We start from the raw sequence: 54,682 nt of genomic DNA, 5'->3' as shown, positions 1-54,682 counted from the left end.
ATGGGGTTTCTCGCCAAGCGTTCAGGGCGTACAGCCGCTGCTCGGTTTCGCCGGCCTTGCGCGCATCCTTGGTGTGCATGTCGATGCAGTAGGCGCAGCCGTTGATCTGCGAGACGCGGGTATACACCAGCCCCAGCAGGCCTTCGCCCAGTTCGCCCTCTTCCCCGGTGCGCGAGACGTGGCGCTGGAGTTCGAGCATGGCCTCGATACCGGCGGGACTGGCGGAGAAGTAGTTCATGCGCATGGGAGGATCTCCTGACGGTGAATGACGGATCCCAATCTAGCCTGGGCCCGGGGCGCGGCATTGTAGATTTTCGACCGGCGACCGTGATCGCCCCGCCGACCGGCCTGCGCCTGCTGCAGTTCGCTCCCGATCCTGCGCTGCGTGCCCATGTGCAGTGCCTCTGGTATGCCCAGGGTTGCGATGCATCGGGAGCGGACACGCAGGAACTGTTGCACCCCGATGGCGGTATGGGGCTACTGTTCAACTTCGGCGGACCCGTGAGTCGAGACGATGGCGTCGCATCGTGGGCCGCCTGGATCGATGGCCCCAAGCTACGCACGGCTCGGCTACGGGCGGGTTGGGACCTCGATCTGCTCGGCGTGCGCTTTCGGCCGGGGAGCGGAGCGCTGATCGTCGGTGAGCCGCTGAGCGAGCTGGCCGGAGTCGAGCCGATACCCGGCGATGCGTTGGGCCACCTTGCGTTGGAGGCATTGCACGAAAGGCTGTGGCAAGCGCCCGACCTGGCCAGCCGCATCGCGATGCTGGAGCGTTTCCTGCTGCAGCGGTTGCGTCATGCCGAGGCGTTGCCGGCGGTGTTGCCGGCTTCGCTGGAGTGGTTGCGTCAACGTTCCCTCGAGGGCGAGGGCCCGGCCAGCATTGCGATGCTGGCCAAGGAGTTACCGATCGGCCAGCGTCGATTGGAGCGCCTGTTCCGCCACTACGTGGGGTTATCGCCCAAACGCTACGCCCGCCTGATGCGCATCGCTCGCAGCCGTGAACTGATCAAGCGGGGCGGGATGGACGTGTCCTTGACCGACACCGCTCATGCCGCCGGCTACTACGACCAGGCCCATTTCATCCACGATTTCAAGACCGTGACCGGCCTGACGCCGGGGGGATACCGGGAACACGCGAAACGGCGGTACGGTCACGGAGCCTAGCTAGGAGCGCCGTCGCAGGATCACGGTGGCGATCATGTGGGTGAGGCCGCCGACGAAGCAGATCAACGTGAAGGCGCCCGGGGCGCCACGAGCGATCTCCCAGAAGAAGCCGATCAGGGCGACGCCCAGTACCGCGAAGTAGGCGGCGGCAAGGGCGCGTTGCTGGATCAGCGCATGGCGTTCATCCAGCGGAGGATCGTGGCTGAGCAACTGGACCGACTCGAAGCGCTGGCCGTAGCGCATCACCGCCGCATAGGACAGCATGATGGCGAGCATGGCCAGGCCGATGCCCGGAGCGTCCGCCGCCAGCCAGGAGACCAGGAGCATCGCCACCCCCAGGGCCACGCCAACCAGCGGCACGATCGTCGGCCGTTGCCTGCCTGGGGCAGGATGGGAGCGTTCAGGCGTCGGAGCGGTCATCGAATACCTCCTCGACGGGCTTGCCGAAGAATCGGGCCAGCTTCAGCGCCAGGGGTAACGAAGGCACATAGCGGCCGACTTCGATGGAGTTGATGGTGTTGCGTGAGACGCCTTGGACCTCGGCCAGGTCGGCCTGGGTCAGGCCTCGCGCCTTGCGCAGCTCACGGATCCGATTGTGCATGAGACAAGCCTGCTTGGCATTTCGAGCTGTGTCAAGCAGGCTTGTCATTGCGGCGATGCGCGATCACCGCCGTTCAGCCGGGGTGGGTTGGCATTTCCCGGGACTGGGACTGCCGTTCCGCCAAGGCATGCAGGGCATCCACCTTGAGCGGCAGGCGCGAGGCCCACAGAATGTCGTCGCGGCAGTGGCCCATGTCCTCGAGGATGTGGTCGTCATGGGCGAGCAGCGGCAGGAAGCGCTGCCGAAACTGACGCCTGCGGCGGTAGGCCCACCACCAGCGATCGATGGCATGGATCAGCCCCAGCGGCGGCATGGCCGGCAAGTAGAGATCCAGGTTGGGTGGCTTGGGCGGCGGCACGTCGTTGTCGTCGACGCGGCGGCGAAGCGGTTCGTACTGGCTCATCTCACACCTCCCTTCGGGCGGCCGCCGGGCGGACGGCTGCCGGAGTCTGCTGATTCTTGGGTGGAGGGTCGCGACCTCTGAGAGAGAGCATGGCGCGCGCTTTTTGATCAATCCAACGAAAAGATCTACATTCACTCTTAAGATTTATTGAAAGGGCGTGGTCATGACCGAAATGCCATCCAGCGGACGAGCGCCGCTGCCGCTGCTTGATACCGACGTGTTGCGCACGTTCGTCGCCATCGCCGAAAGCGGCAGCTTCACGCGTGCCGCCCGGCAGGTGTTCCGCACCCCCTCGGCCTTGAGCATGCAGATCAAGCGCCTGGAAGAGACCCTGGGGCAGACGTTGTTCGTGCGCGAGGCGCGCCAGGTGCGTCTCACCCCGGAGGGAGAGCTGCTGCTGGGCTACGGGCGGCGGTTGTTGCGGCTCAACGAAGAGGCGGTGACCCAGTTCCTGGCCCCTTCGCTGGAGGGGCGGGTCAGTCTCGGTACCACCGATGACGTGGGTTCGCGGATACTGCCCGGCGTGTTGGCACAATTCGCCCGCTCGCATCCGGCCGTGCAGGTCGATGTGGTCGTGGGCGGCAGCCGCGACATGCTGGTTCGCCTCGAGGCAGGCGAGCTCGACCTGGTGCTATCCACCGGCGGCATGCACGACCCATCGGCCCACGTCGAAACGGTGCACAGCGAACCGCTGGTATGGGCCGGTCGCGAGGGAGGAGTGGCTGCCCAGCGCTCGCCATTGCCGGTGGCGCTGGCCAACCATGGCTGTCCGTGGCGGAAGTTGGCTCTGGATGCCCTGGACCGCGCCGGCCTGAGCTACCGAATCGCCTACACGTGCGAGCACTGTGCGGGTCAGCAGGCCGCCATGCTCGCCGACCTGGCCGTGGCGCCTTTCCCACTGGCGCTGATCCGCCAGCCGCTGCGCCGGCTCGACGGCGACATCCTGCCGGCGCTGGGCGACTACCAGGTCGCCCTGGTGCGCCGAGATGGGCTGGGTGGCGCCGGCGAGGCCCTGGCCGAGCGGGTAGTCGAGGCCTTCCGCGACCTGCGCGGCTAGCGCGGCGTGGCAAAACCGGTGATGCCTTCGATCTCGTCCGTTGTCGAGGCGTACGCTGCGGCATACGGATTCAGTGGCTCACTCGATTTCGCCTGGCTTTCCAGCAAGCGAAAGCCATTTTTCGCAATCGCATCGAGGGCCTGCCGTCGATGGCCGCAAGCCCTATTCCGATCAGTCCCATTCCGGTCAGATGACGCCACTCCAGCCGCTCTCCCAGCACGAACGTCCCCAGCAGAATGGCACTGGCTGGAATCAGGAAAGTGACCAGCAGCAGGTTGGTCGCACCTGCGGTTGCCAGCAGGCGGAAGTAGAGAAGGTAAGCCAGTGCGGTAGAGAACAGCGCCAGGCCGAACACCGCCGACCAGGTTTCCAGCCCCGGCCAAGGCTGCTGCCAGAAGCGCTCCACCGCCAAGGCCAAAGGCATCAGCACCAGCGCCGATGCCGTTACTTGCCCGCAGGCGGCGATCAGAGGCGAGCAACCCAGCGCGCGGAAGCGGCGTCCGAACACCCCGGCAAAGGCATAGGAGAGGGCGCCGGCCAGCACCGCTAGCTGTGCCCATGAATGGCTGGGGGCGCCCTCGTGAACCTCGGTGCCCAGCATGTACGCCACACCGATGAAGCCGATTGCCACGCCCGCAAGTCGCCCCGGGGTGAAAGGCTCGTCACGCGTCAGGAAGTGCGCCACCACGATGGTGAAAAAGGGAGTGGTGGCGTTGAGAATCGACGCCAGGCCACTGGCGATATGCCCCTGGCCCCAGGCAATCAGGCTGAAGGGAATCATGTTGTTGAGCAGGCCCATGCCGAAGAAGGCTGCCCAAAGCCCCCGGTCGCGTGGCATGCGCTGGCCGAGCAGGAGAATCAGGGCGTTCAGCGCCAGTGCCGCCAGTCCCACGCGCAGGGCTACGATGGTGAGCGGCCCCAGCTCCTCGACCGCCACTCCCACGAAGAAAAATGAACCGCCCCACAGCATCGACAGGGTCAGCAACAACGCCCACTCCATGGGGCCCATGGTTCGATCGATCGTTTTCATCGCTGCCACTCCGGTTGGGAAACGATGCCAACCTAGGGCAGTGGGGCGGCGAGGGAACTCCGCTTCTTGCGCTGAAAGTCGAGCGAAAGTGCGCGCGGCTCAGCGCCTTGCCTCGAACGTGATCTCTCGACAGCTACGTTGCGGCGGCTCGTCGATGCGCGCCCCGCGCGACTAGCTCACCGGTCTTCTCGGCTTGCAGCGCCGAGTAAGAACGCCAGTTCAGGCGGCTGGATGCCCAGCCTACCTTGCCGAATCGTACTCGTCGTGGCGTTTCACCCAGTCCATCAGGTTGTGATGGGGGCCCGTTTCGTTGCGGCCACGGGGCGTCATGTCGAGCAGCATGTAGGTGCTGTCGACGAGTTCGTCACCGCGGCCATAGGTCGAGTAGGTGTGGAACACATCGCCGTTGGCGTCCCGATAGAACACGCTGAGGCTGGACAGGTCCTCGGTCGAGACGTTGGCTGTAGCGTAGTTGTAGTTGACCGCGCCTCGGGCGATCGCCTCGGGTCGGAACGAGACGTGGTAGTCGTAGTTGAAGTCGCTGTCGTGCGATGACACCCACTTCACGTACCAGCCCATGCGCTTACGGTAGGCATCGATCTCGGCGAGCAGTGCCCGTGAGACGCGTACCAAGCTCACGTCGTGGTGCGCGAGATGCACCCGAGTGCCTTCGATGTGATCGGCGGTGAAGGAGCAGCCGACACAGCCAGCTTCCCAGCCGGGGCCGAACATGAAGTGGTGGACGATCAACTGACTGCGCCCGTCGAACAGCTCAGCGAGGGTCCTGCGGCCTTCGTGCGTAGCGAAGACATACTCCTTTTCGACCTTTGTCCACGGTAAGGCACGGCGCTTGGCGTTCAGGTCATCGCGGAGGCGGGTGAGCTCCTTCTCCCTGATCAGTAGCTCTTTTCGGGCGGTGAGCCATTCATTGCGAGAAACGACGGGTTGGGGTACTTCATCGTGCGCTGACATGAGGGCTTCTCTCGTTGCTGTCGTTGCACGAGATAGTCGTCCTGGTGGGGCCGGATTCGACAGTGGAGCAAGTACTACGTATGGTGCTGTTGATTTAATTGCTTTAAGCAACTAAATATGTGCCTTAGGCAACCATAAAAAGGCTCCCGCATGAGTGCAGTATGCCACCTCGAAGAGCGCGCCGGGATCGTGCGACGCTTCAACCGCTTCTACACGCGTCAGATCGGCGTGCTCCATGAGCACCTCCTGGATAGCCGGTTCTCGCTGACGGAGGTCCGCATCCTGTATGAATTGGCGCATAGACCGATGTTGACCAGTTCGGACATCTGTCGGGAACTGGGCCTCAATGCGGGTTACGTGAGCCGCGTGCTCAAAGGTTTCGAGAGGAAAGGGCTCATCATCAGGACTCCCTCGCCCTCCGACCGGCGGGCTTCGCAACTGCAATTGACCGATCATGGTCGGGCGACTTACGGGCCGCTGAATGAGGCGTCGCAGCGTGAAGTCGTAGCCATGCTGGAAGACTTCTCGGAACTTGAGCAGCAGCGGCTGATCGAGGCGATGGGCCAGATCGAAAGCCTGCTCGGCGAGGCGGATTCGAGCTATCTGCTGCGTGACCCACGGCCGGGCGACATGGGGTGGATCGTCCATCGGCAGGCCGTGCTCTATGCCCAAGAGTATGGTTGGAACACGGAGTATGAGGCGCTGATCGCCGAGATCGTCGCCAAGTACCTGCGCGATTTCGACCCGCGTTGGGAGCGGTGCTGGATCGCCGAAAAGCAGGGAAATGTCGTTGGGTCGGTGTTCGTCGTCCGCGAAGACGAAGCGACCGCAAAGCTGCGGCTGCTCTACGTCGACCCGTGTGCTCGTGGCCTTGGAATAGGGCGTCGCCTGGTGGATGAATGCCTGAGATTCGCTCGCCATGCCGGTTATCGGCAAATGGTTCTGTGGACCAACAGCGTGCTCACCGATGCACGCAGAATCTATGAACGAGCGGGTTTCGAGTTGGTGGAGGAAACGCCGCATCACAGCTTTGGGAAAGATCTTGTCGGTCAGGTTTGGAGCCGTGAACTGTAGCGCTTACAGGCTATGCAGGACGGGCCGACAGAACGGCTTGATCGATACCGGGTAAGGCTTTGCACGAAAACTGCCTGCGTTAGGTCATGTAGCGTCAAGAATCGCCTCGTACGCGAGTCCGATCGAAGTATTCATTCACACGCCGTTATCGCCGATCGTGCACAGAGAGCCCAGTCTTGACGCCTCGACCATCGAGGTATAGCGTTCGAACCATGACCAGCACGAAAACCGGCACGGCCTCCGGCCGCAAGATCCCCGACTACAGCGACGCTTCCTACTGGCGCGGCACCATCAAGATGTCGCTGTCGAAGTTCTTCGTACTCAGCGTTCTGCACCGCAAGCCGATGCACGGCTACGAGGTGGTGCAGGCGGTGGAGAAGAGCACCAAGGGCTGCTGCAGTCCGTCGGAGGGGACTGTCTACCCCATGCTCAACGAGTTCGAGGCGGGGGGCTACCTGAGCTCGACGGCAGAGGTGGTGCAGGGGCGCTCGCGCAAGATCTACGCGCTGACCGACAAGGGGCGGGATGCCTTCCGTGTGGCGGTGGACGCCTGGTTGGAAGCCACGGACTGCATCCTCGAGGGGCAGCGCCTGGCGGGCAGTGCGAATGCCGACCGGGAGGAGCGCGAGACGTGATGGCCGGGGTTTTTTCAGAGCTATATACCTCGATGATCGAGGTAATGGCTTCATGAACCGCACTCGGGTAGTTGTCGCCCTGGGCGTTTCCCAGACCCTGGCTTGGGGGTCGACCTACTACCTGCCGGCCATCCTGGCGGTACCCATGGCAATGGAACTCGGCCTTTCTACCGGCAAGGTATTCGCGGCTTTCTCCTCGGCGCTGGTGGTCTCGGCGTTGCTGGGGCCGGCAGTGGGGCGGCGCATCGACCGCTTTGGCGGACGCGACGTGCTGGCGGCCTCGAGTCTGGTGTTCGCCCTGGGGCTAGTACTGCTGGGGCTGGCTGATGGGCTCATGATGTTGTGGGCAGGCTGGCTGGTGATCGGCGTCGGAATGGGCATGGGGCTTTACGAAGCGGCCTTCTCGACCCTGGCGGGGCTCTACGGCCGTGAGGCGCGCGGACCGATTACCGGCATCACGCTGCTGGCGGGCTTCGCCAGCAGCGTGTGCTGGCCGATCACCGGTTGGCTCGACGCCGAGTTCGGCTGGCAGAACGCCTGCTTCACCTGGGCAGCGATGCACCTGCTGCTGGGATTGCCACTCAACCGCCTGCTGATTCCCTTCGGCATCCAGCCGCCCCAACCTCACTCCGATGCAGCAGCGACCGAAGCGGAGTCGACCTGGCTGCCCATGGCACTGCTGACCTTCGTCTTCGCTGTGACCTGGATTATCAGCACCGCCATGGCGGCTCACTTGCCATGGCTGTTGCAGATCGCCGGCCTGTCGCCTGCCGCCGCCATCGCCGCTGCTGCGCTGGTTGGGCCGGCCCAGGTGGCGGCGCGCCTGCTCGAGTTTTCGTTGTTGCGGCGTTTCCATCCACTACTCTCGGCCAAGCTGGCAGCGGTTGCCCATCCGCTCGGTGCGCTCGGCGTGATGACGCTGGGGGCACCGCTGGCCACGCTGTTCGTGCTGCTGCACGGCGCCGGCAACGGCATTCTCACCATCGCCAAGGGCACGCTGCCGCTGGCGATCTTCGGTCCCCACGGCTATGGCCTGCGCCAGGGCGTGCTGATGGTGCCGGCACGCTTCGGCCAGGCACTGGCACCGCTGGCCTTCGCTCTGCTGATCGAGCGTTTTGGCACCCAGGCACTGCTGTTTTCCTCTGCCCTGGGGCTCTTGGCCGTGGTGGCGCTGCTCGTTCTGCAAACCCACGCCCTGAAGGAGGCGACATGAGGCTTCGCACGCTGTACGACCCCGACCATCTGCCGGCCCTCGACGAGCGCTTCGCTCTCCGGCAGCCCGGCCAGGGCTTGCCCGATCCGCTGGGCCATCCGCCACGCATCCTGCTGCTCTACGGTTCGCTGCGCGAGCGATCCTATTCGCGTCTGGCGATAGAGGAAGCGGCGCGGCTGCTGCGCCATTTCGGCGCCGAGACGCGGATCTTCGACCCTTCCGACCTGCCGCTGCCGGACCAGGTGCCGGGCGACGATCACCCGGCGGTAAGGGAGCTGCGCGAGCTGGCCATCTGGTCCGAAGGTCAGGTGTGGTGCAGCCCCGAACGTCATGGTCAGATCACCGGCGTGATGAAAACCCAGATCGATCATCTGCCGCTGAGCCTGGGCGCGGTGCGGCCCACCCAAGGACGAACGCTGGCGGTAATGCAGGTAAGCGGGGGCTCGCAATCGTTCAATGCGGTGAATACTCTGCGTCTGCTGGGACGCTGGATGCGTATGTTCACCATCCCCAACCAGTCCAGCGTGCCCAAGGCATATCAGGAGTTCGACGAAGCCGGGCGCATGCGTCCCTCGCCGCTCTACGACCGTATCGTCGACGTGATGGAGGAGCTGGTTCGCTTCACCCTGCTGCTGCGTCCCCACGCCGATACGCTGGTCGACCGCTACTCGGAGCGCCGCGAGACGGCTGGCGCCAAGGCCGACCCGGTGACGGACAAGGCGGCAGTGGGCCAAACGGCTTGACGGTGGGATGAGGCCGCTCGCAATCGGCCAACAACCCACTCTTCCTCGTCGTGGCCGACCGTCCAGGCGGCGACTCGAATCGAAGGAGAACTGACATGTACCTATCGGCGCAGGATATCGAAGCCCTGGAGGGCGTGAGAAAGTCGCACTTCCTCAACGCCCAGGCCGTGCGCATCAACAAATCCCTGGGGGATGCCGTCGGCATGACTCAGCTCGGGGTTCATCATATCAGCGTGCCACCCGGCCATTTCTCGACCGAGTACCACTGCCACCGTTACGAGGAGGAGGCCATCTACGTGCTTTCGGGAACCGGCGTAGCGACGCTGGGCGAGTGCAAACAGCCGATAGGTCCCGGCGACTTCATCGGCTGCCCTACCAATGGCGTGGCCCATGAAATGTACAACGATGGCGATGAGCCGCTGGTATGCCTGGTGGTGGGGCAGCGGTTGGCTCAGGACGTGTCGGATTATCCGCGTCAGGGCAAGCGGCTCTATCGTAACAGCGGCGAATGGAGTCTAGTCGATCACGATGCCATCGAGTACGTGAAGCGTTAGCTTTCCGGTAAGTAAGTACTTACCGGGGCGCCAGCAGTATCTCGCTGAATGGAATCCGCATCGTCACGAGGGCCTGCCGGACCGCAACCGGCAGGCCCTAGCGGAGTGTACGGCCCCTTCAGGCCGTGGTGACGGGCAACTGGGCCTTCTCCCACTCCTCCTTGCCGCCCTGGTAAACGGTGACGTCGGTGTAGCCCATGGCCTCGAGCTGGTTGGCCGCCATGTGTGAGTTCTGGCAGGTGGCGCTGGCACAGTACACCACTATCGCGGCCTGCTTGTTCGGTAGCAGCTCGGGCGCCCGTTGCCTGACCTGGTCATGGTTGATGTTGACGGCATTCGGCAGGTGCCACTGCTGGAAATACTTCTCCGGCAGTGCTTCTACAAGGGTCGGGCGCTCTCGGCCTTCGAGGCGGGCGGCCAGGTCTTCACGGTTGATGGTTTTCATGTTGGTGCTCCAAGTGTCGGCGATGTGAATCCGTTGCCTCGGCAACGTGCTAACAGCGTAGGGTTTGCGAATCAGCAATGAAATCGACGAAAATTGCACAGAGACATTGCAGAGGTGCAAGGCGTGAACTTCGATTGGGACAATCTTCGCCTTTTCCTGGCGATTGCACGCGCCGGCACCCTGGCGGGGGCGGCGAGAGCGCTTGGCGTTAACCACTCGACGATATTCCGGCGGCTCAAGGCGTTGGAGGCAGGCCTGGAGGTGCGCTTGTTCGACCGCTTGGCGCAGGGCTATGTGCCAACGGCGGCGGGCGAGATGCTGCTCAAGCACGCGGAGCGAGTGGAGGAGGAGGCGCAGGCCATCGAGCGCGAACTCGGGGGGCAAGACGTGAGGCTGTCGGGGCGGGTCGTCGTCACCACTACCGATACCCTGGCCAATGCCTTTCTCGCGCCCGTATTTCAGGGCTTCATCGAACGCTACCCGGGCATCGAGCTGGAACTATTGAGCGTCAGTGCCTTCCTCGAACTGGCCCGGCGTGAGGCGGATATCGCCATTCGTCCGACGCAGGCGCCGCCGGAGAACCTGATCGGCCGTCGGGTGGGCACCATTCGTTGGGGAGTGTACGGCGCGCGCGAGTACTTACAGGATCGTCCAGCGCTCGAGGATCCGGCACGTCCGGAGGGACACCGCTTCGTTGGCGGCAACGAGATGATCCGCCATCTCGCCAGCAGCCGATGGCTGGATGAGCGGGTGCCGCCGGAAGCTTTCGCGCTACGCACGAACAGCGTCGTCGCGGCGTTGGGGGCAGCACGGGCCGGTGTAGGGCTCGCCGTGGTGCCGCATTACATGGCTCGCCAGGAGAACGAGCTGGAGTGCGTGCTGGCGATCGGGCCGGAGGTAGCGACTGACCTGTGGCTACTGGTCCATCCGGACCTGCGCCACAGCGCTCGTATCCGTGCATTCATGTCCTTCGCGGCTGAGGAGGTCAGACAGCGACAGGCCGAACTAGAAGGCCGCTAGCGCCAGGCTCGAGGCGGCATTCATGTTGGGCAAGCTGCCTGTTGGATGTGAGCGTTCACGCGGTGTCATGCCGCTCTCGGCTGTCGGCAGGTGCCTGTTCGCGTTCGTGCATGCCGTAGTCGCGCATTACCGCCGCCACGCGCAGCCGGTAATCGTCGAAGACCACGTTGCGGCCCTGAGCCTGGGCGGTACGGTGGCGTTCTAGCTGGCGCCACTGGGCGATGGCCTGCTCGTCGCGCCAGAAGGAGAGCGAGAGGATCTTGCCCGGCTGGGTAAGGCTCTCGAAGCGTTCGATGGAGATGAAGCCATCGATCTCATCGAGCAGCGGGCGCAGGCTGGCGGCGATGTCGAGGTATTGCTCGCGGCGGCCGGACTGGGGAATGACTTCGAAGATAACGGCGATCATGGGAGTCCCGTGTTGTCGTTGTGCGTTTCAGGTCACGCTCTCATCGTAACCTCGATTCAGAAACGGCACGAAGCACAAGCCGTAGCCGAAGGGTCGGGACAGTGGCGAAGCGTTACCCCAGTAAGTAAGTGCTTACCGGGGCGCCGGTCGCTGTCTGCAAGGTAGCAGGGGCTCGGACAGTCGCTGCCCATGAAGCGGTGCTCGCGGGAGCGGCACCGCTTCATCTCAGTCAGGTGCGATTGATGGAGACGCCACCATCGACCAGCATCGCCGTGCCGGTGACGAAGCTGGCGTCGTCGGAAGCCAAGTAGAGCGCCGCTCGGGCGATCTCCTCCGGCGTAGCCATGCGCTTGAGCGCGTGAATGCTCTCAACGAATGCCTGAACTTCCGGTCCGGCGTCGGGGGCGTTGGTGATGCTTGCGGGCGTATCGGTGCCTCCCGGCAGCAGCGCGTTGACGCGGATGCCTTCGGGTCCCAGCTCCGCGGCGAGGCACTTCACCAGGCCCAGAATGCCGGCCTTGCTTGCGGCGTAGGCCGCCATGCCGGGCATGCCGGCGGTATGGCCGACGAAACTCGAGGTGAATAGCAGGCTGCCGCCACCTCGCTGTAGCAGCGCCGGAATCTGATATTTGGCGCCCAGGAAGGCGCCGGTTAGGTTGGTTTCCATGACGTTGTGCCAGTCATTCGGCGCCATGTCCTGCAAGGGCGCCATTGGCCCGACGATGCCGGCATTGTTGAAGGCAATATCGAGCCCTCCGAAGCGCTCGAGCGCGGTGGCGACCAAGCGCTGGGTCAAGTGCTCGTCGCATACGTCCCCGGCGACGGAAACGGCAGTGCCGCCGTCGCGCGCGATCGCTTCGACCAGAGCATCGAGTTCGTTCTGTCGGCGAGCGCTCACTATGACGTTGGCGCCTGAGCTGGCGAATAGTCGAGCGGCGGCATGACCGATTCCTGAGCTGGCACCAGTGACGATGGCGACTTTATCGATGAGTTGTTTCATAGCGGTATTCTCCAGGGTAGGTGCAGGATCGTTTGTGATCCCTTGCCGACTCTGACGGCGCTCGGGTAGGCGCTCACTCCGCTTCTTGCCGTCAAAAAACCGGTCGCTCGATGGTGCTATGCTGCGAATGCTGCGAGGAGGCGGGCTCGTTTCGAAAGCAAGTAACGGAGTGTGCCAGGCGGGTCCAGGGCTCATCCTGAACTCCTGAAGAACGTCGAAGCCACAGCAGGGGTTCCGCCATGAACGAGACATTCACCGACTCACACGTCACCTTCGATTCCGATGAGGCGAAATGGGCAGCGGTGCTGGCCCGCGACGCCGCGGCGGACGACGCTTTCGTCTATGCAGTGCGTACCACCGGAATCTATTGTCGCCCCACCTGCGCATCGCGCCGGCCGCGCCGCGAGAATGCCGAGTTTCACGCCGATGCGGCCACCGCCGAGCGTGCCGGTTATCGCCCCTGCCAGCGTTGCCGGCCTCAGGATATCTCGCTGGCTCAGCGCCATGCCGCGAGCGTTGCCCGCGCATGCCGGCTCATCGAAACGTCCGACGAACTTCCCTCGCTCGACGAACTGGCACGAGCCGCCGGCCTGAGTCGTTTCCACTTTCATCGTGTGTTCAAGTCGGCAACCGGTTTGACGCCCAAGGCGTATGCCGCGGCGCGGCGTGCCGAGCGAGTGCGGGACGAACTGCTGAACCGCGACACGGTGACCGAAGCGATCTACGAGGCGGGGTACCAATCCAGCGGACGCTTCTACGCCGCTTCGACGCATATGCTCGGCATGACGCCGCAGAGCTACCGTTCGCAAGGAGAGGGCATGGAGATTCGTTTTGCCCTGGGAGAGTGTTCGCTCGGTACCATTCTGGTGGCGGCGAGTGAAAAGGGCATTTGTGCCATTTCCCTGGGGGACGATCCGGAACGATTGCTGCAGGCGTTCCAGGACCGCTTCGCCAACGCCACCCTGGTTCCAGGAGGTAAAGACTTCGATGCCTGGGTGGCCCAGGTGGTGGGCTTCGTCGAGGCGCCCGACGTCGGGCTGTCGCTGCCGCTGGACATACGCGGTACCGCCTTTCAGCAGCGGGTATGGCAGGCGCTGACCGAGATTCCCGTGGGCGCCACGATCAGCTATGCGGAATTGGCGGAGCGAATCGGATCTCCCAAGGCGGTGCGCGCCGTGGCCAGTGCCTGCGCCTCCAATCCCATTGCGCTGGCCATTCCCTGCCACCGGGTGGTGCGCAGCGATGGCGCGCTCTCGGGGTATCGCTGGGGCGTGGATAAAAAACGCGCCCTGCTCGAGCGTGAAAGTCGTCAGGCATCGGATTCGAAAAATGCCCCGGTTCGAGAGAGCAGGTGATCTTGATGAATGACAATGCTTCTGAGGATGAGCCTTATACTCGCGTATCGGATAGACTCACATGCAACGGATTGGCGCGAGTAAGGCGATTTGATGAGGGAGCTTTCAGCGGTGGCGCCGGCACCGATAGCCAACGGCAGGCGGCGTACTTACCGGCGACGGGCCATCGCCCTTTACCTGGTGGCGGTGTGCGTGATGGTCTCCACCCTGGCGTGGGTGCTGATCGACCAGTATCGGCGTGACCTCGAAGACGGCAAGGCGGATCTGCAGGCGCGGGCGGACCTGGTCGCCGAGTGGGTGGCGGGCTACTTCGCGCTGAGCGAACATTCTCTGAACGGCATGGTGCAATGGCTGCAAGTGTCGTCTTCGGAAGGGGGTGACGAGGCCTCCTTCTCGCCACGGCAGCTGGCTGCGTATCTGGCCGGACGCCGAGACAGCATCGACTTCGTCAATGAACTGAGCCACGTCGACTCTCAGGGTCGCGTGGTGGCTTCCTCCAACAGCGTGCTGCCATCGGGATTCGACGTCAGCGAGTTGCCTTTCTTTCGTCCTTTCCAGCAAGATTCCGACCGCCAGGAAACGGTAACGCCACTTTACTGGTCATCGCTTTCGCAGGCTTTCCGGGTGGTGCATGCCCGCCGTCTGGAAGGCAGCGATGGTACCTTTCAGGGGGTCGTTCTGAGTCAGCTCGACCCGTCGATATTCAGCGAGGCGTTGGATCGGCTGAGCATGACCGCCGGAGAAAGCCTCGCCATTCTCGACAGCGAAATGCAGCTGGTGGCTCGCCGGCCGGCGTTCGATACCGATGCCACAGACGGCGTGCTGGGAATGCAGGTCGAGGAACCGCTGACTCATGCCTTCATCGAAAGCGGTGAAATGAGCACCAGCGTGCGCGTGCCATCGCCGCTGGATGGCGTCGAGCGGCTTTACTGGATGCAACGCGTCGCGGAATTGCCCTATGCGGTCGTGGTGGGCGCCGAAACGGAAGTGCTGCTGTCCGGCTGGCATGAGCGTGCCCGGGGGCTCAGTGGCCTGGCCCTGCTGGTGGCGCTGCTGGGCGGCGTGGCGGTGCGCCACTATTTCAGCCGACTGGACATGGAGTCGGCGTTGCATCAGAGGCTGCTGGAACGTGAACGCGCCCAGCGCGAGGTGCAGGAGCGCGAGTCGCGTCTGGCCGCGCTGGTCTCCTCGATCCAGGACATGATCTTCGTGTTCGATGCGGCGGGGCGATTCGTCTACATCCATGCGCCCGATCATCGTCAGTTGATGCTCGAGCCCGGAGAGGTCCTCAACCGCCACTATCGCGACGTCTTGCCGCCCTTCATGTCCAAGCCGCTGGAGAAGGCGTTCACGACCCTGCAGACCGACGACCAGCCGCTGGAATACGACTACCAACTCACCCTGGACGGCCAGGTCCGTGACTATCATGCGGTCGTCAGTCCGCTCGCCGAGCATGGCGATAGCTTCAGCGGCGTGCTGGCGCTGGTGCGTGACGTAACGCAGACGCGCGCCACCGAGGCTCAACTACGCATCGCTGCCACGGCGTTCGAGACGCATCTCGGCATGATGATCACCGATGCCGAAGGGGCGATTCTCAAGGTCAACGACACCTTTTCCCGCATCACCGGCTATTCCGAAGAGGAAGTGCTGGGCCAGCACCCGCGGCTGCTGTGGTCCGACCGACACGACGAGCGTTTCTACGAACGGCTGTGGGCGAGCGTAAAGGGGCAGGGCAGCTGGCAGGGCGAGATATGGAATCGCCGCCGTAACGGCGAGGTATTCCCCGAGTGGATGACCATCAGTGCGGTGAACGACGAGAGCGGCGAGCTGACCCATCTGGTGGCGACCTTCAGCGACATCAGCGAGCGCAAGGCCGCCGAAGAGGAAATCCATCAATTGGCCTTCTTCGACTCGCTCACCGGCTTGGCCAATCGCCGCCAATTGCAGGATCACCTCGACGCCGCGCTCCGGGAAAGCCGGCGCAGCGATCAGTACACGGCACTGCTGTTCATCGACATCGACAATTTCAAGCAGGTCAACGACACCCTGGGCCACCATCAGGGCGACCGGTTGTTGCAGCACGTGGCCAAGCGACTCGACCAGGTGCTGCGCAATACCGACACACTGGCGCGCATCGGCGGCGACGAGTTCGCCGTGCTGCTGCGAGGGTTGGGCACCGATCAGGATCGAGCGGCCAGCATCGCTGAGCGAGTGGCCAACAAGCTGCTGATGGTGCTTCCCTCTCCCTGCTGGCTGGATGGGGAGAGCGTCAAGGTGACCGGCAGCATCGGCATTACCCTGTGCCACGGCCAGGACGCCGACGGCAGCGTGCTGTTCCAGCAGGCGGACATGGCGCTCTTCCAGGCCAAGGACTCCGGCCGCGATACCTTGAGTTTCTTCGATCCGGGCGTGCAGGCACGGCTTCAGGAGCGTGCCGGATTGGAGAACGACCTGCGCCAGGCCTTGGCGCGCCGCGAATTCCAGCTGCACTACCAGGTGCAGGTGGACGCGGTGGGCAATGTCACCGGCGTCGAGGCGCTGTTGCGCTGGCCGCACCCCGTCCGGGGGTGGGTGTCACCGGCCGACTTCATTCCCCTGGCCGAAACCAACCGGCTGATCATCGAGATCGGCGATTGGGTGCTGGAAACCGCCTGCCGCCAGTTGGCCGTCTGGGCGCAGGATCCTGCCACGGCCGGGCTGAGCCTTTCGGTCAACGTCAGCCCAGAGCAGTTTCGCGAGCCCGGTTTCGTGGCTCGAGTGACGTCCCTGCTCGAAGAGAGCGGTGCTCCGCCCGAGCGCCTGGAACTGGAAGTCACCGAGAGCCTGTTCGTCGAACACCCCGAAGAGGCCCGTGAGACCATGCAGCGACTCAAGGCCCGGGGCGTTACCTTCGCCCTGGACGACTACGGCACCGGCTATTCGTCGCTGGCCTATCTCAAGCGGCTGCCCCTGGACAAGCTCAAGATCGACCAGTCCTTCGTGCGCGATCTGCTGGAAGACGAAGCGAGCGCCGCGATCATCGCCAGCACCATCGCGCTCTCCCACAGCCTCAAGCTGGCGGTGATTGCCGAGGGCGTCGAAACCCCGGCGCAGCGCGACTGGCTGGTGGCCCATGGCTGCGAACACTATCAGGGCTTTCTGTTCGGTCGGCCCATGCCGGTCAATGCGCTCGATCTGTCGCGGCGCTGAGGGTTGCGTTGACGTCTCTCAGCCAACCGCTCCCCACCAGGCCAGCAGCAGCCCCACCAGCAGCGAGACGCCCATGGGCGCGGCGACGTGGCGGGCCAACTGGTGGGTGCCGAAGCCGGCGGCCAGCCCCGCCTTGACCAGGTTGTTCACGGCAGCGGCGATGACGATGCCCACCACGGCCGTGTCGGCATCGATTCGCTCCAATGACATGCGGGTCAACGACAGGGTGATGGCGTCCACGTCGGCAACGCCCGATGACGCCGCCAGCAGGTAGATGCCGGCTTCGCCGAGCCATTCGCGCAGCCATTCGCCGAGCACCATGATCAGGGCCAGCAAAGCCCCGAAGAGCAGGGCGGCGCGCAGCTCCAGCGGGTTCTGGGTCAGCTGTGGCCGGTCGACCTTGAGCTTGCGACGCTGGGTCCACCACAGCATCAGCGCCGGCACGTAGAGCGCCAGCCCCATGACGGCGATCGGCAGCAACAGGTCGGGCAGCAGACTCGGACTGACCACGGCGGCATACAGCAGGATGCGTGGAAACATGGTGCCGCAGGCGAACAGTATCCCGGCGGCCAGCATCGGCCCGAGTTCGCTCACCTGGCGCGACTGGCGCGAGAAATGCAAGGTCAGGGCAGTGGATGAACTGAGTCCGGCGAAGAGTCCGGTGAAGAGGATGCCCTTCTCGGCGCCGCCGACGCGGATGGCGAAGTAGCCGATGAAGGAGATCGACGCGATCATCACCACCAGCCACCAGATCTCGTAGGGATTGAGCACCCCACCCGGGCCCATGCCGCGGTCGGGGAGCAGCGGCAGCATCACCGCGGTGATCAGCAACAGCTTGAGGCCGGCATCCAGCTCATGGGACTGCAGTTGATTCAACAGCCCGTGTATCTCGCGCTTGTTGTCGAGGATCACCGCCGTGATCACCGCGCCGGCGGTGGCCAGAGCCAGGTCGATGGCCACGGCGATGGCCCCGAAGCAGAAGGTGAGCAGCAGCCCGATGAGGCCGGTGATGCTGAAATCCCGGCTCTCCGTCATGCGCGCTCGCCATGCCACCAGGCTGATGCCGGTCACGGCCAAGAAGATCAGCGGAAAGGACCACTGGCTCACCTCGGCGGAGAGCAGCGCGGCAATGCCGCCGAGCAGCCCCACCAGGGCATGAGTGCGGACGCCGGCCACGCGTTCGCCGGGCCGCTGCTCGCGGGCCACCCAGCCGCGCTCGATGCCGATCAGCGCGCCCAGCAGCAGCGCTACCGACAGTTGAATGACGGTTTCATTGGCGGTGATGAACTGGCTGGCGACGTCGTCCATGGCGAGCGGTCGGCGCTCCTTGGCGGTAGGTGAAGGCCGGTATCGTCATGGTCGCGTGCGACGTAGGCGGCTGCAACGTTGTCGTTACTCCTGCTGAGCGCGCAGCCAGGCGATCTCGTCGGCCCACAGGCTGGGATCGATGGTCTCGAGGATCATGGGGATGCCGTCGAGCCGGGAATCGCGCATCAGGGTAGTGAAGGCTTCGAGTCCGATGTTGCCCTGGCCCAGGCTGTGGTGGCGATCGACACGGCTGGCGAATTCGCTCTTGGCATCGTTGAGGTGCATGCCGCGCAGGTACTCGAAGCCGACCACGCTGCCGAATGCATCCAGGGTGTCGGTGCAGGCCTGCGGCGTGCGCAGGTCGTAGCCGGCGGCGAAGGCATGACAGGTGTCGATGCACACTCCGACCCGCGACTTGTCATCGACCTGTTCGATGATCTCGGCCAGGTGTTCGAAGCGCCAGCCCAGATTGGTGCCTTGGCCGGCGGTGTTCTCGATCACCGCGGTGACTCCCCGGGTTCGATCCAGAGCGAGATTGATCGACTCGGCGATGCGCGTCAGGCATTCGGCCTCGCTGATCTTCTTGAGATGGCTGCCGGGGTGGAAGTTGAGCAGCGTCAAGCCCAGCTGTTCGCAGCGTTGCATCTCGTCGAGAAAGGCGTCGCGCGACTTGGCCAGACCGGCGGCATCGGGGTGGCCGAGATTGATCAGGTAGCTGTCGTGGGGAAGGATCCGTTCGGGGCCGAAGCCGTGCTCGCGACAGGCCGTGCGGAAGGCCTCGATGGCGTCATCGGCAAGGGGCTTGGCGTGCCACTGACGCTGGTTCTTGGTGAACAGGGCAAAGGCATCGGCGCCGATTTCCACGGCGCGCTCGACCGCCTTGTCGGGGCCGCCCGCGGCGCTGACATGGGCTCCTAGGTATTTCATGACGCTATTCCTGCACGCGAAGTTGGAGAGTCGGCAGGGTAACACGCCGGAAGGTTGGCCATGAGGTGGCGGAAGGATTCAGACAATAGTGCCGTCAGCATAGCCAGCACTGCACGGCTTGAATAATGCCGCGTTTCAACGCTGTTCCAGCAGTGGAAAATGGACCTTTTCGTCAGGCTCTCCTTTACTGTAGGCGAAGTGCCTTTGCTGCACTTGGCGGCCTCTTGTCCCTATGCCGGTAGGCCGCAAACCATAACGACAACGCTCAACGCTGTGTACGCAACGAAGAGGAAACAACAATGGATAATCGTACAGACGCCAGCAAGAATCCGAGCACGACCATCGCAACGACATCCGACGCCTCGCTACCCACTGCCGGTGGCGTGACCGAGAAACCCACTTCGCGGCGGCAGTTCCTCAAGGGCGGCCTGATCGCCACCGGCGGCGTGGCGGCCAGCACCATCGGTGCGCCGGCGGTCCTGGCGCAGAGCCCCATCGTCGTCAAGATGCAGACCTCGTGGCCTTCCGGCGACATCTGGATGGACTTCGCCCGCGAATACGTCGATCGCGTTCACCGCATGTCGGGAGGTCGGTTGCAGATCGATCTGATGCCGGCCGGTGCCGTGGTGGGCGCCTTCCAGGTGCTCGATGCGGTCGCTGACGGCATCCTCGATGCGGCCCACTCGGTGCCCGTCTACTGGTACGGCAAGCACAAGGCGGCCTCTCTGTTCGGCACCGGCCCGGTGTGGGGCGGCGATGCCAACACCATGCTCAGCTGGTACTACCAGGGGGGCGGCGAGGAACTCTACCGCGAACTGACCCAGGACATTCTGGGGCTCAACCTCTACGGCTTCTTCGGCTTCCCCATGCCGGCCCAGCCGTTCGGCTGGTTCAAGAACGAAGTCAACAGCGTCTCCGATGTCGAGGGGCTGAAGTACCGTACCGTGGGCCTGGCCGCCGACCTGCTGCAATCCATGGGCATGAGCGTCGCTCAGCTGCCCGGCGGAGAGATCGTGCCGGCCATGGAGCGGGGCGTCATCGATGCCTTCGAATTCAACAACCCGTCCTCCGACATGCGCTTCGGCGCCCAGGACGTCGCCAAGAACTACTACCTCTCGTCCTACCACCAGGCCAGCGAGTCGTTCGAATTCCTGTTCAACAAGGATTTCTTCGACGACCTGGACGAGGATCTGCAGGCCATTCTGCGTCATGGCGTGGAAGCCGCCTCCACGTCCAATACCGCCTCGGCGCTGGACAACTACTCCGCCGACCTGCAGGCGCTGCAGGAAGAGCACGGCGTCACCGTGCACCGCACCTCCAAGGAGATCCTCGACGCTCAGCTCCAAGCGTGGGACGAGCTGATTCCTCAGCTCGAAGAAGACGACTTCATGCGGCGCTGCATGGAGAGCCAGCGCGAGTGGGTCGAGCGCGTCGTGTATTACGAACTCATGAACAAGCCCGATCTGGCCCTGGCCTATGAGCACTACTTCCCGGGCAAGCTGAACCTCTGATTGCGCGGCGCCGGCCTCCTCGGTTTTACTCCGGGGAGGCCGAATGGCGCCTGAATGGAAGGTTCATCGTCTTTCACGCGTGGCGTGGCGGTCGGCTGATCGCCACGCCAGCCGATCCGGTAGGTGTGCTCGCATTATGATCAACGTCATTCGTTTCATCGATCGCTTGACGAGCTGGTTCGGCCGGGCCTTTGCCTGGCTGATCCTGCTCATGGCGTTCGGCATGGGCTACGAGGTGGTGTCGCGTTATGCCTTCAACGCGCCTACCGCCTGGTCCTTCGACATGTCCTATATCCTGTATGGCACTCTCTTCATGATGGGGGGCGCCTACACGTTGGCCCGTAACGCTCACGTGCGCGGCGACTTCCTCTATCGGCTGTGGCAGCCGCGCACCCAGGCCAAGGTCGAGCTGGTGCTCTACTTCATTTTCTTCTATCCCGGTGTCACGGCGCTGGTCATCGCCGGCTGGAAATACGCCGAGCGTTCCTGGCGCTACATGGAAGTGAGCACTTTCTCCCCGGCAGGCGTGCCGATCTTCCACTTCAAGACCATGCTGATGGTGGCTGGAATCCTGCTGTTCATCCAGGGGATCGCCCAAGTGTGCCGCTGCATCATATGCATCCGCACCAACGAATGGCCACCCAGCGTCGAAGATGTCGAAGAACTGGAAGACAAGTTGATGCGTCAGGCGGCGACGGGCGAGTTCGACACGTCGCACGAGACTGCCCAGGGGAGAGACGACAAATGACGGATCCTCAGATCGCTATCATGATGCTGGGGATCTTCATCCTCATCATCTTTCTCGGATTTCCCATTGCCTTCACGCTGATGGCGCTGGGGGTCATCTTCGGTTATTTCGCCTACTTCAATCCCGGGCGCATGTGGCGCGACTACGACCGCGCCGTGGAAGCCGGTGCCAGTAACTTCGAGCTCATCGAGACCTGGATCGGCGGCTTATTCAACAACCGAATATTCGACCTCTTCGTCAACCAGACCTATTCGGTCATGGCGAACGAGGTCCTCACGGCAGTACCGCTGTTCCTGTTCATGGGCTACATCGTCGAACGGGCGAACATCGTCGACCGGCTTTTTTCGACGCTCTACATCGCCGCCAAGCGGCTGCCCGGCTCCATGGCCGTAGCGGCGCTGATCACCTGTGCGCTGTTCGCCACCGCCACCGGCATCGTCGGGGCGGTGGTGACGCTGATGGGGCTGCTGGCCCTGCCGGCCATGCTCAAGGCCCGCTACGACAGCAGTTTCGCCTCGGGCGTGATCTGCGCCGGCGGCACGCTCGGCATCCTGATTCCGCCGTCGATCATGCTGATCGTCTATGCGGCGGCCTCGGGCGTCTCTATCGTGCGCCTCTATGCCGGGGCACTGCTGCCGGGTTTCCTGCTTGCCGGGCTCTATCTGGTCTACATCATCGGGCGGGCGTTGTTACAGCCCTCGGTGGCACCCAAACCGCGCGAGGAAGACGTCGGCGACGTGCCCACCGGAAAGCTGATTCTCATGGTCGTCACCTCCTTCGTGCCGCTGGCGGTGCTGATCATGGCGGTGCTCGGTTCCATCCTCTTCGGCCTGGCCACGCCCACCGAAGCGGCCTCGGCCGGTGCGCTCGGCGGCCTGCTGCTGGCGGCGGTCTACCGGGCCTTGACCTGGCAGCGGCTGCGCGAAGCGGTCTACCTCACCATGAAGACCACGGCCATGGTGTGCTGGCTGTTCGTCGGCTCCTGGACCTTCTCGTCGGTGTTCTCCTATCTGGGCGGCGAGCACCTGATCACCGAGTTCGTCACCGGACTCGACATCTCGCCGCTGACCTTCCTGCTGCTGGCGCAGTTCATCATCTTCCTGCTCGGCTGGCCGCTGGAGTGGTCGGAGATCATCATCATCTTCGTGCCGATCTTCCTGCCGTTGCTGCCGCATTTCGGCATCGACCCCCTGTTCTTCGGCATCCTGGTGGCGCTCAACCTGCAGACCTCGTTCTTGACGCCACCCATGGCGATGTCGGCGTACTACCTCAAGGGCATTGCGCCGCCGCAGGTGCAGCTCACCCAGATATTCCGCGGCTGCATGCCGTTCCTGGCCATGGTGTTCCTGGCCATGATCGTGCTGTACAACGTGCCGCAGATCGTCTACTGGCTGCCGGAGGTGGTATATGGGAACTAAGCAGGATCGTGCCCAGCAACTGGCCGCACTGACGGCCCGCGAGGCGGCCCGACGCATCGCCGAGGGGGAGCTGACTTCGGCCGACCTGGTCGCGGCCTGTCTCGACGTCATCGACGCCCAGGAGGAGGAGGTCCAAGCCTGGGCCTTCCTGGATCGCGACAAGGCCATGCTCGAGGCCAAGGAACGCGACCGGCGACGCCAGCGCGGCTTGCCGATCGGCCCGCTGCACGGGGTCCCCGTGGGGGTGAAGGACATCATCGACGTCAAGGGCATGCCCACCGGCAACGGCACGCCCATCGACGAAGGACGGCGGCCTTTCGAGGACGCCACGGTGGTCCGTCGCCTGCGCGATGCCGGCGCGGTCATCCTCGGCAAGACGGTGACCACCGAGCTGGCGTACTTCCATCCGGGCAAGACGCGCAACCCGCACGATCCCTCGCGCACGCCGGGCGGCTCCTCCAGCGGGTCGGCGGCGGCAGTGGCGGCCGGCATGGTGCCGCTGGCGCTGGGCAGCCAGACCAACGGCTCGGTGATCCGGCCGGCTGCCTACTGCGGGGTGGTCGGCTTCAAGCCGTCCTTCGGTGCCGTGCCGCGCACCGGCGTGCTGACCCTGGCACCCAGCCTCGACCAGCTCGGCATCTTCTCCCGCTCCATCGAGGATGCCGCCCTGATCGAGTCGCTCATGGGGCCGGACGACCGGGACGACGATGCCCGGGAAAACCCGGGGCCGCTCACCGCCACCACGTTGGCGGAGCCGCCGGTGACGCCGGCCCTGGCTCTCGTGAGGACGCCGTTCTGGGAACGTGCCGATGCAGCCATGCGCGATGCCTTCGGCGAGCTGGCGCCGGCCCTGGGGGACGCCGCCACCGAGGTGGAACTGCCCGAGCCGTTCGGGCGCGGCGTCGGCTGGCTGGGCGGTGTGATGGCCGCCGAGATGGCGCGCAACCTCGGCCATTACGTGGACCGAGCTCCGGACCAGGTCAGCGAGAAACTGCGTGAACTGGTAGCCGATGGGCGAGCCATGCGCGCGCCCGATTACCTGGCGGCCCGCGACATGCAGCAGGTGTTGCGCGACTCGCTGGTTCCGCTCTTCCACCGCTTCGACGTCATCGTCACGCCGTCGGCCACGGGGGAGGCCCCTGTCGGGCTCGACAGTACCGGCGATCCGGTCTTCTGTTCCCTATGGACCTTCTGCGGCATGCCGACCATCAGCCTGCCGCTGATGACCGGCCCTAACGGAATGCCGATCGGCGTTCAACTGGTGGCGCCACCGGGTCAAGATGCTCGCTTGCTGCGCACCGCGCGCTGGCTGGTGCGCACCCTTTCGCAGGAGGCTGGATCATGACCGACAAGATACTCGCCGGCGTGGCTCTGCTCGGGCTGCTCGCCTTTCTGATCACGGTGCCGATCTTCGTGCCGCACGTCGACCTGATACTGTTCACCCTGGGCTGCCTGTCACTGGCCGCGTACGACTTTTGGCGGGAGCTCTTCAGTCGTCGCTGAGCGCACGATCCATCTTGCCAAGGCAGGACGTCTGCTGAATACTGTATGGAAAGACAGTGTCAGGAGGCGTCATGTCGTTCGCAGTCCGCAGGTCGCCGCACATCGTGGCGTGCGCTGTCGTCGAGCCGTCCGCCGGCGCCCAGCCTCTTCTCGGCTGTCGGGTGCGCGCGGGTTTTCCCAGCCCGGCCGACGATCATCTCGATGTCGAACTCAATCTTCATGAGTACGTGGTACGCCGTCCGGCCTCCACCTACTTCGTGCGCGCCGAAGGCGACTCGATGCAGGGCGACGGCATTCACGACGGCGACCTTCTGGTGGTGGATCGCGGCCTCGAGCCGCTGCCGGGCCGGGTGGTGGTGATCGCCGTGGATGGCGAGCCCACCGTCAAGCGCCTGGTACGGGATGGCGAGCGCATGCTGCTGGTGGCCAGCAATCCGCGTTTCGCTCCCATTCCGCTGGCGGGACGCGAGTGCCATGTATGGGGCGTGGTCACCCACGTGGTGCATGCCCTGCCGGCGCTGTCGGGAGGGCACGAATGATCGCCCTGGTCGATGCCAACAGCTTCTACGTCAGTTGCGAGCGAGTCTTCGATCCCTCCCTCGAGGGGCGGCCGGTTGGGGTGCTCTCCAACAACGACGGCTGCGTCGTCGCCCGCAGCACCGAGCTCAAGGCGCTGGGCGTTGCCATGGGGGCACCGTTGCACCTGTTGCCGCCGGCCATCCGACGGCGGGCGGCGCTGTTGTCCAGCAACTATGCACTGTACGGCGACATGTCGCGGCGTGTGAATGCGGTACTGGGCGAGTTCTCGTCGGACGTGGAGGTCTATTCCATCGACGAGAGCTTCGTCGGACTCGACGGCTTCGATCCGGGGAGCCTGGAGGCACACTGCCAGCGTTTGCGCGAAACGGTACGCCGTGACACCGGCATTCCCGTTGGCGTGGGCGTGGCGCCCACCCGGGTGCTGGCCAAGTTGGCCAATCGGGCGGCCAAGGCAATGCCCGCCTACGAAGGCGTGTGCCGCTTGGAGGCCGATGCCCCGGCCACCCGAGCGTTGCTCATGCAGCTGCCGGTCACCGAGCTATGGGGCGTGGCGCGGCGCACCGGCGAACGGCTGGCGCTGATGGGCATCCACACCGCCTGGCAACTGCGCGAGGCCGACCCCAAGCGGATACGCCGCGACTTCTCGGTGGTGCTCGAGCGCATCGTCTGGGAATTGCGCGGTCATCCGGCCATCGAGCTCGAGGATCTGGCCGAGTCGCGCCAGCGTCTCATGGTATCGCGCTCCTTCGGCCGTTTGACCGGCGAGTATGACGAACTCGCCGCGGCGTTGCGCCAGCACGGCGCCCGTGCCGCCGAGAAGCTGCGCGGCCAAGGCAGTCTCGCTCGAGCGGTGATGGTCTTCTTGCGCACCAATCCGCACCAGGTCCACGAGCCCCAGTACGGCAATCGCCTGGTGGTGCCGCTAGCGCATGCCAGCGACGACACCCACGAGCTGCTGGCCGCGGTGCGCCGTGCTCTCGCAGCCCTGTATCGTCAGGGCTATCGCTACCAGAAGTGCGGCGTGGCGCTGCTCGACCTGGTCGACCGTGAGCGCCGCCAGCTCTCGCTGCTCGAGGCGGCTCACGACGAGGTGCAGCGACGGCGCAGCACGCGCCTGATGGCCGCGGTGGATCGCCTCAATCGCGAGATGGGCCGGGACACCGTGCGTTTCGGTCTACCCTGCGAGAACAGCGCCTGGCAACTGCGTTGCGAACGGCTCAGTCCGCGCTACACCACGCGCTGGAACGAACTGATGAAGGTCAAGACAGGGTGAAGAGCGGCGTTCGGTCGACTAGCCTGTCGACGCGACGAGCTGCAAGGAGCGTCGATGATCCATCGTCATGCCGAAAACCGACACGGCCGGGATTTCGTCGTCGGCGACATCCACGGAGAGTACCGACTGCTCGAGGCGGCGCTGCACCGGGTCGACTTCCAGACCGAGCGTGACCGGCTCTTTGCGGTGGGCGATCTGATCGACCGAGGGCCGGACTCCTTCGCGTGTCTGGCGCTGGCCCTGGAACCGTGGTTCTTCGGGGTGCGCGGCAATCACGAAGCGCTAGCCGCGGCGGCCCTCGGCGGCGGCGACTGGGGCGCGTGGCTGATGAACGGGGGGACCTGGGTGCGCGACCACGACCGGGATGCGGTGCGCCGGCGGCTCGCGGCAGCGCTGGTTCGGTTGCCCCTCGCGCGCGAGGTCGCCGTCGCCGGCAAGCGGCTGGGCATCGTGCACGCCGAACCGCCGCCCGACTGGTCGCAGGTCGAGACGGCCGACGAGGCACTGGCGCATCGGCTGGTATGGGGGCGCCGACGTATCGCCAGCCAAGACACCACGCCGGTAACCGGGATCGATGCCGTGGCGGTAGGGCACACCATCGTCCCCGAGCCGGTGCGGCTGGGAAACGTGCACTACCTCGATACCGGCGCCTTCGACACCGGCCGGCTGACGCTGGTCGAGGCCCGCGATCTGGTGGAGTGACACGCTCGGGTTCCTGCGGCCGAGCCACCGACCTCCGGCCGCCACGTCTCGATCACGCCTGACAGGTCGCCCGGAGGGTGAGCGGCCGTCACGCTTTGCCGTCCTCCGGATGGATCCGGTAGAGCACGCAGTAGACGACCGGCAGCACCACCAGGGTCAGCAGGGTGGCCACGCCCAGCCCGCCGATCAGGGCCACCGCCATGCTGGCGAAGAAGGCATCGCCGATCAGCGGCAGCATGCCCAGCATGGTCGTCAGGGCGGCCATGGACACGGGGCGTACGCGGCTGATGGCGGCGCGCACCACGGCGGAATAGGGCCGGTCGTGCAGCGGTAGCTGCACATTGATCTCCTCGACCAGCACGATGGCATTCTTGAGCACCATGCCAATCAGGCTGAGGGTGCCGAGCAAGGCCATGAAGGAGAACGGCAGGCCGCTGATCAGCAGAGCGCCGACGACACCGATGACGGTCAGCGGCACCAGCGACCAGATCGCCAGCGGCTGACGCCAGTTGTTGAACAGCACCACCGTGATGATGAACATGATCACCAGACCCAGCGGCAGCGACGAGAAGAGTCCGCTCTGCGCCTCGCTGGACGTCTCGTGCTCGCCACCCCACTCCAGGCGGTACCCCGAGGGCAGCTCGAGCGCCTCGACGTCCGAGCGGACTCGCTCCAGCACGCTGGCGGCGGTGACGTCGCGCAGTGGGTCCGGTTCGGCATAGACGGCCAGCATGCGTTGCCGGTCGCGCCGCAGGATCAGCGGGTCGGCGACCTCGGTGTCGATGCGTTCGATGACCTGGTCGGCGGGGATGTAGCGCCCCCGCTCCGCACTCCAGACGTTCAGCGAGCCGAGGTCGTCGACGTCATGCCGCTGCTCCGGAACGGCCCTGGCGACGATGGGGATCAGGTCGCTGCCGTCACGGTAGGTGCCGAGGCGGACACCGGTAGTGTTCATGGCGAGCGTGTCGGCCAGGTCGCTGCGACTGACGCCCAGCCGTCTCGCCGTGTCTTCGAGGAACACCGGTTCGATCGCCTGCACCCGGTTGCGCCAGCTGTGGCGAACGCTCGTCGCCAGCGGCTCGTCGCGGAAGATGGCTTCGATCTCGCCGGCCAGCCGGCGCAGCGTCTGCGGGTCGCTGCCATACAGTCGGGCTTCGATCTTGGCCTTGGGCGACGGGCCGACTTCGAGTGGGGCGATCTTGAAATCCGCCTCGGGATGGCGGCGTTCGAGTTCGCGCTCGACGTCGGCCATGCGCGCGTGCTGCGAGGTCTTGTCGTCGGTCTCGACGATCAACTGGGCATAGCTGGCATAGCGGTCCTCGGGGGAGTAGGGCAGCGTGAAGCGCTGGGCACCGCCGCCGATGGTCGTGGTCAGATGACGGATGTCCGGCATCTCCATCACCGCGTCTTCCAGTTCGCCCACTCGCTTCGCCGTCTCGAGAATGTCGGTGCCTTCGGGCGTCCAGTAATCGACGAAGAAGATCGGCGTGTTGGAGGCCGGGAAGAACGCATTCTTGACGAAAGTGAAGCCATAGCCGGCGCTGGCCAGCAGGGCGACGACCAGCAGCAGCGTCAGCCAGCGCAGGCGGATGCCCAGGGTGATAAGGGTTCGAAAGCCTCGGTAGAGCATGCCCCGGTAGGGATCATGGTCGGGATCTCCCTGGCGGCTGTTGCGGAAGAACATCCGGAAGAAGAAGGGAGTCAGCGTGAGCGCAGTGATCCAGCTCAGCAGCAGCGAGTAGAGCAGCACGAAGAACAGCGAACCGATGAATTCGCCGGTGGTGTCCGGCGACAACCCGATCGGCGCGAAGGCGGTGATGGCGATGACCGTGGCGCCCAGCAGCGGCCAGGCGTTCTGGCGAACCACCTGGTGGGCCGCATCGCGCACCGAACTGCCGCGCTTGAGCCCGACCAGCATGCCCTCGGCGATCACGATGGCGTTGTCGACCAGCATGCCCAGCGCGATGATCAGCGCCCCCAGTGAAATGGTCTCCAGTTGCAGACCATGGATGCGCATCATCATGAAGGTGCCGATGATGGTGATCAGCAGGATCGAGCCCATCAGCAGGCCGCTGCGCCAGCCCATGAACACCATCAGCACCAGAATGACGATGGCGACCGCCTGAGCCAGGCTGATCAGGAAACCGGAAACGGCATCGTCGACGACCTGGGGTTGGTCGTAGACCACGTTGAGCTCCATGCCCAACGGCGTCCGGTTCTCGAGTTCGGCCAAGCGCCGATTGAGCCGCTCGCCGACCTCCACGACATTGACGCCGCTCTCGAAGGAAACGCCCAGCGACAGCGCCTGTCGGCCCATGTCGCGATACAGCTGCTCGGGTCGGTCGGTTTGGTCGCGCTCGATATCGGCGATATCGCTCAGCCGTACCAGGTTCCCGTTGCCTTCACTGACGATGAGGGCGCGCAGATCCTCGACATCGGCGGCACTGCCGGTGGGCGTGATGCGAAAACGGCGGCCTTCCTGCTTCAGGTGGCCGGCATCGCTGACGGCGTTCTGCGTTTGCAGCAGCTGCTGCAGGCGTTCGGGCGGAATGTTCAAGGAACGCATCCGCTCCCGGTCGAGCTCGACGAAGATGCGTTCCTCGCGGGCCCCCGTCAACGACACCTTCTCCACGCCATCGACCAGAGCCAGCTCGCGCTTGAGGAAGTCGGCATGGTCCTTGAGGTCGGCCATCGAATAGCCTTCGCCGGTCAGATTGATCATCCAGCCGAAGACGTCGCCGAAATCGTCGTTGATCCGAGAGCGCTGGGCACCGGGCGGCAACTGGCCCTGCACATCGTTGACCTGTCGCCGCAAGGCATCCCAGAGCTGCTGGAGCTCCTCCTCCTGCACGGTACTTTCCAGTTCCACGGTGATCTGCGACAGCCCATCGGAACTGATCGAACTGATCCGCTTGATGGCGCGCATCTCCTGGATGGACTCTTCCAGCGTCGCCGTCACCTCCTGTTCGACCTCCTCCGGCGTAGCGCCGGGGTACGGGGTGATGACCAGCGCATTGCGGATGGTGAACTCGGGAAACTCGAGCTGGCCCAGGTCCAGGAACGAGAGCGTGCCGCCGACCAGCAGCACCAGGGTCATCAGCCAGCTGACTGCCTTGTGGCGCAGAAAGTAGTCGACCATGTCAGAGCCCCGGCTCCTTCTCCCAGGGAGTGACGGTCAGGTCGTCGTGCAATCGGTGGGCACCGGCAGCCACGATACGCTCGCCGGCGGCCAGCTCGCCGCTGATCTCGAGGCCCTGGGAAGTCAGCGTGCCCACCTCGACCGGAACGGGCTCGACGCGGTCGGGAGGGCTGAACCGCCAGACCCGCGCCTGGTCGGGGGATGCCTCGGGATAGCTGACGGCCCCGGCGGGAACCCGCCATACCGTCGATTCGCCGTCGTCCATCCAGGCGTTGAGGTCGAGCCGAACCGTGGCGCTCATGCCGTCGAGCAACAGAATGTCGTCCGGCTGCGGCAGGGTCAGGGTGACCTCGTAGGCCAGGGTGTCGTTGCTGGCCTGGGTCGTGTACGACTTGAGCCGCGCCAGGTACGGGTCGCCATCGCGCGAGAAGCGCACCTCATGAGCCATCTCGCCGAAGAACGGCGAGCCATGGGTGCCGTTGCCGTCACCCGGGTTCGATACGTCAAGGCGTCGGACGATCTGTTCGGGAAGGTGGAACACCACATCCAGCTGGCCCGGCTGCTGGATGACCGCCACGGTTTCCTGTACCTGCACGAACTGGCGGCTGTCGACGGGAACCCTGGCGATCACGCCGTCGTAGGGAGCCCGCAAGCGGGTGTGTTCGACATCCTCCTGGGCCTGCTCGAAATTGGAGCGAGCCGCCTGGAGTTCGGTCTCGGCCTCGTCGAAACGCGCCTGGCTGATGGCACCGCGCTCGGCGGTGTAGCGCATGCGTTCATAGGTGGCTTCGGCGAGTTCCAGGCTGGACCGGGCGCTGTCGAGCCGGCTGCGCACGGTGCGGTCGTCGATGCGAGCGATGACCTCGCCGGCCTCGACGCGCTGACCGGCCTCGACATCTAGTTCGAGCAACTCCCCCGCCATGCGGAACGACAGGTTGCTGCGCGTCGCGGCTTCCACGCGGGCGGGAAAGTGGCGTACCCGACTGGCGTCGCCGTCATCGAGGGTCACCAGCTTGACCGGCCTGGGAGCCTCATGGCCGGGCGCTTCCTGCTCCTGGCAGCCGCTCAATGCCAGCAGGGCCAAGCTTGCACCGAACAGGCGACGGACGATGACGAACACGTGAAACTCCTTGGCAGCGGGCATCGTGGCAGGCATCGGAATTTCACTGACATTCATGAATGTCAGTGAAATGATAGGCTAACTCGGATGCAGCGACTTTGCCATCCATCGATGCAAAAATGGCCGTGGAGACCGGCAGGGGAGAGAAATGACGAGACGCAAACAAGAGGCCGAGAGAACGCGCGAGACCATTCTCGATGCCGCCGAGGCGACATTTCTCGAACAGGGCGTCTCGCGCACGACGTTGGCGCACATCGCCGCGGCAGCGGGGGTGACGCGTGGCGCCATCTATTGGCACTTCGAAGACAAGGAAGCCCTGTTCGATGCCTTGCTGGAACGGGTGCGCATTCCCATCGACGAGATCGTCGATCATGCCGACGATGGCACTCAGGCCTCGCCGATGGAGTCGGTGCGGGCGATCGCCCAGAGCGCGCTGACGCGCATCTGCGACGACCGACAGTTGCAGCGCGTGGCCACCATCGTCTTCCACCGCTGCGAGAAGCTCGAAGACCGCCATCCGCGCATCGGCACGATCACTCGCCTTTCCCGGCATGCCCAGGACCGGGTGGAAGCGATCTTCGAACAAGCGCGCGACCAGGGCCAGCTGCGCGCCGACCTGTCGCCGACCACCGCGTGTCGCCAGCTGCACTCGTTCCTGATCGGTGCCTGCTTCGATTGGCTGCAGGACACGACGCAATACTCATTGGCCGATGAACGCGACAGCATGGTCGAAACCCTGATGCGCGGCCTGGCGGCCTGAGGCGAGACGCTGGCGAATGCTAACGGCCACCGCGCCGATGCACTAAGTGGCCGTCGTCATTGATTTTTCTGGTGCCGCAAAGTGGACTCGAACCACCGACCTACGCATTACGAGTGCGTTGCTCTACCAACTGAGCTATTGCGGCAGTGGCGGCATGATAGCGCCGCCGCGACGTTGCTGCCAAGCTTACTCGCGCATCCTCGTCAGCCCTTCCTGAGCGGTCGAGGCGACCAGCCGGCCCTGGCGGTCGTACAGGCTGCCGCGGGCGAAGCCGCGTGCGCCGCCGGCCCAGGGGCTGTCCATGTCGTAGAGCAGCCACTCGTCGATACGCACGTCGCGATGGAACCACAGCGCATGATCGAGACTGGCGATCTGCAGCCGCGGGTCGCGGAAGGTGACGCCATGGGGCACCAGCGCCGTGGTCAGCAGATTGAAGTCCGAGCTGTAGGCGAGCAGGTAGCGATGCAGCGCCGGGTCGTCGGGCAGCTCGCCGGTGAGCCGGAACCACAGCCGCTTGCGCGCCGGCTGGCCGGGTTCGGCCTCGTCGCCCAGGTGCAGAAACTCGATGGGGTGGCCGGGGAAGCGTTCCAGGCGCGCCTCGGCGGCATCGCTCAAGTCCTCCGGCAGTGCCACGTCGGGCATGGCGGTCTGGTGCTCGAGGCTCGTTTCCTCGCCGTGGAAGGAGGCGCTGCAGAAGAAGATCGGGCGCCCCTTCTGGATGGCGGTGACCCGGCGGGTGGTGAAGCTGCCGCCGTCGCGAACCGCATCGACCTGATAGACTACCGGGCGGTGTGGGTCGCCGGGGCGCAGGAAGTAGCCGTGCAGCGAATGGGCGCGGCGCGTCGGGTCCACCGTATGGGTGGCGGCGGAGAGCGCCTGGCCGAGTACCTGGCCGCCGAACAGCTGGGGCAGGCCGAGATCCTGGCTGGCGCCACGAAACAGGTTCTCCTCCAGCTCCTCGAGGCCGAGCAGGGCGACGAGCGCATCAAGGGCGTCGGACATGGACGGCTCCTCAGGGGGTTATCATACGGTTGTTTCAAGACTTTCAGGATACACGGAGTCGGCGTCGATGCGCAGCGACGAATTCTACATGCACCGCGCGCTGGACCAGGCCCACCAGGCTCTGGCGGCCGGAGAGGTGCCGGTGGGAGCGGTGGTGGTGGACGACCGCGGCGAGATAGTGGGTGCCGGCTACAATGCGCCGGTGTCGAGTCACGACCCCAGCGGCCATGCCGAGATACGGGCGCTGCGCGATGCCGGCCAGCGGCTCGGCAACTACCGCCTGGACGGCTGCACCCTCTACGTGACCCTGGAGCCGTGCCTGATGTGCACCGGCGCGATCATCCATGCGCGACTGGCCCGCGTGGTCTACGGTGCCGCCGAGCCGCGCACCGGGATGGTCGAATCGAAAGCCAACCTGTTCGTCCAGCCGTGGCACAACCACCGGGTGGCGGTCGAGGGAGGCGTGCTGGCCGGCCGTGCGGCGCGGTTGATCAAGACCTTCTTCGCGGCGCGGCGCGACGGCTCGACGCCGGATGCCTCATGACGGCGCCGAAAGGTCGAGCGGCCGGGCGGTGCGAACGCGGTTGCGCCCTTCGTGCTTGGCACGGTACAGGGCGTCGTCGGCCGCCTGCATCAGTACGGCGACATCCAGCGGGCCGGCAACGAGGGTCACCACGCCGATGCTCACCGTCAGCGCGCTGCCGTCGTGGTGGTGCAGGTCGGCCTGCTCGAGTCTGCGGCGAATGACTTCGGCGATCGCCTCGGCCTCCTCGAGCGGGACGCCCGGCAGGCAGGCCACGAACTCCTCCCCGCCGTAGCGCGAAAAGAGGCCCTCATGGGGCTCCACCGCGGCCTGACCGATCTGCCCGAGCCGATTCAGGAAGCGGTCGCCGACCAGATGGCCATGGTGGTCGTTGATGCGCTTGAAGTGGTCGATGTCGCAGATCAGCACGCTGAGCGGCCGGCTATCGGCATGGGCCCCGAGGGTCTCCATGAACAGCCGCCGGTTGGGTAGCTGGGTCAGCTCGTCGTGACGGGCCAGCCATTCGACTTCGCGCTGCAGCTGGGTACGCGTGCGAATCTCCCGGCGCAGGTCGCTGTTGGCCACGTGAACGCGACGGTGCTGGCGCTCCAGGGTGCCGTAGGTATACAGCACCAGGTAGAGCAGAATCGCCAGCGTCAGGCCGACGATGAGGCTGACGGTGGGATAGCGGGTCTGCCGTGCCAGCAGGCTGGCCTGGCTGGGCTGCATGGTCAGGGTCAGCGGCCGGTCGGCGATGTCCAGTTGGGTGGTGTATTGCCAGGGCCCCAGCAGGGCGTCGGGCCCGCGCCGGGCGAGGACCTGGCCGCCGGTTTGCAGCGTGAAACGGGCCTGCCGGACGTCCACGCTTTCGAAGAGGGTTTCGGCCAGCCTCGGCAGGCTCATGGCCATGGCGACGGCGCCCAGGGTGCGCCGTTCGGCACCGACGACGATGGGCAGATAGTGAATGATGCCGGGCTCGCCCTGCAGCAGTTCGATCACCTCGGTGCGTCCGGCACGCTGGTGTTCCAGCGCCTGACTGACGGCGGCCCGACCGGCCGGCTGGGCGTCGTAGAGCCGGGCCCCGAGGGCGCGCTGGTTGAGGCCATTGGGTGGGTGTACGCGCAGGATGCGGCTGTCGGGATCCACGAAGGCAATGTTGAGGATGTAGCGGAAGTCGCGATGGTAGGGCGCCGCCTGGTTGGCCCAGTCGAGGCGACCGGGCAACTGGTCGAAGAGCGTCCAGATGTTGGCGAAACGCTCCATGGCGTCCAGATGGGCGTCGATGTCACGGGTCAACTGCTCGGCCAGGGCCTGTCCCTCCGCTTGAACTTCGGCGTGCAGCGTTCTGTCCGTGGCGCTCTTCTGTTGATGCCAGAACAGCAGTGTCAGGCTCGCCAGGACCAGGGAGGGCCACAGCGAGCGGCGCAGCGTGAGGTCGCTGGGCCGCCAGTGCGACAACGCACCGAGGAGCTGCCCTCCCAGCAGCAACCAGAGCATCGACTGGTGGTTCAGGTCCCCCGCATAGCGCAGCAGGTGCATGTCGTCGGGCGCATAGTGTTCGCCCAGCTGGATGGCCAGCAGCATGGCGGCGCTGCCCAGCAGCAAAGGCCCGCCCAGGGCGGCGCGGGCATGCGTGAGTATGCCGGTGGCCTGAAGCGACAGGGTGAGGGTGACCAGCAGGGCCGGGCGCCAGGCCTCGAGGCCCAGCTCGGGAGCGAGCCAATCGCTAAGACGATTCCACGCGCGCAGCGAAATCCAGTGCTCCGGTAGCATGTAGCTGAGCAGGATGACCGCCAGGACCGTCATGACAACGGCGGCCAGCACCTGGCCGATGAGGCGCCAGCGCAGCATCAGCAGCAGTTGCGCCACGGCCACGCAGGCGATGAGCAGCGGCTGGACGAGGGCATGGGCCGGAGCGAGCCGGGTTACCGCTTGCACCATGGCCAGCAGAGCCAAGAGCAATGCCGCGCTGGTCAGGAGAAACGCAAAACGGCGCATGGCGGAGACCTTCTACAAAATGGGCGGTACGCTCTCGAACTTGCTGACGCTGTCGCCATCTTCCGGTATGCCGTCGAGCTGCAGGAACTGCTGTTGGTTGCGGTCCAGGTAGCTGAGAATCTCGTAATAGCGACGGATGTTGCGCACGTAGATCACCGGCTCGCCGCCGCGCGCATAGCCGTGCCGTGTCTGGCTGTGCCATTCGCGCTGCTGCAGCAGCGGCAGGGCTTCACGCACGTGGGTCCAACGGTCGGGGTCGCCGCCGCGCATCTCGGCGATTTGGCGAGCGTCGTAGAGGTGCCCGAGCCCCACGTTGTAGGCAGCCATGGCCATGAACAGTCGGTCTTCTCCTGTTATCGACTCGGGCAGGCGGGACTTTAGGGACCGCAGATAGCGGGCACCGCCATCGATGCTTTGGGCCGGGTCGAGACGATCGTCCACCTCCATTTCGCCGGCTGTGGGCAGGGTCAGCATCATCAGTCCGCGCACGCCGGTCGGCGAGGTGGCCTCCGGATCCCAGTGCGATTCCTGATAGCCCAGGGCGGCCAGCAGCTTCCAGTCGAAGCCGGTGTCGCGAGCGGCTTCGCGGAACAGGGCTTCGTAGTCGGGTAGCCGCTCGCGCGCGTGCTGGATGAAGGTGCGTGCGCCAACGTACTCCAGATAGTCGTCGTGGCCGAAATGGCGGTTCACCAGCGAGTCCAGGGTGCCCTCGGCGCGCATCTTGCTCAAAAAGCGATTGGCTTCCTGCTGCAGCGCCAGGCCCCCGCGTGCGGGAAAGGCCCAGGCCATCGAGAGCGGAGAGCCCAGAGTGAAGCCGTCTTCCACGCCGGGGAAGAAGAGGCGGTTGATGCGAAACTGGTGCTCGTAGACCACGGCGGCGTCCAGATTGCCGCTCTCCACCTGGCTGAGCAGTTCGGCGACCTCCACGTCGTCGGATTCCCACCAGCTCAGGTCGGGATGCTCGGTCTGCAGCTCGCGCAGCACCCGGTCGGCGCCGGAGCCGCGGATGGTGCCGATCTCGAGGCCATCCAGGTCGTCGAATTCGGTCACCGGCGGCAGGCCGCGGCGATAGACCAGCAAGGGCTGCAGGTCGAAGATGGCCTGGCTGAAGATCACGCCTTCGCGATCGAGATCGAGGGGTAGCGCGGCAGCGCCCAGATCGCCCTCGTTGCGAACCGTTTCGAACACGCTGTCGATGTGGTGGCTGGCGTCCAGGTCCAGGCTGACGCCGAGGTGATCGGCGAAGCGTCGCACCAGATCGTATTCGAAGCCGGTGGGACCGTGGCGGCCCTCGTAGTAGGTGGTGGGGGTGTTGCGGGTGTGCACGCTGAGGAAATCGCGCGCCAGCACCGCCTCCAGCAGCCCATCGGAAGGCGGCGCGGGGCGGTATGGAATCAGGCACAGCGCGGCCGACGCCAGCAAAACGATGGCGCGGCGCAGGCGGCCCGGCGTGAAACGGCTCGAGAATCCAGGCATGCAGGCGATGTTCGGCGATGAGAGCCTCACCTTAACGGCCCCCGCGGCGGCTGTCATCTGCCGCATTTCGCGTGCCCCCCGCTTTCCAGTATCATGTCGCCTCTGTCAGCCGTTCGCGGCGCCCCCTTCCTTCGCTTGCTTCAGAGGCTTCAAGACATGCTCGAACTTCGAGGCGCGCCCGCCCTTTCCGCCTTTCGTCACGCCAAGCTATTGGCTGCCCTGCGCGCGCGAGTTCCCGAGGTTGAGTCGCTCCATGCCGAGTACGTGCACTTCGTGGACCACGACGGCGAGCTGTCGGCCGATGCCCGGCGTCTGCTCGACCAACTGCTCGACTACGGGGCTCACCCGTCACATTCCGCCAGCGAGGCCCGGTCGCGGGAGGGGCAACTGCTGCTGGTGGTGCCGCGCATCGGCACCCAGTCGCCGTGGTCTTCCAAGGCCACCGACATCGCGCATGGCTGCGGTCTTTCCGCGGTGCGGCGCATCGAACGCGGCATCGCCTACCGGGTGGCCCTCGATGCGCCGATGTCCGAAGCCGCCTTCACGGCCATCGTCGCCACCCTGCACGACCGCATGACCGAATCGGTGCTCACCGATGCCAGCGATGCAGCCAAGCTCTTCGCCCACCACCAGCCGGCCCCGCTGGGCCAGGTTAACGTGCTCGAAGGCGGGCGCGAAGCGCTCGAAACGGCCAACGGCGAGCTGGGCCTGGCGCTGGCCGAAGACGAAATCGACTACCTGGTGAGCGCTTTCCAGGAGCTGGGCCGCAACCCCAGCGACGTCGAACTGATGATGTTCGCCCAGGCCAACTCCGAACACTGCCGGCACAAGATCTTCAACGCCGACTGGCGCATCGACGGCGAAGCCCAGCCGCATTCGCTGTTCGCGATGATCAAGAACACCTACCAGCAGTCGCCCGGCGACATCCTCTCCGCCTACAGCGACAACGCCGCGGTGATCGAAGGCACCGAGGCACCGCGCTTCTTCCCGGCACCGCTCACCGGCCGGGAAGGCGAGCGGGCCAGCTACGCCGCCCGGCACGAGCCGATTCCCATCCTGATGAAGGTGGAGACCCACAATCACCCCACCGCCATCGCCCCGCATCCGGGCGCGGCCACCGGCGCCGGCGGCGAGATCCGCGACGAAGGCGCCACCGGCATCGGCGGCAAGCCCAAGGCGGGGCTGACCGGCTTCACCGTCTCCAACCTGCGCATTCCCGAGTACGTGCAACCCTGGGAAGCCTTCGACTACGGCAAGCCCGAGCGCATCCAGTCGGCGCTCGAGATCATGCTCGAAGGCCCCATCGGCGGTGCCGCCTTCAACAACGAGTTCGGCCGTCCCAACCTCGCCGGCTATTTCCGCACCTACGAGCAGGACGCCCTGGGGGCGGACGGCATCGAGCGGCGTGGCTACCACAAGCCGATCATGCTCGCCGGCGGCTACGGCAACATCCGCGCGGGGCACGTCCAGAAGGGCGAGATCCCCGTCGGCGGCAAGCTGATCGTGATGGGCGGCCCGGCGATGCTGATCGGTCTCGGCGGCGGCGCGGCCTCCTCCATGGCCTCGGGCGCGTCGAGCGCCGATCTCGACTTCGCCTCGGTGCAGCGCGACAACCCCGAACTCGAGCGCCGCGCCCAGGAAGTCATCGACCGCTGCTGGGCGCTGGGCGAGGCCAACCCCATCCGCTTCATTCACGACGTCGGCGCCGGCGGGCTCTCCAACGCCCTGCCCGAGCTGGTCAAGGATGGCGGCCGCGGCGGCCGCTTCGAACTGCGCGACGTGCCCAATGCCGAACCGGGCATGAGCCCGCTGGAGATCTGGTGCAACGAGGCCCAGGAGCGCTACGTGCTGGCGGTAGCGCCGGAAGATCTCGCCACCTTCGAAGCGCTGTGCGCGCGCGAGCGCTGCCCCTACGCCGTGGTCGGCGAGGCCATCGAGGCCCACCGGCTCAGCGTGCACGACGGGCACTTCGACAGCACGCCGGTGGACCTGCCGATGAGCGTACTGTTCGGCAAGCCGCCCAAAATGACCCGCGAGTTCTCCCGCGAAGAGCGCCTGCTGCCCGGCGTGATGCTCGACAACCTCGACCTGCGCGAGGCCATGGAGCGGGTGCTGCGCCTGCCCGCCGTGGCCTCCAAGAGCTTTCTGATCACCATCGGCGACCGCTCCATCACCGGCATGGTGGCCCGCGACCAGATGGTCGGCCCCTGGCAGGTACCGGTGGCCGACGTCGCGGTGACCACGGCCAGCTTCGACACCCACGCCGGCGAAGCCATGGCCATGGGCGAGCGGCCACCGGTGGCGCTGATCGACCCCGCCGCCAGCGCTCGCCTGGCAGTGGCCGAAGCGATCACCAACCTGGCCGCCGCCCCCATCGCCAAGCTCGGCGACATCAAGCTCTCCGCCAACTGGATGAGCGCCGCCGATCACCCCGGCGAGAACCAGGCGCTGTTCGATGCCGTGCATGCCGTGGGCATGGAACTCTGCCCCCGGCTGGGCATCGCCATTCCGGTGGGCAAGGACTCCATGTCCATGCGCACCGCCTGGCAAGCGGAAAACGACAAGGGCGAGACCGAGGAGAAGAGCGTCACCTCGCCGCTCACCCTCGCCGTCACCGGCTTCGCGCCGGTCACCGACGCGTTGAAGACCCTGACCCCGCAGATCAATCTGGAGCAGGACGAATCCGACCTGCTGCTCATCGACCTGGGCGGCGGCCAGAACCGCCTGGGCGGCTCGGCGCTGGCCCAGGTCTACGGCCAGGTGGGCGATGTCTGCCCCGACCTCGACGACCCCGAGGACCTTCAGGCCTTCTTCGCCGTCATTCAGGGGCTCAACGCCGAAGGCAAGCTGCTCGCCTACCACGACCGCAGCGACGGCGGCCTGCTGGTCACCCTGCTGGAAATGGCCTTCGCCGCCCACGCCGGTCTCGAGATCAAGCTCGACTGGCTGATCGACGAGCCGGTCGAAGCGGTGGACGCGCTGTTCGCCGAAGAGCTCGGCGCGGTGATCCAGGTGAACCGCCAGCACACCGAAGCGGTGCTGGCGCAGTTCGCCGCCGCCGGCATCGAAACCTGCGGCGTCATCGCCCGCCCGCGCTACGACGACCAGGTGCGCGTCACCCTCTTCGAGGAGCCGCTGCTCGAGACCACGCGGCTGCTCACCCAGCGCACCTGGGCCGAGACCAGCTACCGCCTGCAGGCGCTGCGCGACAATCCCGACTGCGCCAAGAGCGAATTCGACGGCCTGCTCGACGACCGCGACCCGGGGCTTTCCGCGCAGCCCACCTTCGATGTCGATGAGGACATCGCCGCGCCCTATTTCAATCGGACCCGCCCGGCGGTGGCGGTGCTGCGCGAGCAGGGCGTCAACGGCCAGGTGGAAATGGCCTGGGCTTTCGACCGTGCCGGCTTCGAGGCCGTCGACGTGCACATGAGCGACATTCTGGAAGGCCGCGTGACGCTGACCGAATTCCAGGGGCTGGCGGCCTGCGGCGGCTTCTCCTACGGCGACGTGCTGGGCGCCGGCGGCGGCTGGGCCAAGTCGGTGCTGTTCAACGCGCGTGCCCGCGAGCAGTTCGCCGCCTTCTTCGACCGCGACGACAGCTTCGCGCTGGGCGTGTGCAACGGCTGCCAGATGCTCGCCCAGCTCAAGGGCCTGATCCCCGGTGCCGAGGCCTGGCCGCGCTTCGTGCGCAACGAGTCGGAACAGTTCGAGGCCCGGACGGCCATGGTGCAGGTGGAGAAGAGCCCTTCGATCCTGCTGGCCGGCATGGAAGGCTCGCGCCTGCCCATCGCCGTGGCGCATGGCGAAGGGCGCGCCGAATTCCGCGACAGCGCTCATCTGCGGCGCATGCAGGGCGGCGGCCAGGTGGCCCTGCGCTACGTCGACAACCATGGCCAGGTCACCACCCGCTACCCGGCCAACCCCAATGGTTCGCCCTCCGGCATCACCGGCCTGACCACCCCCGACGGCCGGGTCACCATCATGATGCCGCACCCCGAGCGCGTGGTGCGCGCCGTCACCAACTCCTGGCGCCCGGCCGAGTGGACCACGGACGGCGCCTGGCTGCGCCTGTTCCGCAATGCGCGGGTGTGGGTCGGCTGATCTTGGCTGGCGTCACTGGTGGCAGGCATTCTGCCGGGCCCGCCACGGGCAGCGCTTTGCTGCCCGTGGCGGGCAGTTCGCCCGCTCGACCGTTCAACCGACCGAGGCGCGATAGCGCAGGTCGTCGCTGGAGCTCAGGTATTCCTGAAGCACATCGCACTCGGCGCGTTTCTGCTTGATGATGGCCGTCAGGGTCGGATGGAAAGCCGGAACGGCGCTGGCCATCTGCAGGTGTTCGTAGAAGCGCCGCGAATAGTCGGCATCGGCCACTGCCTGATGCAGCGTGTCGATGGCCATGCCGTAGTGGCTGATGAAGCCGAAGGGAGAAGCGGCGTGGCGCGTCTCGACCGCCGGCCTTCGGTCGCTGCCGTCGAATGGCGTGGCTTCGGTTTCCTGCTGGCGTGCCGCATGGCGAAGCGTGTCCAGGCGCTTCTCGCATTCAATGCCCAGCGAGGCCATCAAGCGGCTGATGGCGGTATTGAAAGTGAGAAAGCCGAAAGCGAGTCGGCGGTAGCGCGCCAGCTCGTCGCCTTCATGGGCTTTGGCGAGGGCCAGCAATTCATCGCATTGAAAGACCAGCCGGGCAGCTGTGGCAGATGGAGTCGGCATGGTGGCCTCCTTCGAGTCGGAATTCGGTGTCGTCCCCCGCGTTAGAGGCGAATGTTGACCCTTAGCGATGGCAATTTCATGACGTCGGTCAATTCGAAACGGCGTTTATCGGTTTGTACCAGACGATTGGTTGCCGGCGTATGAGACGGCTCGTGCGCGCCGAGGGATCATCGACAGACCGTGGCGTGCAGGCCTAAGTTAGTGTTAGGTAATGCCTGTAGCCAAGGTCGACATCCATCAATGTGGATAATTGACTGACCGGCTGTGGAACAGAAGGGGGCCGCCCCAGTTGGTACCAAGATGTCACCAGTGATCTGTGCGACAGTTGAGATTTGGAGCCGTTGCGGGATTTCGTGCGGTCAAACAAGCGAGGGGGTTACGACAGGGGAGAGTCATGCCAACCGTTCTGCGTCTGGATGGGTACAAATTTTTCTTCTACTCGGATGAGGGCGACCCGCGTGAACCACCACATATACACGTTTTCAAAGCGGGGGCAGAGGCCAAGTTTTGGCTCGTGCCGGAGGTGCAGCTGGCCCGCAACGATGGTTTCGATGCCAAATCGCTGCGTAACATCACTACACTGGTCGTGAAGCATCGCAAGACACTGGAGGAAGCCTGGTATGACTACTTCGCCTAAGCGCGTGACGTTCGATGCAGACAGCTTCTGGGTCGAACTTAGCGATGGCCGTATCATAGGGGTGCCGCTCGCGTGGTATCCACGTTTGTTGAATGCTACGCCGGAGCAGCTTCGTGATCATGAGCTCAGCCCTAGAGGGATTCATTGGGATGAGATCGACGAAGACGTGTCTGTCGAGGGTATCTTGGCGGGGCATGGTGATATGACTCGCCATCGACAAGCCGTGGCGTAGCAGGCATCGAGCCGGGGTGGCTGGCTCGTGAGTCGGCGCTGTCTACCTTGCCGCCATCTTGCTAAACTGGCGCGTTGATCCTGCGTACCCGGAGAGGTCAGCCGCGTGAGCGCCACCCCCGATACCGCCAGCCCCGAGCATTCCACCGCAGCGACCCAGCAGGTCGAGGCGCTGGGGCGGCTGTTCGACGAGCCGATCACCCAGCTGCCCGACGATCTCTACATCCCGCCGGAAGCGCTCAAAGTGTTCCTCGAGGCGTTCGAGGGCCCGCTGGATCTGCTGCTCTACCTGATCCGCCGCCAGAACCTGGACATCCTGGCCATCGACGTGGCCGCCATCACCCACCAGTACATCGAGTACGTGGAGCTGATGAAGGCGATGGAGATCGAACTGGCCGGCGAGTATCTGCTGATGGCCGCGATGCTCGCCGAGATCAAGTCGCGCACCTTGCTGCCGCGGCCGCCCAAGGAGGGTGGTGACGACGAAGAAGAGGACCCCCGCGCCGAGCTGATCCGTCGTCTCCAGGAGTACGAACAACTGAAGAGCGCCGCCGAGGCGCTGGCCGAGCTGCCGCGCCTGGGCCGCGACTGGTTTCCGGCCCGCCCGGGCCTGCCGCCGCTGGAAGCGCGGGTCATCCACCCCGAGGTGGAGCTCGACGAGCTGCTCGGCGCACTGGCCGGCATTCTCAAGCGTGCCGAACTCAACCAGACGCACCACATCGCTCGCGAAGCGCTCTCCACCCGCGAGCGCATGCTGGGCATCATGGAACGGCTCTCGCGGGAGCGTTTCACCCCCTTCGAGGCGCTGTTCACCCTGGAAGAGGGGCGTGCCGGAGTCATCGTCACCTTCATGGCGATTCTCGAACTGGCCAAGGAAGCGATGATCGAAATCGTGCAGAATGCCCCGCTCTCGCCGATCCACGTTCGCGCGCGGCTGGATGAGCAGGAACCGCTGGAAGCGGTGGAACCGGAAGAGGGCGAAGCCGGCGAAAGTCCCTTCGCGGAAGACGAGGGAGAGGCGCCGGCATGACGGCCATGGAATATCCCGAAGCGCTGGACGAGATCGTCGAGGCGGCCCTGCTCGCCGCCGGCGAACCGCTCGACCTCGACCGGCTCGAGACGCTGTTCGACGATCACGAGCGCCCGCCGCGCAGCGCCCTGCGAGAGACCCTGTCGCGGCTCGCCACGCGCCACCAGCGCGGCGCCATGGAGCTGCTGGAAACGGCCTCGGGCTACCAGCTGCGCATTCGGCCGCGGCTCTCCGCCTGGGTGTCGCGGCTATGGGAAGAACGCCCCCAGCGCTACTCCCGCGCGCTGCTCGAGACCCTGGCGCTGATCGCTTATCGCCAGCCGGTCACCCGTGCCGACATCGAAGACGTGCGCGGCGTGTCGGTGAGCAGCTCGATCATGCGCACCCTGGCCGAGCGCGGCTGGATTCGCGTGGTCGGCCATCGCGACGTGCCCGGCCGTCCCGCGGTCTACGCCACCACGCGGGCTTTTCTCGACGACTTCGGCCTCAAGACGCTCGACGAACTGCCGCCGATGCACGAGCTCAAGGGCCTCGACGACAGCGACTACGAACGCGAAGAGGCACCGCCGCCGCCGCAGAGCGAACTGCTGGCCCAGGCCGACGAATCGCCGGAAGAGGCCGCGGAGACAGAGGCCGCTGGCGTGGCGCCGCAACATGACGAAACCCCGGAGGCGGCGGTCGATGCCGACGCCCCCACCGCAGCGGCCGACACGGCCGATGCGGAACACGCCGAGACGGCGTCCGAAAGGCCGACACTGAGCTTCGCCGATCTCGAAGCGCGCCTGGCCGAACGTGCCCGCTCCAGCGTCGACGAAGACGGCGGAGCGGGGGCGGAATCCACCCCCGATGAGACACCCGACGACTCATGAGCACCACCACGGAAAAACTGCAGAAGGTTCTGGCCCGCGCCGGACTGGGTTCGCGGCGCGAAATGGAAGCCGCCATCGCCGACGGCCGCGTCAAGGTCAACGGCAAGGTGGCCACCCTCGGCGACCGCATCGCCATGCACGACAAGGTCGCCCTCGACGAGCGCCCCGTGACCCTGCGTGGCGCCGAAGAGACGCCGCGCCGCGTGATCATGTACAACAAGCCCGAGGGCGAGCTGTGCACCCGCAAGGATCCGGAAGGGCGGCGTACGGTCTTCGACCGCCTGCCGCGCCTCAAGGGCGAACGCTGGATCGCCATCGGCCGGCTCGACATCAACACCAGCGGCCTGCTGCTTTTCACCACCGACGGCGAGCTGGCCAATCGGCTGATGCATCCCTCGACCCAGATCGAGCGCGAGTATGCCGTGCGCGTCATGGGCGAAGTCACCAAGGAACAGGTGGTGGCCATGGTGGAGGGCGTCATGCTCGAGGATGGCCCGGCGCGCTTCACCGACGTTCAGGAGTTCGGCGGCGAAGGCATCAACACCTGGTTCCATGTGGTCATCACGGAAGGGCGCAACCGTGAGGTGCGCCGCCTGTGGGAGTCCCAGGGGCTGACGGTGAGTCGCCTCAAGCGAGTTCGCTACGGCAATATCTTCCTCGACAAGCGCGCCAAGGCAGGCGAGTGGGTGGAGCTCTCCCAGGAGGAGGTCGACGACCTGGCGACTGCCGCCGGCCTGCCATCGCGCAAGGTGCCGGAGCTCACGCCGGACGAGAAGAACCGCTGGAGCCGCGACAAGCACAAGCGCAAGCCGGTACAAGCGATGCGCCAGCCCAAGGGGCGGAAAAGCCGCTAAGGGCTTCGACCAAGGGCAAAAAAGCGCTTGCCTTCACGGGGGCGGATCAGTAGTATCTGCACCCGTTCGGAGGGGTCGTTAGCTCAGTTGGTAGAGCAGTTGGCTTTTAACCAATTGGTCGTAGGTTCGAATCCTACACGACCCACCATCCGAACCTGAGACATGGCCACCGTGCCGTGTTGCGGGTCGTTAGCTCAGTTGGTAGAGCAGTTGGCTTTTAACCAATTGGTCGTAGGTTCGAATCCTACACGACCCACCAGTTATAGGGTTCAGGTCTTCCCAAGAAGCACCAAAAACCCAGCAAGAAAGCGCCTTCGGGCGCTTTTTTGTTGTCTGGGGTTCCCGCTCGTTCCCTTGACATACCGCCGTCAGCGGGGGCATCTATGGGGGCAGATCCATGCCCCCTGCCCGAGGTGCCCCCTATGGCGACGATCAATAAGCTGACCGCGACCGCGGTTCGCAACGCCCAGCCCCGAGAGAAGACCTACAAGCTGTCGGATGGTGGGGGCATGTACCTGGAAGTGACGCCGAGTGGGGGCATGTACTGGCGGCTGAAGTACCGCTTCCATGGCAAGGAGAAGCGCCTGGCCATCGGCGTCTATGGCGAGGGCGCCGGCAAGGTTTCGCTCGCCCAGGCCCGCAAGGCCCGCGACGACGCCAAGGAGCTGCTGGCCCAAGGGCTGGACCCCAGCACCGCCAAGCGGCTCGCCAAGGAGCAGGGCAGGGCAGCCGCCGAAAGCACCTTCAAGGCGGTGGCGACCGAATGGCTCGAGCACATCCACAAGCATGAGGTGGTGCCGGCCCACTACGCCCGAAACAAGCGCCGCCTCGAGCGCGACATCTTTCCGACGCTGGGCAGCCGGCCAGTGGGCGATATCACCCCGCCTGAGCTGCTGGACTGCCTGCGCAAGGTCGAGAAGCGCGGCCACCTCGAGACCGCCTCGAGGATCAAGACCGTGTGCGGCCAGGTTTTCCGCTACGCCATATCCATCGGCAAGGCCCAGCGTGATCCTGCTGCCGATCTGCGCGGCACCCTGCGCCGGGGCAAGACGCAGCACTTCGCCGCCATCACCGACCCCAGGGAGATACCGCCACTGCTGCGGGCCATCGACGGCTATGGGGGCACGCCTGTGGTGGTGGCAGCCCTCAACCTGTCGCCGCTGCTGTTCGTGCGCCCTGGCGAGCTCCGCCATGCCTGCTGGGGAGACTTCGACCTCGAGGCCGCCACCTGGTCATTCCAGCCGAGCAAGAACGCAGACCCCCTTATCGTGCCGCTGCCCCGGCAGGCGGTGCAGATCCTCAGCGAGCTGCATGGGCTCACCGGCCCCGATGGCTTCGTGTTCCCGAGCGTGCGCGGCCCGTCACGCCCGATCAGCGACAGCACCTTGGGCGCTGCCTTGGACGTGCTCGGCTACAAGAACCGGATGACCGCCCACGGCTTCCGCGCCATGGCCCGTACCATCCTGGCCGAGCGGCTTGGCTACCCGCCCGAGTACATCGAGCAGCAGCTCGCCCACAAGGTGCGCGACGCCAATGGTCGCGCCTACAACCGGACCAAGTTCCTCGAGCAGCGCAGGGAGATGTTGCAGAGCTGGGCGGACTACCTGGACGCGCTGCGTGAAGGCGCCGACAACGTGGTGCCGATCCGCGTAGTCGAGGGGGTGGGCTGAGACTTCAGCGTGCCCAGCGGAAGACCGGCGGCCACCCTCTGCGTTCGCAATCGGGAAAAATGAACCTTTTTTCCGGGGGTGTTGCGGAGGTAGTGGAGGCGGGCCGGTTGCGGATGTTGCGGATTCTGCGGAAAGCCGCATTCTAGAGCGGTTTGGCGGTTGCGGACGAGTTGCGGACGAGTTGCGGATAAGGCTGCGGAAGGCGATATGAGCGACGAAAATGATACCTTCGAAGGGCTCCAGCGGGAGCTGGACGACCTCCTTGGTCGCCTCACGCGCTGCATGGAGCGGCAACAGAGGGAAGAGCAGTTATCGAGTCGTGAGGGAGTGACGCGCGAAGAGGCCGGCCAGGCTGTCTACTGCTACGCCGCTCATTGTGACTGGAAGCCTGTCGAGCGCGACCTGGCCAGCGCCGCCTCCTTGGTATCCTTCGCCCAGGAGATCTATCGCCGCCGCCTGGCGCGTCAGGTCGAGAATCACGGCGACGGCAAAGGCCCGCTGCTGGCCGCACTTGAAGCCCTGGCCGGTTGGCCGGAGTTCGCCCCCGTCCCGCTCACTGATGCCCACATGGTTGAGCTGATGATGGCTGCCGCCTCCCTGGAGGAGCGCTCCAGCGAATACTTCGGCCAGAATGCCGGGCTCGAACTGAACCCCAAGCGCCCGTTGGATCGTCGGAGGTTGGCTCGTCGCATGGCGGCGGTTGAGGTGTTCCAACGGAATCGGCGAGATCCCAAGGCGCACCCCATCGGCATGGGGCTATTCGAGCGGGTAGGCAAGCGCTATGGCATGTCCGGCTCTACCGTGCGAGATGCGTATTACAGCCGCGAAACGAAGTCTTGGCAGGAGCTAGAGCGCCACTTACAGGAAACCGACGAAACCTTGTAAATACAGCAAGGGGCATCACCCCCGAAAATTCAGCCGTGCCCATAAGTCACCAAGGAGCTTCCCGGCATGGCTGTACTTCTCAAGCGCCCTGAAGTGCGCAAGCGTACCACCCTCAGCGACTCCGCCCTGTATCGCCTGATGGAGAAAGGCGAGTTCCCCCGCCCCGTTCAGCTTGGCCCGCGCGCGGTGGCGTGGGTAGAGGCTGAGGTCGACGCCTGGATCGCTGCCCGCATCGAGGCGAGCCGCGAAGAGGGGGCCGCGTGATGTTGACCCCCGCCCAGGTGTGCGGCTATGCTCCAAGCGTTGCCGCAAAATCGGCATCCGGGTTTGGCGACCCGATAGAGACTTGGCGCACCAGCGCCCACCGCGATACAGGCGCTTTTTTCATGCCTGCACTTCGCGTCTATGGCGGCTGTGCGTGGGAGCCCTTCGGGGCTGCCGGGTTCCAAGTCTCCCGGTTCGCCAACCTGCGTACAGCCGCCCCCATCCGCTGTTTGGCGACAGCCGGGGCCGGCTCCAGACTTGGAGATCCGCCCATGCAATTCCCCACCCGCAGTCCGTCTGGCCGTGCCGCCGCGCACCGCGCAATGGCTCGCGCCGCTCTGTTCTCCGCTTCAAGCGCCGCCGTCCGGCTGAAACGCTACAACCAGCACATGGCCAAGGCCCGCGCCCTCGAGTCCCGCGCGCGTGCGCAGGAGGTGGCGTCATGAGAGTCGAAACCTTCACCGGCCTGGTGTACGACGAGGCCGACCCGCAGTGCCTGTGCCATTTGTTCACTTCCCAAGGCAAGGCTTACGGCTTCATTCAGGCGATAGATACCGGCTTCGATGGCCAGCAGCGCTACCCTGCCCGCTACTGGGGCGAATACTGTCACGACGCCCCGGAAGCCAGCATTCACCGTATCTTGAGCAGCGGCGGCAAGTGGCCACAGCTGCCGGGGGGTGAATCATGAACCGTCCCGTCTCTGGCTCCGCCTTCCTGGCGCGCAACCTGAAGGAAACCACCGACGCCATCGGCGAGATTGCCCAGCTGGTGCGCGAGGACCAGCTGCGCCGCGACACCGATGACCAAGCCCCGTTCCTGAGCCCTGGCAGCGTCGACATGCTGATGGCCGGCATCCGCCAGCTATCCGACCGTGCCGCGACGATCTGCGACGACATGGAGCAGCTGTGCGAGCGGAGGGGGCGCCCATGATCGACCTGGACGAGATCCTGCAGGGGCCGACCCCCGCCCTGGTGGAGGCGATCAACGCCACCCGATATGCCCTTGCCAAGCAGATCGACACGTTGACCGACGAGCTGGGCAGCAACTACGGCCCGCTGGAGCTGACCACCAATGAGGCTGCCGCTGTGCGTGAGCTGCTGCATTGGCAGATGAAGCGCCGGCTGGCCCGATTGGAATTTGAATGGACCCAGCGGGAGGGCCTTGCTTGATGACCGATAACCAGAGAGCGCCCGACCAAGGTGGCCGGGCGCCCGATGCGGATATGAGCTTGCGGAAGGCTCGCCCGCAGTATAGCACCGCCGCCGAGTTCTTGGAGGCCCTGGCCGGTGGCGGCCCTGTCACCTTCCAGACCTTCGATGACAGCGAGGAGAAGCGACGCGCCCTGGCGGGTACCCTGCACGGCACCCTCGAGTCGCATGGGCGCCGGCTGGCGACAGCCAACGACCAGGGCGGCGGGGTGTTCGTCTGCTTTAACGCCACCGATGGAGACGGCAGGAAGGCGGCCAACGTCACCGCCGTGCGTGGCCTGGTGGCAGACGTGGACGTGCCCCAGCCCCTTCAGGGTCTGCTGGCCAGGGTGCAGGGTGCGGGCATGCCGCCGCCTACGCTGGTAGTGGAGTCGTCCCCGCAGCGTTTCCACCTGTACTGGCTGACGCCCTACCCCGGCGAGATCCCCCTCGAGGAGTTCAAGCCGCTTCAGCAGGCACTGGCGAAGGCGTGCGACAGTGATTCGAGCGTCTGCGACCTGCCGCGCGTCTTGCGGCTGCCGGGGTTTCTGCACCGTAAAGCTGAACCCTTCACGGTTGCCCTGGTGAGGAAAGATGGGCCGCGCTATCCCGCTCAGGCGCTGCGCCAGGCCCTGGCGCCCTACAGCGACACGCCCGCTACGTCAGCTCCCCAGCAGGAAACGGCGGCGCCGGCTGCCGAGGGCGGCCATTATGCGCGCCGCGCACTCGAGAGCGCCGCCTATGCGGTGCAGAGCGCCGGCCAGGGGCAGCGGAACAACACGCTCAACCGTGAGGCGCTGGGCGTGTTCGGCCTGGTCAAGGGCGGCGCCCTGAATGAAGCCGAGGTGCGCCAGGCGCTGACGCGCGCGGCGGAAGGCGCCGGCCTGAAGGCGGCAGAGATCGACGCCACCTTGGCCAGTGCCTGGCGTAGCGCGCGGTCGCGCGAGCTGCCCAGGGTGTCGCGCCGCCGCGCGGCCAACGACGCCCAGGTGCCCCCGCCTGAAGGTGGGGGCAACGTCGACCTTCGCCCGCTGCCGCTGGCCGCCGTGCCATCTCTGCCGCGCTACCCCCTGGACGCCTTGGGGCCGCTGCTGGGGGAAGCTGCCGAGCGCCTGGCGTGGCATGTGCAGGCGCCGGACGGCATGGCCGGCCAGTCCGTGCTTGCAGCGGCGGCGCTGGCGGTGCAAGGGCATGTTGACGTGGAGCGTGGTGTTATCGGCGCCGGCCCTTCCTCGCTGTTCTGCATCACCGTGGCCGAGAGCGGCGAGCGAAAGAGCACCATGGACCGCCTGGCGCTCCGCCCGGTTCGAGAGTGGGAGCGCGTGCGCCGTGAGTCCCAGCGGGAGGAGCTGGCCCGTTTCAAGGCGGGGCACGAAGCCTGGCAGCTTCGCCGACAGTCTCTGGTGAACGCGAACAAGGGCAAAGCTGACAAGGCGCTGACGGCCCAGGAGCAGGAAATGCTCGCCCAGGAGCTGGCCAACCACGACATGCAGGAGCCGCGCCCGCCGACCCGGCCTCAGATGACCTTTGAGGAGCCGACCCAGGAGGGCGTGTATCGCCACTTGCAGGAGGGTCACCCCAGCGCCGGCTTGGTCTCCGATGAAGGGGTGGGGTTCTTCGGCGGGCATGGTATGAGCGAAGACAACCGGGGACGGACCATCGCCACGCTGTCCAAGCTGTGGGACGGGGCGCCGATCACCCGTACCCGCGGGGCCGCCGGCGAGTCGGGCATATTGGCAGGGCGCCGGCTGTCCGCCCACCTGATGTTGCAGCCCGTGGTTGCCGCCCAGGTGATGGGCGACCCGCTGTTGACCGGGCAAGGGTTTCTCGCCCGCTTCCTGGTGATGCGCGCCCCTTCCTTGGTAGGGCAGCGGTTCCTGATGAACCGCGACCCGCGCCATGGTGTCGAGCACGAGGCCGCCGTGGGGCACTACTGGCAGGCGCTGACCGAGCTTGTGAATCGGCCCCTGGACATTGAGCAGGAAACCGGCGAAATCCGCCCGAGGATGGCCAAGATCGAGGGTGCCTCCTATCAGGCGTGGGCCGCCTTTCATGATCGCGTGGAGCGGGATCTGGGCGAGTCGGGCCGGCTGTCCCTGGTACAGGGGTTCGCCTCGAAGGCAGCGGACAACGCGGCCAGGATCGCCGCCATCTTCGCCCACCTGGAAGGCGAGCTTCACCCCCAAGTGGAGCATATCGAGCGCGGCGCCGCGCTGATGGGGTATTACCTCGAGTCCATGGCCATTCATACCGATACCGCCCAGCAGGACCAGAGGGAGCTTCAGGCCCGGGACGTGCTGGAGGCGATCCGCGACAAGTTCGGTGGCCGGCTCTCCGCCCAGGACTTCAACCGCCTGCCCAACCCCTACCGCAGTGCCGGCAAGGTGCGCCCGTTGCTGGCCTTGCTGGTGGAAACGGGCCACCTGGAAGTGTGCGCCGTAAACGCGCAGCAGAAGCCCAGGGCGTGGCGTGTCTGCTCCACAGGAGGTGGCCAAGGATGAAATCACTGACCCCTAATCCCCAGGCCGAAAAGCGGGCAGAACAGACTGCCGTGCAGCTCAGGGAGGCATGCGAGAGGGATGGTGTATATCTCACAGCCGATGACCGAGTAGCGGAGGAATCCGCCGCTGCTCTTATCGGCATGGCAGCAGGTTCATTGAAAAACTGCCGTCAGTTAGGCAACGGTCCCGATTACTACCGGTGCCCAGCTGGGGGGAGCCGAATTAGTTACCGTCTTATTGACATCGCTTACTGGATCGAGAATCGCAGGGAAGACTGGTAGGCGGCATGGAAAGACATCCAAGGGGATGTTGGTTATTGGCGATGTTTCCGATGATAACCCCACGCCCAAGCAAATAACCAACTGCTGAGGATTAAGCTAATGGCTGTCAATGTTGCGGAGCAATACCAAACACTTCAGAGCGACCTGAAGTCCTTCAATGAAGACATGAAGCGTTTCACTGGTGAGGTAAAGGAGACTGTTTCAGAGGCAAAGGAACGCATCTTCGCCTTGGAGCAGCTCGCCGTAAGCGGTGGCGGCGGGTTCACTCCCCAAGGCATGGGCGCCTCCGCCTCGCTGGGCTCTATCGTGCTCAACGATGCCCAGAACAACAGCGCTTTCCAGAGCCTGGAGCAGTGGAACCAGGGCACCTGCCGACTGAAGGCAACCGCCTCCATCCAATCGGCGCTGACCCACGACGATCCGACCACCCCCATGCCGAGCAACCCCGAGCGGGGTGCCATCGTGCCGCAGGGTGGCCGCCGCCGGTTGCGTCTGCTGGATGTGCTGCCCTCACGGCCCACCAGTTCCGACGCGGTGGAGTTCGTGCAGCTCAACGCCGATGGTGACGCTGCCGAGCAGGAGCAGGAAGGCGACACCAAGGCCGAAATCACCTTCAACGGCGAGCTGAAGCGCTGCGAGATCGCCACGGTGGCCGGCCATACCACAGTGAGCCGCCAGGTGCTGTCCGACCATGCAGCCCTGCAACGCGCCATCGACCAGGTGATTCGCTACAAGCTGCTGACCAAGCTGGAAGACATGATTATCAACGGCGGCAGCGCCTCTTCCTCAGGCGGCAAGATTGCGGGACTGGCAAGCGAGAGCGCGGCTTTCGTGCCGACGCTCACCGCCCAAATGCATATGGCCGACATCATCGGCGAGTCCCTGGTGCGCCAGGCCGATGCCGGCTATATGCCCAACCTGGTGCTGATGAACAGCATCGACTGGTTCGCGCTGCAAATCAGCAAGAAGTCCGACGACGATTATCTGTTCGGTTCGCCGACCATGCCGGTCCCCGAGGCGCTGTGGAATCAGGTGGTCATCCCGAGCGCCTCGGTGCCGCAGGACGTGGCCTACACGATCGACACCAGCTTTGTCTCGGTGCTGGATCGTGAACAGCCGACCATCATGCTCAGCAACAGCCACGCGGACTACATGACGCGCAACCTGCTGCTGATCCTCGGTGAGCTGCGCGCCGGCCTCGAGGTGACCGACACCTTTGCCGTCTACAAGATCGACCTCACTTCCTCAGGGGCATGATGCGCAAGGCTCTGAGAAAGACCCTGGACCGTATCGACCAAGGCGCCAAGCGTCGAGAGAAGATCCGTATCCAAGGCAACAAGCGCAAGCACCTTCGGCAGCAGCAGAGACACTAGGGGGAGCTTGAGCGGATAGGGGCCCCCAGTGAGTTTCCCCCTCCGCTCCCGGGATTAGTCGGCGAGTGCCTGGACGCAGAAAACCCCGACAGCCAGCGGACGCCAACTCCAACCTTCAGGGGGCGTCGCGGCTGGCTTCTCCTCCAGACTTCAACGGAACCCCGCCATGAACAGCGATGATGACCAGGCTCCACCGTGGGCTCGGGATCTACTGGACAGCGCGCCCAGCAGTGCCACCGATGAAGAACAGGGCAGCACCTGGCCGCCAATCCTTCGCCCTCCTGATCTCCCTGTCCCCTCTGAATCTGGCCGGCGCCTGAGTCGCAAGGATCGCTCCGTACTCAACCGCCAGGCGTACAACGCAGCACGCCTGTTCGAGGAGCGCGAGCGTAAGCGCCTGCGTGCCCTCCCTCACCTGAGCAAGTCTGAGGCCAACCGCCTCGCCCACCAGCTCGGACAAAGCTACTACGAGCGCGAGCGCCAACGCCTGCTCGACCTGGCTGGCGTCTGATTGCCGCCGCTGCAACCTGCTTCCTCCAACTGCCCTGGCCACCTGCGCACGCGCGCGAGGGCCGGCTGCTCGTGCCACGCCTTGCCTGCCGTTGACATGCTGCATGCTACCTGCGCACGCGCGCGAGGGGCGGCGCTGCGTGGGCATTATCCGCAACCTATCCGCAACTCATCCGCAACCGCTCAACCGCTCAACCATGCGGCTTTCCGCAGAATCCGCAGAATCCGCAGCCGACATGCGCGGATTTACCCGGCTGCCCGTGGTGTTGGGCATGAGATTATAGATACACGTTAATTAAACGGTAGGGATTATATGTATCTCCTATCCAGAGCCGAGCCAACGCGGCGGCATCGCTCAGCCATGCGAGGGGGTGGGTCGAGACTTCAGCGGGGCCCAGCGAAGACCGCCGCCGAATCTTTCCGTGTTCGAGCGGGAAAAATGGGAGGGGGGTACCCTGGATGGGGAGGGTAGGCTGGTATCATCGGGGGCATGTATGGGGGCATGTCCTTGAAGGCAGAAAAAGAAATCCCTTGTAGATCAGTAATTTTGTTAGTCGTATCCGGTAGATACACGACCCACCAGATTCACGCCCTTGCCTCTCCGAGGCAAGGGCGTTTTACTTGATGCATGCGCAATTGGCTTGAAAGCCCCGGCGAACGCCGCCATCATTGAGACGATGCCCTTGGGCCGGATGGAATGGTGCCGGTCGAGAAGGGCGCGGGCCGGCCAACGCGACAGACGCAGCGGCCGGCCTCAGGCGCATCGCCCGCGCGGAGCGCGCGAACGCGATGTTCCCGGTACACGCAGGGGGATTCCCTGCCGGTCACAGTGGTAGACACGATGACGATCATGACCTCCCGTGCCGAC

Annotated in this window: 55 protein-coding genes and 3 tRNA genes (2 of these 58 running past the window's edge); 40 read left to right on the top strand and 18 right to left on the bottom strand. The window is 65.3% G+C overall.

The features are described 5' to 3' along the window. Positions 1-244, bottom strand: partial view of a carboxymuconolactone decarboxylase family protein gene (locus tag BLP96_RS04505; RefSeq protein ID WP_089683572.1) — the 5' portion only. It extends 215 nt beyond the left edge of the window; only the first 244 of its 459 coding nucleotides appear in the window; the start codon lies at positions 242-244; the stop codon falls past the left edge of the window. 83 nt (positions 245-327) lie between these two features. Between BLP96_RS04505 and BLP96_RS04500 the strand changes: the two genes are divergently transcribed. Continuing rightward, entirely contained in the window at positions 328-1,164 is an 837-nt protein-coding gene (locus BLP96_RS04500; protein WP_089683570.1) for a helix-turn-helix domain-containing protein, read from the top strand. Here the strand turns inward: BLP96_RS04500 and BLP96_RS04495 are convergent, their stop codons facing one another. From BLP96_RS04495 to BLP96_RS04485, 3 genes are all read right to left on the bottom strand, one after another. Beyond that, positions 1,165-1,584 (bottom strand): hypothetical protein, encoded by a 420-nt coding sequence (locus BLP96_RS04495; protein ID WP_089683568.1) that lies wholly within the window; start codon positions 1,582-1,584, stop codon positions 1,165-1,167. Next, positions 1,565-1,765, bottom strand: coding sequence for a helix-turn-helix transcriptional regulator (locus tag BLP96_RS04490; RefSeq protein WP_089683565.1), 201 nt, complete (start codon positions 1,763-1,765; stop codon positions 1,565-1,567). Before BLP96_RS04490 ends, BLP96_RS04495 begins: the two co-directional genes overlap by 20 nt. A gap of 73 nt (positions 1,766-1,838) precedes the next feature. Then, entirely contained in the window at positions 1,839-2,168 is a 330-nt protein-coding gene (locus BLP96_RS04485; RefSeq protein WP_089683563.1) for a hypothetical protein, read from the bottom strand. Positions 2,169-2,331: 163 nt separating this feature from the next. Here BLP96_RS04485 and BLP96_RS04480 point away from each other — a divergent pair, with 163 nt between their 5' ends. After that, on the top strand, positions 2,332-3,225 hold the full coding sequence (locus BLP96_RS04480) for a LysR substrate-binding domain-containing protein (protein ID WP_089683561.1): 894 nt from the start codon (positions 2,332-2,334) through the stop codon (positions 3,223-3,225). 70 nt (positions 3,226-3,295) lie between these two features. On the opposite strand, the gene BLP96_RS04475 is transcribed toward BLP96_RS04480, so the two are convergent. Together BLP96_RS04475 and BLP96_RS04470 are read right to left on the bottom strand one after the other, a co-directional pair. Next, positions 3,296-4,255 (bottom strand): DMT family transporter, encoded by a 960-nt coding sequence (locus BLP96_RS04475; RefSeq protein ID WP_089683559.1) that lies wholly within the window; start codon positions 4,253-4,255, stop codon positions 3,296-3,298. Between the two features lie 240 nt (positions 4,256-4,495). Then, complete coding sequence (locus tag BLP96_RS04470; RefSeq protein WP_089683557.1) at positions 4,496-5,227, bottom strand: DUF899 domain-containing protein; 732 nt, start codon at positions 5,225-5,227, stop codon at positions 4,496-4,498. A 150-nt stretch (positions 5,228-5,377) separates the two neighbouring features. Between BLP96_RS04470 and BLP96_RS04465 the strand changes: the two genes are divergently transcribed. The 5 genes from BLP96_RS04465 (at position 5,378) to BLP96_RS04445 (ending at position 9,446) form a co-directional block, all read left to right on the top strand. Beyond that, entirely contained in the window at positions 5,378-6,301 is a 924-nt protein-coding gene (locus tag BLP96_RS04465; RefSeq protein ID WP_089683555.1) for a bifunctional helix-turn-helix transcriptional regulator/GNAT family N-acetyltransferase, read from the top strand. Positions 6,302-6,513: 212 nt separating this feature from the next. Then, positions 6,514-6,936 carry a PadR family transcriptional regulator gene (locus BLP96_RS04460; RefSeq protein WP_218118578.1) on the top strand — a complete coding sequence of 141 codons (423 nt, stop codon included), beginning with the start codon at positions 6,514-6,516 and terminating at the stop codon, positions 6,934-6,936. 52 nt (positions 6,937-6,988) lie between these two features. Beyond that, positions 6,989-8,149, top strand: a complete 1,161-nt coding sequence (locus BLP96_RS04455; protein WP_089683553.1) for an MFS transporter — start codon at positions 6,989-6,991, stop codon at positions 8,147-8,149. Further along, positions 8,146-8,892, top strand: coding sequence for an arsenical resistance protein ArsH (arsH, locus tag BLP96_RS04450; protein ID WP_089683551.1), 747 nt, complete (start codon positions 8,146-8,148; stop codon positions 8,890-8,892). Before BLP96_RS04455 ends, arsH begins: the two co-directional genes overlap by 4 nt. 95 nt (positions 8,893-8,987) lie before the next feature. Next, on the top strand, positions 8,988-9,446 hold the full coding sequence (locus tag BLP96_RS04445) for a cupin domain-containing protein (RefSeq protein ID WP_089683549.1): 459 nt from the start codon (positions 8,988-8,990) through the stop codon (positions 9,444-9,446). A 118-nt stretch (positions 9,447-9,564) separates the two neighbouring features. Here the strand turns inward: BLP96_RS04445 and BLP96_RS04440 are convergent, their stop codons facing one another. Further along, entirely contained in the window at positions 9,565-9,891 is a 327-nt protein-coding gene (locus BLP96_RS04440) for a rhodanese-like domain-containing protein (RefSeq protein ID WP_089683547.1), read from the bottom strand. Between the two features lie 123 nt (positions 9,892-10,014). Between BLP96_RS04440 and BLP96_RS04435 the strand changes: the two genes are divergently transcribed. After that, positions 10,015-10,911: a LysR family transcriptional regulator gene (locus BLP96_RS04435; protein ID WP_176761459.1), complete on the top strand. Its 897-nt coding sequence runs from the start codon at positions 10,015-10,017 to the stop codon at positions 10,909-10,911. Positions 10,912-10,966: 55 nt separating this feature from the next. On the opposite strand, the gene BLP96_RS04430 is transcribed toward BLP96_RS04435, so the two are convergent. After that, complete coding sequence (locus tag BLP96_RS04430; protein ID WP_089683543.1) at positions 10,967-11,317, bottom strand: antibiotic biosynthesis monooxygenase family protein; 351 nt, start codon at positions 11,315-11,317, stop codon at positions 10,967-10,969. A gap of 229 nt (positions 11,318-11,546) precedes the next feature. Next, positions 11,547-12,317: an SDR family oxidoreductase gene (locus tag BLP96_RS04425; RefSeq protein WP_089683540.1), complete on the bottom strand. Its 771-nt coding sequence runs from the start codon at positions 12,315-12,317 to the stop codon at positions 11,547-11,549. Between the two features lie 239 nt (positions 12,318-12,556). On the opposite strand from BLP96_RS04425, the gene ada reads away from it, so the two are divergent. Further along, entirely contained in the window at positions 12,557-13,672 is a 1,116-nt protein-coding gene (gene ada / locus BLP96_RS04420) for a bifunctional DNA-binding transcriptional regulator/O6-methylguanine-DNA methyltransferase Ada (protein WP_089683538.1), read from the top strand. Between the two features lie 93 nt (positions 13,673-13,765). Then, positions 13,766-16,861, top strand: coding sequence for a bifunctional diguanylate cyclase/phosphodiesterase (locus BLP96_RS04415; RefSeq protein WP_245682159.1), 3,096 nt, complete (start codon positions 13,766-13,768; stop codon positions 16,859-16,861). Positions 16,862-16,879: 18 nt separating this feature from the next. Here BLP96_RS04415 and BLP96_RS04410 read toward each other — a convergent pair whose 3' ends face one another. Together BLP96_RS04410 and nfo are read right to left on the bottom strand one after the other, a co-directional pair. Further along, positions 16,880-18,169, bottom strand: coding sequence for an MgtC/SapB family protein (locus BLP96_RS04410; RefSeq protein ID WP_089683534.1), 1,290 nt, complete (start codon positions 18,167-18,169; stop codon positions 16,880-16,882). A gap of 84 nt (positions 18,170-18,253) precedes the next feature. Next, positions 18,254-19,096 carry a deoxyribonuclease IV gene (gene nfo, locus BLP96_RS04405; RefSeq protein WP_089683533.1) on the bottom strand — a complete coding sequence of 281 codons (843 nt, stop codon included), beginning with the start codon at positions 19,094-19,096 and terminating at the stop codon, positions 18,254-18,256. Positions 19,097-19,395: 299 nt separating this feature from the next. Between nfo and BLP96_RS04400 the strand changes: the two genes are divergently transcribed. The 8 genes from BLP96_RS04400 (at position 19,396) to BLP96_RS04370 (ending at position 26,791) form a co-directional block, all read left to right on the top strand. Continuing rightward, positions 19,396-20,607: a TRAP transporter substrate-binding protein gene (locus tag BLP96_RS04400; RefSeq protein WP_176761458.1), complete on the top strand. Its 1,212-nt coding sequence runs from the start codon at positions 19,396-19,398 to the stop codon at positions 20,605-20,607. Positions 20,608-20,743: 136 nt separating this feature from the next. Then, entirely contained in the window at positions 20,744-21,355 is a 612-nt protein-coding gene (locus BLP96_RS04395) for a TRAP transporter small permease subunit (RefSeq protein WP_089683531.1), read from the top strand. Next, positions 21,352-22,773 carry a TRAP transporter large permease gene (locus tag BLP96_RS04390; protein ID WP_089683529.1) on the top strand — a complete coding sequence of 474 codons (1,422 nt, stop codon included), beginning with the start codon at positions 21,352-21,354 and terminating at the stop codon, positions 22,771-22,773. Before BLP96_RS04395 ends, BLP96_RS04390 begins: the two co-directional genes overlap by 4 nt. Then, positions 22,763-24,118 carry an amidase gene (locus BLP96_RS04385; protein ID WP_089683527.1) on the top strand — a complete coding sequence of 452 codons (1,356 nt, stop codon included), beginning with the start codon at positions 22,763-22,765 and terminating at the stop codon, positions 24,116-24,118. Before BLP96_RS04390 ends, BLP96_RS04385 begins: the two co-directional genes overlap by 11 nt. Further along, positions 24,115-24,276: a hypothetical protein gene (locus tag BLP96_RS20085; RefSeq protein WP_176761457.1), complete on the top strand. Its 162-nt coding sequence runs from the start codon at positions 24,115-24,117 to the stop codon at positions 24,274-24,276. Before BLP96_RS04385 ends, BLP96_RS20085 begins: the two co-directional genes overlap by 4 nt. Positions 24,277-24,347: 71 nt before the next feature. Then, positions 24,348-24,815: a LexA family protein gene (locus BLP96_RS04380; protein ID WP_089683525.1), complete on the top strand. Its 468-nt coding sequence runs from the start codon at positions 24,348-24,350 to the stop codon at positions 24,813-24,815. Continuing rightward, positions 24,812-26,089, top strand: a complete 1,278-nt coding sequence (locus BLP96_RS04375; RefSeq protein ID WP_089683524.1) for a Y-family DNA polymerase — start codon at positions 24,812-24,814, stop codon at positions 26,087-26,089. The genes BLP96_RS04380 and BLP96_RS04375 overlap by 4 nt, the downstream gene beginning before the upstream one ends. Before the next feature lie 54 nt (positions 26,090-26,143). Further along, entirely contained in the window at positions 26,144-26,791 is a 648-nt protein-coding gene (locus BLP96_RS04370; protein ID WP_089683522.1) for a metallophosphoesterase, read from the top strand. A gap of 88 nt (positions 26,792-26,879) precedes the next feature. On the opposite strand, the gene BLP96_RS04365 is transcribed toward BLP96_RS04370, so the two are convergent. Together BLP96_RS04365 and BLP96_RS04360 are read right to left on the bottom strand one after the other, a co-directional pair. Next, complete coding sequence (locus tag BLP96_RS04365) at positions 26,880-29,930, bottom strand: efflux RND transporter permease subunit (RefSeq protein ID WP_089683520.1); 3,051 nt, start codon at positions 29,928-29,930, stop codon at positions 26,880-26,882. Between the two features lies 1 nt (position 29,931). Then, positions 29,932-31,050 (bottom strand): efflux RND transporter periplasmic adaptor subunit, encoded by a 1,119-nt coding sequence (locus BLP96_RS04360; RefSeq protein WP_245682158.1) that lies wholly within the window; start codon positions 31,048-31,050, stop codon positions 29,932-29,934. A 148-nt stretch (positions 31,051-31,198) separates the two neighbouring features. On the opposite strand from BLP96_RS04360, the gene BLP96_RS04355 reads away from it, so the two are divergent. Further along, positions 31,199-31,810, top strand: coding sequence for a TetR family transcriptional regulator (locus BLP96_RS04355; protein WP_089683518.1), 612 nt, complete (start codon positions 31,199-31,201; stop codon positions 31,808-31,810). Positions 31,811-31,879: 69 nt separating this feature from the next. Here BLP96_RS04355 and BLP96_RS04350 read toward each other — a convergent pair. Together BLP96_RS04350 and BLP96_RS04345 are read right to left on the bottom strand one after the other, a co-directional pair. Beyond that, positions 31,880-31,955 (bottom strand) — tRNA-Thr (locus tag BLP96_RS04350). A 41-nt stretch (positions 31,956-31,996) separates the two neighbouring features. Next, entirely contained in the window at positions 31,997-32,812 is an 816-nt protein-coding gene (locus BLP96_RS04345; RefSeq protein ID WP_089683516.1) for an acyl-CoA thioesterase, read from the bottom strand. A 67-nt stretch (positions 32,813-32,879) separates the two neighbouring features. On the opposite strand from BLP96_RS04345, the gene tadA reads away from it, so the two are divergent. Then, complete coding sequence (gene tadA, locus BLP96_RS04340) at positions 32,880-33,356, top strand: tRNA adenosine(34) deaminase TadA (RefSeq protein ID WP_089683514.1); 477 nt, start codon at positions 32,880-32,882, stop codon at positions 33,354-33,356. On the opposite strand, the gene BLP96_RS04335 is transcribed toward tadA, so the two are convergent. Together BLP96_RS04335 and mltF are read right to left on the bottom strand one after the other, a co-directional pair. After that, positions 33,351-35,333, bottom strand: a complete 1,983-nt coding sequence (locus BLP96_RS04335) for a GGDEF domain-containing protein (RefSeq protein ID WP_089683513.1) — start codon at positions 35,331-35,333, stop codon at positions 33,351-33,353. The two genes, tadA and BLP96_RS04335, sit on opposite strands and share 6 nt — an antisense overlap. A gap of 12 nt (positions 35,334-35,345) precedes the next feature. Beyond that, entirely contained in the window at positions 35,346-36,809 is a 1,464-nt protein-coding gene (mltF, locus tag BLP96_RS04330) for a membrane-bound lytic murein transglycosylase MltF (RefSeq protein ID WP_089683511.1), read from the bottom strand. 156 nt (positions 36,810-36,965) lie between these two features. Between mltF and purL the strand changes: the two genes are divergently transcribed. Then, entirely contained in the window at positions 36,966-40,913 is a 3,948-nt protein-coding gene (purL, locus tag BLP96_RS04325; protein WP_089683509.1) for a phosphoribosylformylglycinamidine synthase, read from the top strand. Positions 40,914-41,006: 93 nt separating this feature from the next. Here the strand turns inward: purL and BLP96_RS04320 are convergent, their stop codons facing one another. Further along, positions 41,007-41,522 carry a hypothetical protein gene (locus BLP96_RS04320; RefSeq protein ID WP_089683507.1) on the bottom strand — a complete coding sequence of 172 codons (516 nt, stop codon included), beginning with the start codon at positions 41,520-41,522 and terminating at the stop codon, positions 41,007-41,009. A gap of 394 nt (positions 41,523-41,916) precedes the next feature. On the opposite strand from BLP96_RS04320, the gene BLP96_RS04315 reads away from it, so the two are divergent. The 19 genes from BLP96_RS04315 to nadA all read left to right on the top strand — a co-directional run. Further along, positions 41,917-42,159 (top strand): DUF4160 domain-containing protein, encoded by a 243-nt coding sequence (locus tag BLP96_RS04315; RefSeq protein WP_089683504.1) that lies wholly within the window; start codon positions 41,917-41,919, stop codon positions 42,157-42,159. After that, a complete protein-coding gene (locus BLP96_RS04310) occupies positions 42,143-42,391 on the top strand; it encodes a DUF2442 domain-containing protein (protein WP_089683502.1) in 249 nt (82 codons plus the stop codon). Before BLP96_RS04315 ends, BLP96_RS04310 begins: the two co-directional genes overlap by 17 nt. A gap of 105 nt (positions 42,392-42,496) precedes the next feature. Further along, positions 42,497-43,420, top strand: coding sequence for a segregation and condensation protein A (locus BLP96_RS04305; protein WP_089683500.1), 924 nt, complete (start codon positions 42,497-42,499; stop codon positions 43,418-43,420). Then, positions 43,417-44,289 carry an SMC-Scp complex subunit ScpB gene (gene scpB / locus BLP96_RS04300; RefSeq protein ID WP_089683498.1) on the top strand — a complete coding sequence of 291 codons (873 nt, stop codon included), beginning with the start codon at positions 43,417-43,419 and terminating at the stop codon, positions 44,287-44,289. Before BLP96_RS04305 ends, scpB begins: the two co-directional genes overlap by 4 nt. After that, positions 44,286-45,143: a 23S rRNA pseudouridine(2605) synthase RluB gene (gene rluB, locus BLP96_RS04295; RefSeq protein WP_089683496.1), complete on the top strand. Its 858-nt coding sequence runs from the start codon at positions 44,286-44,288 to the stop codon at positions 45,141-45,143. Before scpB ends, rluB begins: the two co-directional genes overlap by 4 nt. Before the next feature lie 72 nt (positions 45,144-45,215). After that, positions 45,216-45,291 (top strand) — tRNA-Lys (locus tag BLP96_RS04290). Between the two features lie 35 nt (positions 45,292-45,326). Beyond that, positions 45,327-45,402 (top strand) — tRNA-Lys (locus BLP96_RS04285). A gap of 163 nt (positions 45,403-45,565) precedes the next feature. Continuing rightward, positions 45,566-46,813, top strand: coding sequence for a tyrosine-type recombinase/integrase (locus tag BLP96_RS04280; RefSeq protein WP_089683495.1), 1,248 nt, complete (start codon positions 45,566-45,568; stop codon positions 46,811-46,813). Between the two features lie 207 nt (positions 46,814-47,020). Next, positions 47,021-47,698: a hypothetical protein gene (locus BLP96_RS04275; protein WP_089683493.1), complete on the top strand. Its 678-nt coding sequence runs from the start codon at positions 47,021-47,023 to the stop codon at positions 47,696-47,698. Between the two features lie 66 nt (positions 47,699-47,764). Then, complete coding sequence (locus BLP96_RS04270; RefSeq protein WP_089683492.1) at positions 47,765-47,962, top strand: helix-turn-helix transcriptional regulator; 198 nt, start codon at positions 47,765-47,767, stop codon at positions 47,960-47,962. Positions 47,963-48,234: 272 nt separating this feature from the next. Beyond that, positions 48,235-48,408, top strand: coding sequence for a hypothetical protein (locus BLP96_RS20080; RefSeq protein WP_176761456.1), 174 nt, complete (start codon positions 48,235-48,237; stop codon positions 48,406-48,408). Beyond that, positions 48,405-48,650: a hypothetical protein gene (locus tag BLP96_RS04265; RefSeq protein ID WP_089683489.1), complete on the top strand. Its 246-nt coding sequence runs from the start codon at positions 48,405-48,407 to the stop codon at positions 48,648-48,650. Before BLP96_RS20080 ends, BLP96_RS04265 begins: the two co-directional genes overlap by 4 nt. Beyond that, positions 48,647-48,892, top strand: a complete 246-nt coding sequence (locus BLP96_RS04260; protein ID WP_089683487.1) for a hypothetical protein — start codon at positions 48,647-48,649, stop codon at positions 48,890-48,892. Before BLP96_RS04265 ends, BLP96_RS04260 begins: the two co-directional genes overlap by 4 nt. Next, positions 48,889-49,131, top strand: coding sequence for a hypothetical protein (locus tag BLP96_RS04255; RefSeq protein ID WP_089683485.1), 243 nt, complete (start codon positions 48,889-48,891; stop codon positions 49,129-49,131). Before BLP96_RS04260 ends, BLP96_RS04255 begins: the two co-directional genes overlap by 4 nt. 53 nt (positions 49,132-49,184) lie before the next feature. Then, complete coding sequence (locus tag BLP96_RS04250) at positions 49,185-51,650, top strand: DUF3987 domain-containing protein (RefSeq protein ID WP_176761455.1); 2,466 nt, start codon at positions 49,185-49,187, stop codon at positions 51,648-51,650. Beyond that, the gene (locus BLP96_RS19810) at positions 51,647-51,931 is read left to right on the top strand and encodes a hypothetical protein (RefSeq protein ID WP_143005071.1); all 285 of its coding nucleotides are present in this window, start codon (positions 51,647-51,649) and stop codon (positions 51,929-51,931) included. The genes BLP96_RS04250 and BLP96_RS19810 overlap by 4 nt, the downstream gene beginning before the upstream one ends. A 228-nt stretch (positions 51,932-52,159) precedes the next feature. Beyond that, positions 52,160-53,188 carry a phage major capsid protein gene (locus BLP96_RS04245; protein ID WP_176761454.1) on the top strand — a complete coding sequence of 343 codons (1,029 nt, stop codon included), beginning with the start codon at positions 52,160-52,162 and terminating at the stop codon, positions 53,186-53,188. Between the two features lie 282 nt (positions 53,189-53,470). Beyond that, the gene (locus tag BLP96_RS19805) at positions 53,471-53,815 is read left to right on the top strand and encodes a hypothetical protein (protein ID WP_143005070.1); all 345 of its coding nucleotides are present in this window, start codon (positions 53,471-53,473) and stop codon (positions 53,813-53,815) included. 840 nt (positions 53,816-54,655) lie between these two features. Next, positions 54,656-54,682, top strand: partial view of a quinolinate synthase NadA gene (gene nadA, locus BLP96_RS04235; RefSeq protein WP_089683477.1) — the beginning only. Its footprint extends 1,002 nt past the window's final position; 27 of the gene's 1,029 nt are visible here — the first part of the coding sequence; it begins with the start codon at positions 54,656-54,658; its stop codon lies off the right edge, out of view.

The sequence above is a fragment of the Billgrantia gudaonensis genome (assembly GCF_900100195.1).
GTDB classification, from domain to species: Bacteria; Pseudomonadota; Gammaproteobacteria; order Pseudomonadales; family Halomonadaceae; genus Halomonas; species Halomonas gudaonensis.
The sequence above is the reverse complement of the archived record's forward strand: the minus strand, read 5'-3'. Positions and strand labels throughout refer to the sequence as shown.

What these genes read in the sequence shown, in the direction of transcription:
- BLP96_RS20080 (WP_176761456.1), top strand. Translation starts at nt 48,235, where the DNA reads ATGCAATTCCCCACCCGCAGTCCGTCTGGCCGTGCCGCCGCGCACCGC.
- BLP96_RS04375 (WP_089683524.1), top strand. Translation starts at nt 24,812, where the DNA reads ATGATCGCCCTGGTCGATGCCAACAGCTTCTACGTCAGTTGCGAGCGA.
- BLP96_RS04425 (WP_089683540.1), bottom strand. Translation starts at nt 12,317, where the DNA reads ATGAAACAACTCATCGATAAAGTCGCCATCGTCACTGGTGCCAGCTCA.
- purL (WP_089683509.1), top strand. Translation starts at nt 36,966, where the DNA reads ATGCTCGAACTTCGAGGCGCGCCCGCCCTTTCCGCCTTTCGTCACGCC.
- nfo (WP_089683533.1), bottom strand. Translation starts at nt 19,096, where the DNA reads ATGAAATACCTAGGAGCCCATGTCAGCGCCGCGGGCGGCCCCGACAAG.
- BLP96_RS04400 (WP_176761458.1), top strand. Translation starts at nt 19,396, where the DNA reads ATGGATAATCGTACAGACGCCAGCAAGAATCCGAGCACGACCATCGCA.
- BLP96_RS04485 (WP_089683563.1), bottom strand. Translation starts at nt 2,168, where the DNA reads ATGAGCCAGTACGAACCGCTTCGCCGCCGCGTCGACGACAACGACGTG.
- BLP96_RS04460 (WP_218118578.1), top strand. Translation starts at nt 6,514, where the DNA reads ATGACCAGCACGAAAACCGGCACGGCCTCCGGCCGCAAGATCCCCGAC.
- BLP96_RS04475 (WP_089683559.1), bottom strand. Translation starts at nt 4,255, where the DNA reads ATGAAAACGATCGATCGAACCATGGGCCCCATGGAGTGGGCGTTGTTG.
- BLP96_RS04480 (WP_089683561.1), top strand. Translation starts at nt 2,332, where the DNA reads ATGACCGAAATGCCATCCAGCGGACGAGCGCCGCTGCCGCTGCTTGAT.
- mltF (WP_089683511.1), bottom strand. Translation starts at nt 36,809, where the DNA reads ATGCCTGGATTCTCGAGCCGTTTCACGCCGGGCCGCCTGCGCCGCGCC.
- BLP96_RS04470 (WP_089683557.1), bottom strand. Translation starts at nt 5,227, where the DNA reads ATGTCAGCGCACGATGAAGTACCCCAACCCGTCGTTTCTCGCAATGAA.
- BLP96_RS04455 (WP_089683553.1), top strand. Translation starts at nt 6,989, where the DNA reads ATGAACCGCACTCGGGTAGTTGTCGCCCTGGGCGTTTCCCAGACCCTG.
- tadA (WP_089683514.1), top strand. Translation starts at nt 32,880, where the DNA reads ATGCGCAGCGACGAATTCTACATGCACCGCGCGCTGGACCAGGCCCAC.
- BLP96_RS04365 (WP_089683520.1), bottom strand. Translation starts at nt 29,930, where the DNA reads ATGGTCGACTACTTTCTGCGCCACAAGGCAGTCAGCTGGCTGATGACC.
- BLP96_RS04280 (WP_089683495.1), top strand. Translation starts at nt 45,566, where the DNA reads ATGGCGACGATCAATAAGCTGACCGCGACCGCGGTTCGCAACGCCCAG.
- BLP96_RS04310 (WP_089683502.1), top strand. Translation starts at nt 42,143, where the DNA reads ATGACTACTTCGCCTAAGCGCGTGACGTTCGATGCAGACAGCTTCTGG.
- BLP96_RS04315 (WP_089683504.1), top strand. Translation starts at nt 41,917, where the DNA reads ATGCCAACCGTTCTGCGTCTGGATGGGTACAAATTTTTCTTCTACTCG.
- BLP96_RS04260 (WP_089683487.1), top strand. Translation starts at nt 48,647, where the DNA reads ATGAACCGTCCCGTCTCTGGCTCCGCCTTCCTGGCGCGCAACCTGAAG.
- BLP96_RS04320 (WP_089683507.1), bottom strand. Translation starts at nt 41,522, where the DNA reads ATGCCGACTCCATCTGCCACAGCTGCCCGGCTGGTCTTTCAATGCGAT.
- BLP96_RS04395 (WP_089683531.1), top strand. Translation starts at nt 20,744, where the DNA reads ATGATCAACGTCATTCGTTTCATCGATCGCTTGACGAGCTGGTTCGGC.
- BLP96_RS04335 (WP_089683513.1), bottom strand. Translation starts at nt 35,333, where the DNA reads ATGCGCCGTTTTGCGTTTCTCCTGACCAGCGCGGCATTGCTCTTGGCT.
- rluB (WP_089683496.1), top strand. Translation starts at nt 44,286, where the DNA reads ATGAGCACCACCACGGAAAAACTGCAGAAGGTTCTGGCCCGCGCCGGA.
- BLP96_RS04490 (WP_089683565.1), bottom strand. Translation starts at nt 1,765, where the DNA reads ATGCACAATCGGATCCGTGAGCTGCGCAAGGCGCGAGGCCTGACCCAG.
- BLP96_RS20085 (WP_176761457.1), top strand. Translation starts at nt 24,115, where the DNA reads ATGACCGACAAGATACTCGCCGGCGTGGCTCTGCTCGGGCTGCTCGCC.
- ada (WP_089683538.1), top strand. Translation starts at nt 12,557, where the DNA reads ATGAACGAGACATTCACCGACTCACACGTCACCTTCGATTCCGATGAG.
- BLP96_RS04390 (WP_089683529.1), top strand. Translation starts at nt 21,352, where the DNA reads ATGACGGATCCTCAGATCGCTATCATGATGCTGGGGATCTTCATCCTC.
- BLP96_RS04275 (WP_089683493.1), top strand. Translation starts at nt 47,021, where the DNA reads ATGAGCGACGAAAATGATACCTTCGAAGGGCTCCAGCGGGAGCTGGAC.
- BLP96_RS04495 (WP_089683568.1), bottom strand. Translation starts at nt 1,584, where the DNA reads ATGACCGCTCCGACGCCTGAACGCTCCCATCCTGCCCCAGGCAGGCAA.
- BLP96_RS04370 (WP_089683522.1), top strand. Translation starts at nt 26,144, where the DNA reads ATGATCCATCGTCATGCCGAAAACCGACACGGCCGGGATTTCGTCGTC.
- BLP96_RS04250 (WP_176761455.1), top strand. Translation starts at nt 49,185, where the DNA reads ATGAGCTTGCGGAAGGCTCGCCCGCAGTATAGCACCGCCGCCGAGTTC.
- BLP96_RS04415 (WP_245682159.1), top strand. Translation starts at nt 13,766, where the DNA reads ATGAGGGAGCTTTCAGCGGTGGCGCCGGCACCGATAGCCAACGGCAGG.
- scpB (WP_089683498.1), top strand. Translation starts at nt 43,417, where the DNA reads ATGACGGCCATGGAATATCCCGAAGCGCTGGACGAGATCGTCGAGGCG.
- BLP96_RS04265 (WP_089683489.1), top strand. Translation starts at nt 48,405, where the DNA reads ATGAGAGTCGAAACCTTCACCGGCCTGGTGTACGACGAGGCCGACCCG.
- BLP96_RS04380 (WP_089683525.1), top strand. Translation starts at nt 24,348, where the DNA reads ATGTCGTTCGCAGTCCGCAGGTCGCCGCACATCGTGGCGTGCGCTGTC.
- BLP96_RS04255 (WP_089683485.1), top strand. Translation starts at nt 48,889, where the DNA reads ATGATCGACCTGGACGAGATCCTGCAGGGGCCGACCCCCGCCCTGGTG.
- BLP96_RS04430 (WP_089683543.1), bottom strand. Translation starts at nt 11,317, where the DNA reads ATGATCGCCGTTATCTTCGAAGTCATTCCCCAGTCCGGCCGCCGCGAG.
- arsH (WP_089683551.1), top strand. Translation starts at nt 8,146, where the DNA reads ATGAGGCTTCGCACGCTGTACGACCCCGACCATCTGCCGGCCCTCGAC.
- BLP96_RS19805 (WP_143005070.1), top strand. Translation starts at nt 53,471, where the DNA reads ATGAACAGCGATGATGACCAGGCTCCACCGTGGGCTCGGGATCTACTG.
- BLP96_RS04410 (WP_089683534.1), bottom strand. Translation starts at nt 18,169, where the DNA reads ATGGACGACGTCGCCAGCCAGTTCATCACCGCCAATGAAACCGTCATT.
- BLP96_RS04270 (WP_089683492.1), top strand. Translation starts at nt 47,765, where the DNA reads ATGGCTGTACTTCTCAAGCGCCCTGAAGTGCGCAAGCGTACCACCCTC.
- BLP96_RS04385 (WP_089683527.1), top strand. Translation starts at nt 22,763, where the DNA reads ATGGGAACTAAGCAGGATCGTGCCCAGCAACTGGCCGCACTGACGGCC.
- BLP96_RS04445 (WP_089683549.1), top strand. Translation starts at nt 8,988, where the DNA reads ATGTACCTATCGGCGCAGGATATCGAAGCCCTGGAGGGCGTGAGAAAG.
- BLP96_RS04465 (WP_089683555.1), top strand. Translation starts at nt 5,378, where the DNA reads ATGAGTGCAGTATGCCACCTCGAAGAGCGCGCCGGGATCGTGCGACGC.
- BLP96_RS04345 (WP_089683516.1), bottom strand. Translation starts at nt 32,812, where the DNA reads ATGTCCGACGCCCTTGATGCGCTCGTCGCCCTGCTCGGCCTCGAGGAG.
- BLP96_RS19810 (WP_143005071.1), top strand. Translation starts at nt 51,647, where the DNA reads ATGAAATCACTGACCCCTAATCCCCAGGCCGAAAAGCGGGCAGAACAG.
- BLP96_RS04440 (WP_089683547.1), bottom strand. Translation starts at nt 9,891, where the DNA reads ATGAAAACCATCAACCGTGAAGACCTGGCCGCCCGCCTCGAAGGCCGA.
- BLP96_RS04355 (WP_089683518.1), top strand. Translation starts at nt 31,199, where the DNA reads ATGACGAGACGCAAACAAGAGGCCGAGAGAACGCGCGAGACCATTCTC.